Source organism: Henriciella sp. (assembly GCF_029937755.1).
In the GTDB taxonomy this organism is placed as follows: Bacteria; Pseudomonadota; Alphaproteobacteria; order Caulobacterales; family Hyphomonadaceae; genus Henriciella.
In genome coordinates this window covers 1-57,671 of the sequence record NZ_JAPYPG010000012.1, presented here as the reverse complement: position 1 = coordinate 57,671, position 57,671 = coordinate 1, and the positions used below count along the sequence as shown (strand labels likewise).

Annotated in this window: 53 protein-coding genes (1 of these 53 running past the window's edge); 22 read left to right on the top strand and 31 right to left on the bottom strand. The window is 56.3% G+C overall.

What is annotated here, in order from left to right; genetic code table 11:
* The 9 genes from Q1K29_RS17710 to Q1K29_RS17670 form a co-directional block, all read right to left on the bottom strand.
* Positions 1–590, bottom strand: partial view of a hypothetical protein gene (locus Q1K29_RS17710; protein WP_147372371.1) — the 5' portion only. The gene continues 241 nt to the left of window position 1, outside the view; only the first 590 of its 831 coding nucleotides appear in the window; its start codon is at positions 588–590; the stop codon falls past the left edge of the window.
* Complete coding sequence (locus tag Q1K29_RS17705) at positions 591–1,253, bottom strand: C1 family peptidase (protein WP_119379856.1); 663 nt, start codon at positions 1,251–1,253, stop codon at positions 591–593.
* A complete protein-coding gene (locus tag Q1K29_RS17700) occupies positions 1,250–2,272 on the bottom strand; it encodes an ImmA/IrrE family metallo-endopeptidase (RefSeq protein WP_119379855.1) in 1,023 nt (340 codons plus the stop codon). Before Q1K29_RS17700 ends, Q1K29_RS17705 begins: the two co-directional genes overlap by 4 nt.
* Positions 2,259–2,633, bottom strand: coding sequence for a helix-turn-helix transcriptional regulator (locus Q1K29_RS17695; protein ID WP_119379854.1), 375 nt, complete (start codon positions 2,631–2,633; stop codon positions 2,259–2,261). Before Q1K29_RS17695 ends, Q1K29_RS17700 begins: the two co-directional genes overlap by 14 nt.
* Before the next feature lies 1 nt (position 2,634).
* A complete protein-coding gene (locus Q1K29_RS17690) occupies positions 2,635–2,925 on the bottom strand; it encodes a hypothetical protein (RefSeq protein ID WP_119379853.1) in 291 nt (96 codons plus the stop codon).
* 364 nt (positions 2,926–3,289) lie between these two features.
* Entirely contained in the window at positions 3,290–4,729 is a 1,440-nt protein-coding gene (gene terL / locus Q1K29_RS17685; protein WP_119379852.1) for a phage terminase large subunit, read from the bottom strand.
* A complete protein-coding gene (locus Q1K29_RS17680) occupies positions 4,722–5,168 on the bottom strand; it encodes a DUF5681 domain-containing protein (protein ID WP_119379851.1) in 447 nt (148 codons plus the stop codon). Before Q1K29_RS17680 ends, terL begins: the two co-directional genes overlap by 8 nt.
* Positions 5,168–6,592 carry a DNA methyltransferase gene (locus tag Q1K29_RS17675; protein WP_119379850.1) on the bottom strand — a complete coding sequence of 475 codons (1,425 nt, stop codon included), beginning with the start codon at positions 6,590–6,592 and terminating at the stop codon, positions 5,168–5,170. The genes Q1K29_RS17680 and Q1K29_RS17675 overlap by 1 nt, the downstream gene beginning before the upstream one ends.
* 252 nt (positions 6,593–6,844) lie before the next feature.
* Positions 6,845–7,078: a helix-turn-helix transcriptional regulator gene (locus tag Q1K29_RS17670; protein ID WP_119379849.1), complete on the bottom strand. Its 234-nt coding sequence runs from the start codon at positions 7,076–7,078 to the stop codon at positions 6,845–6,847.
* 109 nt (positions 7,079–7,187) lie between these two features.
* On the opposite strand from Q1K29_RS17670, the gene Q1K29_RS17665 reads away from it, so the two are divergent.
* From Q1K29_RS17665 to Q1K29_RS17645, 5 genes are all read left to right on the top strand, one after another.
* The gene (locus Q1K29_RS17665) at positions 7,188–7,646 is read left to right on the top strand and encodes a hypothetical protein (protein ID WP_119379848.1); all 459 of its coding nucleotides are present in this window, start codon (positions 7,188–7,190) and stop codon (positions 7,644–7,646) included.
* A gap of 404 nt (positions 7,647–8,050) precedes the next feature.
* A complete protein-coding gene (locus tag Q1K29_RS17660; protein ID WP_300396609.1) occupies positions 8,051–8,938 on the top strand; it encodes a hypothetical protein in 888 nt (295 codons plus the stop codon).
* A 214-nt stretch (positions 8,939–9,152) separates the two neighbouring features.
* On the top strand, positions 9,153–10,769 hold the full coding sequence (locus Q1K29_RS17655) for an AMP-binding protein (protein WP_119379846.1): 1,617 nt from the start codon (positions 9,153–9,155) through the stop codon (positions 10,767–10,769).
* Positions 10,766–11,587 carry a CoA ester lyase gene (locus tag Q1K29_RS17650; protein ID WP_300396607.1) on the top strand — a complete coding sequence of 274 codons (822 nt, stop codon included), beginning with the start codon at positions 10,766–10,768 and terminating at the stop codon, positions 11,585–11,587. The genes Q1K29_RS17655 and Q1K29_RS17650 overlap by 4 nt, the downstream gene beginning before the upstream one ends.
* A 256-nt stretch (positions 11,588–11,843) precedes the next feature.
* Positions 11,844–12,470: a TetR/AcrR family transcriptional regulator gene (locus tag Q1K29_RS17645; RefSeq protein WP_147372370.1), complete on the top strand. Its 627-nt coding sequence runs from the start codon at positions 11,844–11,846 to the stop codon at positions 12,468–12,470.
* Between the two features lie 118 nt (positions 12,471–12,588).
* On the opposite strand, the gene Q1K29_RS17640 is transcribed toward Q1K29_RS17645, so the two are convergent.
* The 6 genes from Q1K29_RS17640 to Q1K29_RS17615 are packed head-to-tail and all read right to left on the bottom strand — an operon-like array spanning position 12,589 to position 17,634.
* Positions 12,589–13,371, bottom strand: a complete 783-nt coding sequence (locus Q1K29_RS17640; protein ID WP_182482239.1) for an enoyl-CoA hydratase/isomerase family protein — start codon at positions 13,369–13,371, stop codon at positions 12,589–12,591.
* Positions 13,368–14,273: an alpha/beta hydrolase gene (locus Q1K29_RS17635; protein ID WP_119379842.1), complete on the bottom strand. Its 906-nt coding sequence runs from the start codon at positions 14,271–14,273 to the stop codon at positions 13,368–13,370. Before Q1K29_RS17635 ends, Q1K29_RS17640 begins: the two co-directional genes overlap by 4 nt.
* A 2-nt stretch (positions 14,274–14,275) precedes the next feature.
* The gene (locus Q1K29_RS17630; protein WP_119379841.1) at positions 14,276–15,028 is read right to left on the bottom strand and encodes an SDR family oxidoreductase; all 753 of its coding nucleotides are present in this window, start codon (positions 15,026–15,028) and stop codon (positions 14,276–14,278) included.
* Between the two features lie 3 nt (positions 15,029–15,031).
* On the bottom strand, positions 15,032–15,847 hold the full coding sequence (locus Q1K29_RS17625; protein ID WP_119379840.1) for an enoyl-CoA hydratase-related protein: 816 nt from the start codon (positions 15,845–15,847) through the stop codon (positions 15,032–15,034).
* Positions 15,848–15,869: 22 nt separating this feature from the next.
* A complete protein-coding gene (locus Q1K29_RS17620; protein ID WP_119379839.1) occupies positions 15,870–16,370 on the bottom strand; it encodes an aromatic-ring-hydroxylating dioxygenase subunit beta in 501 nt (166 codons plus the stop codon).
* A gap of 1 nt (position 16,371) precedes the next feature.
* Positions 16,372–17,634 carry an aromatic ring-hydroxylating dioxygenase subunit alpha gene (locus Q1K29_RS17615; protein ID WP_119379838.1) on the bottom strand — a complete coding sequence of 421 codons (1,263 nt, stop codon included), beginning with the start codon at positions 17,632–17,634 and terminating at the stop codon, positions 16,372–16,374.
* A 398-nt stretch (positions 17,635–18,032) separates the two neighbouring features.
* Here Q1K29_RS17615 and Q1K29_RS17610 point away from each other — a divergent pair, with 398 nt between their 5' ends.
* The 3 genes from Q1K29_RS17610 (at position 18,033) to Q1K29_RS17600 (ending at position 22,811) form a co-directional block, all read left to right on the top strand.
* Positions 18,033–18,494, top strand: a complete 462-nt coding sequence (locus Q1K29_RS17610; RefSeq protein WP_119379837.1) for a helix-turn-helix domain-containing protein — start codon at positions 18,033–18,035, stop codon at positions 18,492–18,494.
* A 290-nt stretch (positions 18,495–18,784) separates the two neighbouring features.
* Positions 18,785–21,133, top strand: coding sequence for a TonB-dependent receptor (locus Q1K29_RS17605; RefSeq protein WP_119379836.1), 2,349 nt, complete (start codon positions 18,785–18,787; stop codon positions 21,131–21,133).
* Positions 21,134–21,254: 121 nt separating this feature from the next.
* Positions 21,255–22,811 (top strand): AMP-binding protein, encoded by a 1,557-nt coding sequence (locus tag Q1K29_RS17600; RefSeq protein WP_300396597.1) that lies wholly within the window; start codon positions 21,255–21,257, stop codon positions 22,809–22,811.
* A gap of 121 nt (positions 22,812–22,932) precedes the next feature.
* On the opposite strand, the gene Q1K29_RS17595 is transcribed toward Q1K29_RS17600, so the two are convergent.
* From Q1K29_RS17595 to Q1K29_RS17580, 4 genes are read right to left on the bottom strand one after another with little or no spacing between them, the layout of a single operon-like run.
* Positions 22,933–24,264: an MFS transporter gene (locus Q1K29_RS17595; protein WP_119379834.1), complete on the bottom strand. Its 1,332-nt coding sequence runs from the start codon at positions 24,262–24,264 to the stop codon at positions 22,933–22,935.
* Positions 24,200–25,003: an enoyl-CoA hydratase-related protein gene (locus tag Q1K29_RS17590; RefSeq protein ID WP_119379833.1), complete on the bottom strand. Its 804-nt coding sequence runs from the start codon at positions 25,001–25,003 to the stop codon at positions 24,200–24,202. Before Q1K29_RS17590 ends, Q1K29_RS17595 begins: the two co-directional genes overlap by 65 nt.
* Before the next feature lie 2 nt (positions 25,004–25,005).
* Positions 25,006–27,165 (bottom strand): 3-hydroxyacyl-CoA dehydrogenase NAD-binding domain-containing protein, encoded by a 2,160-nt coding sequence (locus Q1K29_RS17585; RefSeq protein WP_119379832.1) that lies wholly within the window; start codon positions 27,163–27,165, stop codon positions 25,006–25,008.
* Between the two features lie 13 nt (positions 27,166–27,178).
* A complete protein-coding gene (locus Q1K29_RS17580) occupies positions 27,179–28,387 on the bottom strand; it encodes an acetyl-CoA C-acetyltransferase (RefSeq protein ID WP_119379831.1) in 1,209 nt (402 codons plus the stop codon).
* 254 nt (positions 28,388–28,641) lie between these two features.
* Here Q1K29_RS17580 and Q1K29_RS17575 point away from each other — a divergent pair, with 254 nt between their 5' ends.
* The 8 genes from Q1K29_RS17575 to Q1K29_RS17540 all read left to right on the top strand — a co-directional run bounded on the left by Q1K29_RS17575 (position 28,642) and on the right by Q1K29_RS17540 (position 36,372).
* Positions 28,642–29,550, top strand: coding sequence for a LuxR C-terminal-related transcriptional regulator (locus Q1K29_RS17575; RefSeq protein ID WP_300396594.1), 909 nt, complete (start codon positions 28,642–28,644; stop codon positions 29,548–29,550).
* A gap of 4 nt (positions 29,551–29,554) precedes the next feature.
* Positions 29,555–30,214, top strand: coding sequence for a TetR/AcrR family transcriptional regulator (locus Q1K29_RS17570; protein ID WP_119379829.1), 660 nt, complete (start codon positions 29,555–29,557; stop codon positions 30,212–30,214).
* Positions 30,215–30,449: 235 nt separating this feature from the next.
* Entirely contained in the window at positions 30,450–32,024 is a 1,575-nt protein-coding gene (locus Q1K29_RS17565; RefSeq protein WP_182482236.1) for a long-chain-fatty-acid--CoA ligase, read from the top strand.
* A 71-nt stretch (positions 32,025–32,095) separates the two neighbouring features.
* Positions 32,096–33,004 carry a phosphotransferase family protein gene (locus Q1K29_RS17560; RefSeq protein WP_147372369.1) on the top strand — a complete coding sequence of 303 codons (909 nt, stop codon included), beginning with the start codon at positions 32,096–32,098 and terminating at the stop codon, positions 33,002–33,004.
* Complete coding sequence (locus Q1K29_RS17555) at positions 32,997–33,368, top strand: DUF6285 domain-containing protein (protein ID WP_119379826.1); 372 nt, start codon at positions 32,997–32,999, stop codon at positions 33,366–33,368. The genes Q1K29_RS17560 and Q1K29_RS17555 overlap by 8 nt, the downstream gene beginning before the upstream one ends.
* A gap of 76 nt (positions 33,369–33,444) precedes the next feature.
* The gene (locus Q1K29_RS17550; protein WP_300396590.1) at positions 33,445–34,488 is read left to right on the top strand and encodes a hypothetical protein; all 1,044 of its coding nucleotides are present in this window, start codon (positions 33,445–33,447) and stop codon (positions 34,486–34,488) included.
* Entirely contained in the window at positions 34,481–35,530 is a 1,050-nt protein-coding gene (locus tag Q1K29_RS17545; RefSeq protein ID WP_300396588.1) for a phosphotransferase family protein, read from the top strand. Before Q1K29_RS17550 ends, Q1K29_RS17545 begins: the two co-directional genes overlap by 8 nt.
* Positions 35,527–36,372, top strand: coding sequence for an acyl-CoA thioesterase domain-containing protein (locus tag Q1K29_RS17540; protein WP_119379823.1), 846 nt, complete (start codon positions 35,527–35,529; stop codon positions 36,370–36,372). The genes Q1K29_RS17545 and Q1K29_RS17540 overlap by 4 nt, the downstream gene beginning before the upstream one ends.
* 115 nt (positions 36,373–36,487) lie before the next feature.
* On the opposite strand, the gene Q1K29_RS17535 is transcribed toward Q1K29_RS17540, so the two are convergent.
* The 7 genes from Q1K29_RS17535 to Q1K29_RS17505 form a co-directional block, all read right to left on the bottom strand.
* A complete protein-coding gene (locus Q1K29_RS17535; RefSeq protein WP_119379822.1) occupies positions 36,488–37,639 on the bottom strand; it encodes an acyl-CoA dehydrogenase family protein in 1,152 nt (383 codons plus the stop codon).
* A 338-nt stretch (positions 37,640–37,977) separates the two neighbouring features.
* Positions 37,978–39,177, bottom strand: coding sequence for a lipid-transfer protein (locus Q1K29_RS17530; RefSeq protein WP_119379821.1), 1,200 nt, complete (start codon positions 39,175–39,177; stop codon positions 37,978–37,980).
* Positions 39,178–39,495: 318 nt separating this feature from the next.
* Entirely contained in the window at positions 39,496–40,338 is an 843-nt protein-coding gene (locus Q1K29_RS17525; RefSeq protein WP_119379820.1) for a MaoC family dehydratase N-terminal domain-containing protein, read from the bottom strand.
* 1 nt (position 40,339) lies between these two features.
* Entirely contained in the window at positions 40,340–41,488 is a 1,149-nt protein-coding gene (locus tag Q1K29_RS17520) for an acyl-CoA dehydrogenase family protein (protein WP_119379819.1), read from the bottom strand.
* On the bottom strand, positions 41,485–42,708 hold the full coding sequence (locus Q1K29_RS17515; protein ID WP_119379818.1) for a CoA transferase: 1,224 nt from the start codon (positions 42,706–42,708) through the stop codon (positions 41,485–41,487). Before Q1K29_RS17515 ends, Q1K29_RS17520 begins: the two co-directional genes overlap by 4 nt.
* A gap of 27 nt (positions 42,709–42,735) precedes the next feature.
* A complete protein-coding gene (locus tag Q1K29_RS17510; RefSeq protein WP_119379817.1) occupies positions 42,736–43,941 on the bottom strand; it encodes an acetyl-CoA acetyltransferase in 1,206 nt (401 codons plus the stop codon).
* A gap of 2 nt (positions 43,942–43,943) precedes the next feature.
* Positions 43,944–45,419 (bottom strand): OB-fold domain-containing protein, encoded by a 1,476-nt coding sequence (locus tag Q1K29_RS17505; protein WP_119379816.1) that lies wholly within the window; start codon positions 45,417–45,419, stop codon positions 43,944–43,946.
* Positions 45,420–45,792: 373 nt separating this feature from the next.
* Between Q1K29_RS17505 and Q1K29_RS17500 the strand changes: the two genes are divergently transcribed.
* Entirely contained in the window at positions 45,793–47,205 is a 1,413-nt protein-coding gene (locus Q1K29_RS17500) for a carotenoid oxygenase family protein (protein WP_182482234.1), read from the top strand.
* Between the two features lie 143 nt (positions 47,206–47,348).
* Positions 47,349–48,131: an enoyl-CoA hydratase/isomerase family protein gene (locus tag Q1K29_RS17495; RefSeq protein ID WP_119379814.1), complete on the top strand. Its 783-nt coding sequence runs from the start codon at positions 47,349–47,351 to the stop codon at positions 48,129–48,131.
* A gap of 9 nt (positions 48,132–48,140) precedes the next feature.
* Here Q1K29_RS17495 and Q1K29_RS17490 read toward each other — a convergent pair whose 3' ends face one another.
* A complete protein-coding gene (locus tag Q1K29_RS17490; protein WP_119379813.1) occupies positions 48,141–50,603 on the bottom strand; it encodes a LuxR C-terminal-related transcriptional regulator in 2,463 nt (820 codons plus the stop codon).
* 137 nt (positions 50,604–50,740) lie between these two features.
* On the opposite strand from Q1K29_RS17490, the gene Q1K29_RS17485 reads away from it, so the two are divergent.
* The 4 genes from Q1K29_RS17485 to Q1K29_RS17470 all read left to right on the top strand — a co-directional run bounded on the left by Q1K29_RS17485 (position 50,741) and on the right by Q1K29_RS17470 (position 53,132).
* Positions 50,741–51,892 carry an acyl-CoA dehydrogenase family protein gene (locus Q1K29_RS17485; protein ID WP_119379812.1) on the top strand — a complete coding sequence of 384 codons (1,152 nt, stop codon included), beginning with the start codon at positions 50,741–50,743 and terminating at the stop codon, positions 51,890–51,892.
* 80 nt (positions 51,893–51,972) lie between these two features.
* Complete coding sequence (locus tag Q1K29_RS17480) at positions 51,973–52,233, top strand: hypothetical protein (protein ID WP_147372368.1); 261 nt, start codon at positions 51,973–51,975, stop codon at positions 52,231–52,233.
* Between the two features lie 31 nt (positions 52,234–52,264).
* Positions 52,265–52,417 carry a hypothetical protein gene (locus tag Q1K29_RS17475; protein WP_233350485.1) on the top strand — a complete coding sequence of 51 codons (153 nt, stop codon included), beginning with the start codon at positions 52,265–52,267 and terminating at the stop codon, positions 52,415–52,417.
* A 10-nt stretch (positions 52,418–52,427) separates the two neighbouring features.
* On the top strand, positions 52,428–53,132 hold the full coding sequence (locus Q1K29_RS17470; RefSeq protein WP_119379810.1) for an IS6 family transposase: 705 nt from the start codon (positions 52,428–52,430) through the stop codon (positions 53,130–53,132).
* Positions 53,133–53,539: 407 nt separating this feature from the next.
* Here the strand turns inward: Q1K29_RS17470 and Q1K29_RS17465 are convergent, their stop codons facing one another.
* The 4 genes from Q1K29_RS17465 to Q1K29_RS17450 all read right to left on the bottom strand — a co-directional run bounded on the left by Q1K29_RS17465 (position 53,540) and on the right by Q1K29_RS17450 (position 57,608).
* Positions 53,540–55,207: a recombinase family protein gene (locus tag Q1K29_RS17465; protein WP_300396574.1), complete on the bottom strand. Its 1,668-nt coding sequence runs from the start codon at positions 55,205–55,207 to the stop codon at positions 53,540–53,542.
* Positions 55,207–55,629 (bottom strand): DUF2924 domain-containing protein, encoded by a 423-nt coding sequence (locus Q1K29_RS17460; RefSeq protein ID WP_300396573.1) that lies wholly within the window; start codon positions 55,627–55,629, stop codon positions 55,207–55,209. Before Q1K29_RS17460 ends, Q1K29_RS17465 begins: the two co-directional genes overlap by 1 nt.
* Positions 55,630–55,631: 2 nt before the next feature.
* The gene (locus Q1K29_RS17455; RefSeq protein WP_300396572.1) at positions 55,632–55,871 is read right to left on the bottom strand and encodes a DUF3489 domain-containing protein; all 240 of its coding nucleotides are present in this window, start codon (positions 55,869–55,871) and stop codon (positions 55,632–55,634) included.
* A 556-nt stretch (positions 55,872–56,427) separates the two neighbouring features.
* A protein-coding gene (locus tag Q1K29_RS17450) for an IS3 family transposase (protein WP_300396571.1) occupies positions 56,428–57,608 on the bottom strand; the annotation gives its coding sequence in 2 pieces (ribosomal slippage) (positions 56,428–57,359 and positions 57,359–57,608; 1,182 coding nt in all).
* Positions 57,609–57,671 lie beyond the last annotated feature (63 nt).

The following is a 57,671-nucleotide window of genomic DNA, read 5'->3' as shown; positions in this document are numbered from 1 at the left end:
TGGCTTCGATAGAGCGCCGTCATGTGGAGCCGCACCTTCTCTCCGTCCAGTTCCGGTTTGATTTCAATGAAGCTTAGACACTGTCGACCACGGAATTTGTTGGCGTCACGAACAGGATGGAACAGGCTGAGTTCGTACATGTGATAACGATTGATTACGTCGTCCCGAGCAGGTCCGAACTTTGAAAGGTTCTCAATCATTGTCTCCAACTGATTTTCTGTTGAACCGTCCCGGCCTTTCTTCCAGGAAATCATTCGATGGAAATACCGTCCCCAGTCCGGGACAGCTTTCTTTATCCGCGGAAACTGGCGTTCATAGCGGTCATAGAGAAGCTGACGGTCTCCGGGGACGTATAGCTCTTCCGGAAAAATCGTATTTGCCACAGTCGAAATGGGAAATGACTTGTGCGCTCGCAAAAACTCATCGACGGCCGCAATGAGTTCATGATCGCTTTCTGAATGAGCAACAGGGTCTGCGATATGCAAGATCAAACCGTATTGTGGTCCATCATCTCGCAAACGTCGCGCCGCGTCGAGCCATGCACTTGCACAAGAATTGCTTGGCTGCATCGGGTTGTAATAACTTTGCATCTAAATCTCCTGAAGGCGAAAGCCGCCCATCCATCTATCGCGAATGTGGCTTTCGCTGATCCACGCATGTCCATTGTCTCCCCAACGCGCTCCCCAAGAGTTTCGGATGAGGAGGTAACTGGTGTTGCCTAGTTCGCCGCTTCCAACGGCCAGCAAGGCATGACCTGCACCTTGGGACGGGTGCTCTGTTTCATCCGGAACAACGGCGTCGCCGGTTGAGCGGTCAACATTGAGAAAAGCGGTCCCGATATTCAGTCCAATGATCGACGCTTCGCCTTGGCCCAAGTTCGTGGAAATCTCCGAAAAAGCTGAGCTGACATCCAAAGTTTTGGCATGAAAAAGTTGCTCAGGAGCAGGTGTTGGCGGTTTCCAGTGATCGGAATCAACATTTGATGGCACATAGGGCCAGAATGATTCATCAGGCTGGCCATTTTTGATCAGTACATGACGCGTGGACTGCAGGGTGGAGCCCGCATTTGGCGGATCACCCGCGTACTTTACAGCGTGATAGTAAAGCCATTCGATGCAAAGCGGGTCGGCACACCTGTGCAATGCCTCGTGCGCTGATGTCGTCGCGAAAGCCAAGCAGGTTGGTCTGCGCCCCTGATTGCCTACACCAGCAAAACTTGCCCGTAGATCCGTATGCACTTTGATCTTGCTCATCTAAGACGCAACAACCGATCGCGTTGCGGCTCGTATAGCCCGGGGTCACGCGAAACCGTGTTGGTGTATGTGAAGCTGAATGACTTTGGTTCATCATCCGGGTCCCACGACTTGGTTTCGCGCAATGTGTATTGCCCCTCAGAAAGCCGGCTTGGATCACCGAGAATAAATCGACGACTGTTGCCGCCCAAGTTTTGCGGATGAAGCGCATTGCACTCATCTTTCAGCACCACAAAACCGGCATCCTGCAACTCATCAAATGTCCAAAGGTAACCGGAGCTCTTATGTTCCTCCAGTTTCAACAAAAACAGGTCATTGCGGTTTGCTTCGATGGTCCCGCCTTCATCTCTTTCGGTCAGGCGCCAAACATCCCGATGAGCCCAGCCATCGACTTGAAAATCGTCAACGAGTTCTTCTTTCAGCGACTTCGGCTGGACCTTCTTCAGATCTCGCCGCAGCGTAGCGGAAATCAAATTCTCCCTCTCAAAAGCCAAAAGTGTTGCAGAGTAACTTGCTCCAAATCGCAGTGACGCTTGATAAACCGTTTGAGGGTTCTCATAGTCGCGGCCCGTTAACTCATTGGCGTGGTGATGCTTCTCGATCAAAAATCGAGGCAACACAAAATGCGATGCAAATGCATCCGCCTCGCGCTCCTGAACGGGCACTTTGCTATAGCTCCCGCCTGCAACAGGCGTTCGCCTCAATATGTTATCATCGTCTGCATGAGGCGTGTGGTTCATAATCATGTGACCAAGTTCATGCCCTGCGGTGAAGCGTTGCACGCCTATTGGACGCTGCGTTGTGATTATGATGCCACGCTCACCGTCCTCGTTCATGTAGGCGCCCAGCAGTTTGTCTAGCGGTTGAAACATCAACATCGCTCCGGAGCGCGAGATAGCGTCGAATACGTCCACACGCATAGACTCTCGAAGCCTGTCTGGCGTTGCGAGGTCGCGATGCAGGCGCATGGCCGCCCGCATACCTCTCATAATGGCTATACGGTCATTACGGATTGCCATCGCCGACCTTCGATTTTGCTTTTAGAAATTCAGCAAATTTCTGGAGTTCACCGCGATCCGTTTGAGATAGCTCGGTCGCGGTTCGCGCTAAAAACTCAACATCTGCTGGAACACCTTCAACGACTTCATCAGTGAACCATGAAGTTGGTTTTTGGTATAGACGCGCTAGTTGCCGAAGCTCCAATGCGCTGATCGCTCTTTTACCACTTTCAATTTCAGATACTGCGGAACGCTGAATTTGTAAAAATTCAGCAACTTTTGCCTGACTCATGCCCAAGTATTCTCGGGCCTCCTTCAGTTTACGTTGCAATCGTTCTTTTTCGTTTTCCGGGCCGGCGAAACCCATTTTTACGTCACTCATTTTACACCTCCTCCTGCGCTTTTGCTGTCGCCCACGCTTGCTCAGCCTCTTTAAGGAAGGCCGTTACGCAGCTTTCTGCGTCGGAAAATCCCCCAGCCGGGATTTTGTCTTCGGCGATTGTCACGCTGATTTCGTCTTCAATTCGCAGTGAAATTCTGAGTGCGTTAAGCGAATCAATTTCGGGTTCCCAAGAGCCCTTTGAGCCGCTGTTGCCGCGTTTGATTGCTTCATCCTTTATCGACTTTATTTCGTCGCGGATCGCGCGCTCTAATTCTGCTTTTGGAAACGACATATCATACCCGTCTATTTTTCCGACCTTTCTCCCATATGTGTCGGATATTCCGACATGTCAAGTTTCATATGATATTTTGAGGCCCGTTCAAAATGGCTCCCAAAAACATCGCGTAACTTATTCTAAATGCTCACTACACTGAGCAAATCGGTGTTTACGTTGACCTTCAAGGATAACGACACTACGTGGAGGCTTATGACTATCTAACGACCGCTTTTGCGCCCGTAGCAGCCGGTAAGCGGTCTAGATTGCATAAGGGGCCACTATGCGAAGCGGCCTCGATAAGTGACACGCTTCTCGGTAGCCGCCCCATGTTTCTTTCATTTCAAGGCCACCATTACGCCAACCGCTATGCTCGGCTGCATCATCTTGCGCGCCGCTGCATCGAACGCCGTTCCCGCACTCTATCAGGCTCAAGCCACGTCGCCCGCAGTGATATGTGCGCGAGAAACTGGCTGAGCGCATCGACCTGATCATCGTGCCGGGCGTTGGGAAACCCCAGGAGTTCATGGCGAAGCTCCGCAAGCCAGGAAGCGTCTTCCGGAAGCCTGACAAACCCTTCAGCGAGCTTGATTGTTTCTCCGATCATGCGGTCCTCCTTGTCGAGCCTGGGCTGGAATCCAAAGTACCGTGATCGCATACCGGGCCCTCGCCTGAGGTCCTGCAGAAGGGAGATTCCCGACGATGCGCGCTCGATCACCACTCTATCGGCATGCCAGTGCTGCTGCTGCCTCAGTATGGCCTGTTTGAGGTCCGGGAAGTCCAGACGCTGGCGAAACACGTCCAGCAGATCCCAAGCGTGATTGCGATATCCAAAACTCAGACAGACGCTTGGGTCACTGTCGGGCGCTGCCGACATGCCGGTATCCCAGCTCTGCACGACTTGCTGGTATGCCGTTCGTGGCGGGTTATCATCAAAACGCGGAAACCACTCCCACCGGATGTGTCCGCCGCCTGGCCGGGTCGGATTCTGCAGGTACTGGGCATTGAAGGCGAACTCCCCCATCTCGCGCCGCATGCGCTCAAGCTCCTCACGAGGCTCGCGCGCCTGAAAAAGCACATCTCCGACCTCGCGGCGATGCACCTGATCAAAGCCAAGATTGAAAACTCCCGGCTCTGCAGCAATCGACGGCAGGTTGAGGTGCGTGTACTCGCCGCCCAGAATGAGGTTGCCGGCCAGATCATCCTCATGAAGGCGCTGCTGAATGACGATGACACGACCCGTGCGCCGGACATTAAGGCGCGAGAGCAGTGAACCCTGGAAGAATTCCCGGGCATTTTCTCGCTCAGTGTCTGATCGACCTTCATCGGCCTTGAGAAGATCATCGACGATCAGGATGTCGGCCCCGAAGCCGGTCACAGACCCGCCACGGGCGACAGCCAGTCGGCCGCCCTGTCGAGTGGTTTTGATTTCCGCGGCTCGATTGGCGCGTGGATTGATACGCATCGACGGAAAGAGCTGCTGGTACCAATCCGTTTCAACCACTGTGCGGAACTGATGCGACAGCTCATTGGCAAGCTGGCCACCATAGCTCGCCGTGATAATCTTCAGCGCAGGATTGCGCCCGAGGGCCCAGGCACAGAAGCCAACCGCAGTGCAGATCGATTTCAGATGGCGGGGTGGCACCGTGATGAGAAGACGGGTCATCCTTCCCTCATAGACATCCTCAAGCGCCTTGCAGATCGCCATGATATGCCAGTTGCGGACAAACTCCACGCCGGGGTGTAGTTTTGAAAATGCCTTCTGGACGAAGAAGTAGAGCGACTGGCGCTGCAGAGCGGCAAGTGTTCGTGCGTCATTCATGACGGTCTCCCTTCTTTGAAAAGAGTTCCCACGCTTCCTTCAGAATGGCCTCGTCTTCGGCTTCAATGTCGATTTCTGATGCTGGGCTGGCTGCATCAGTTTGGCGATCGCCTTCCTCAAGGGTCGCATACATCGATATGAGTCGCTCGGCGGCCCGCAGATCCCCTTTGAGCGCTTTTTCCACCATTCGTTTGAATATGAGTTCCAGCCGACTGGCTTTCCGGCGCACACCGTTCTCAACATAGTCGATGGGGGTCAGCAGCGTTTCGAAAACGATTGTCTTCTGGCTCTTCGCCCCTTTGGGCCGCCCTTTCGGATTGCCGCTCTGGCCGGGTTTGAACCGGCTGTGTTTGGGCGGCTTTCCATAGCCAACCTCTTCTTTCGGCTCAGGCGCTTTGCGCATGCGCACTCTCGGGTCGTTGATCGGTCTGATCGCCATTAGCCTGCCCTCCCCGTTTCGGAAAACACTGTTGGTGGCGTGCGCGTCCGCGTGCGGATTACGGGTGGTGCTTCAAGGGTGGCGACGGCATTTGTCCGTCGCGCTTCGACCACCTCGAACGCTTCACCGGTTTCCTCAAGCGTCGCTGTGAGCCCGCAGACCGCTTCGACACGGCGGATCGTCGTATCGACATAGAGCGGATCAAGTTCGATCAGCCTGGCCTTGCGACCGGTCCGTTCCGCCGCGATGAGCGTCGTCCCGGCCCCACCAAAGAGATCGAGGACACTATCGCCGCGTTTCGAAACGTCCTGGATCGCATCGGCGACGAGTGCGACGGGTTTGACGGTCGGGTGCAGCTTGAGATCGGCCATCTGCCCGCCCGGCGTATTGGCCCCCGGATAATCCCACACATTGGTCCGGTTGCGGCCATACCGGCCGAGGTCAACATTGTTGGTATGGGCGGCGCCGGAAACACGCGCGACGAGGATAAGCTCGTGCTTGGAGCGGTAGAGCGACCCCATGCCGCCATTGGTCTTGTTCCAGACACAGAGATTGAGAAGCTCGAGACCGGCCTCCTCGCTCACATCCACGAGCGGAGCGATGGAGCGCCAGTCCATGCAGGCGAAGATGACGCCGCCCGGACGGGTTGCCTCACGCGCCCTTTCCATGCTCGATCGCAGGAACCCCCGAAACTGTTCGGGCGTCATTTCGCCGGACGCCATCACGAACTCCCGGTGCTGGACCGCGCCGAGGCCGCCCATATGGCCCTTGACTGGGACATTATAGGGCGGGTCGGTGAAGACCATGTCTGCGACCTCACCTTGCAGCAGAGCCTGATATGTCTCGGGCAGCAGGGCATCGCCGCAGATGAGGCGGTGCGGCCCGATCTGCCAGACATCCCCGGGCTGCGAGACAGCCGGGCCGGACAGGGCGTCCGCGTCTACCGTATCGGCCGGATCAGCGCCGCCCTCCTCTCCGGCAAACAGGATGTCGATTTCCGGAGTCTCGAACCCGGTAAGCTCGAGATCAAAGCCGAGGATCTCGATTTCCTGGAGTTCAAGGCGGAGCAGCTCTTCGTCCCATTCACCCGCTTCGGCGAGCTTGTTGTCAGCAATGCGATAGGCGCGGATCTCGGCCTCGCTCAGATGCTCGACGCGTATGGCCGGTGCCTGGGTGAGCCCAAGACGCTTTGCTGCCTCGACCCGGGCCTCGCCGGCAATCAGCCGGTTCTTCCGGTCGATCAGGATAGGGCTCACCCATCCGAACGTCTCTATGCTGCGGGCAAGCTTGGCGAGTTGCTTGTCGGAATGCCGACGAAGTGTGCGCTCGGGGGATTTGATATCGGCGAGGTTAACCTCGACCAGGGCGAGGGAGTTGGAGCCGGTCAGGTTGCGGACCTGTGGCGAGGTGTTTTCATAAGGCATGAGAGCCTCCTTGAAGTTGGGGCTTCAAAGAAGGCAGGCGACAGCGAATGCAACCAGGGCACACAAGGCTCTCGCCGCTTCCTTCGAAGCGGTTGAAATTGCCCTATTTGTATCCCTTGAAACGTCCGCCCTTATCCGCTCATGCTCGATCAGAATGCGTCCATCGCACTTGTCTATCTAGATGCCAATAATTGCCACGTCAATACACTAATACATTGTTTTTTATGCACTAGTTTCTTCGTCAATTAATATTCAGCGATCCGCCGAAGGTGGCTTTTTCCAATGGGCAAGAAAGGCGGACGGCTTCACATCGAGCGTGATCGCGAGCAATTCCAGCGTCAGCGCGGTTGGATTGCGCGCCCCTCTTTCAATGCCGCTGATATAGGTCCGGTGCAGGCCGCACTCGAGCGCCAGCGCCTCCTGCGACAGCCCGCGCGCCTGGCGGACTTCCTTGAGATTGTTGCCGATGAGCCGCCGTATATCCATGACGGCAGCGAAGCCGCCCCGACCAATATAAATCTACAGACTATAAGTAACATAAGATAAACAGCTTCGAGCTATCCCTGAGCCATCGCAACCTCAGGGAGATTTTCTTATGCGTATTCTTGCTGTTTCTATTGCCGCTCTTGTCGCCTCCGGTGCTGCCATGGCCCAGTCCGGTCCATGGCAGTCGGTTGTCCAGACCGATCCTATAACAGACGAAAAATCAGTGATCGCCGTTACCCAGGCCAATGACTACATCGCGCTATTTATCGGCTGCACGAACGGCACCATCTATGCTGGCGCGACCACGACCTATTTCGATGTCGAGTTTGGAGACTATCGAACGGTCACATGGCGCGTGGACGACAACGCTCCTGTCAGTGAAGCCTGGGAAAACTTGGAGCACGGCGGAGCAGCCGTCTATGACGAACCGGGCCTCGCATTCGCCCGCCAGGTCAGACAGGCCAAGACCAGGGTCGTTGTGAAATCCGGAAGCGACACGCAGGTGTTCAGCGTCCGAGGCTCGACGGCTGAAGTGGGTAAGGTGCTCGACGCTTGCGGGCATGACTAAGCTCAGCGGCTTGAAATTCCGCTCTGGTGCGCTTGAGGTTGTTCTAACTTTGTTCCAATCTTGTCAGCATGTCTGGCACGGGTCCTCTAGATGGGGTCCATGCCTAGCCTTTGCAGTTTCCAAGGGAGGCCAGCTGAATGACAGCGGAAAAGCGATACACCCGCGAAGAACTTTATGACTTGGTCTGGACAAAACCCGTCAGCCTCCTCGCGCCAAAGCTTGGTATATCGGATCGTGGCCTGACCAAGATCTGTGATCGTCACGAGATTCCAACACCGGGACGAGGCTATTGGGCTAAGCTCGAAGCGAACAAGCGCGTGAGGAAAACCCCACTGCCGCAAACAGACAGTCCTGCGCCGAGATACATCTATATCAGAGCGACTGAACAGCCCTCAGACCCAGCAATGGGAGCGAAAGCCCAGGCGGAAGATATCGAACGAGAGCTGAGCCCTGTCGAAATCCCCAGGACGTTCCATAGCCTGCACCCCATCGTCGCTGAATGGGTCGCCGCGCACAAGCAGGACCAAGCCAGACAGCTACGCGAAAGTCGAAATCGCAGGAATGACTGGTTCGCACCTCGGCTACGCGAAGACCTTACAGAAAGGGATCGGTATCGCTTTCTCGTCACAAGCGCGTTTCTGAAAGCCATGGAAAAGCTTGGCGCATCCGCTAAATCCGGCGAACTTCGGGGAAAACCCGCGCTCGTAATATGTGGAGAAACCGTCGAGTGCACGATCATTGAGAAAATGTTGCAGAAGCATGTCCAGTCCCATGACCAGGGCTGGACGGCTTGGCCGGAGTTCTTCAATTCGAATCTCGCTCCTTCCGGCTTTCTCCGCTTTACAATCAATTCCTGGAGCTTCAGTGGGCGTGATTTCATAGAGACTGAGAGCCGGCGCGCTGAAGATCTCCTGCCTAAGTTCATCGCTCATGTGATGGCGACAGGGCCGCTCCTGGTTGAGCAACGCAAGGCCAGAGAAGAATGGCAAAGACAATTCGAGAAGGAGCAAGCTGAACGTGCCGAGAAGGAGCGGCTGGCTCGTCTTGATGCCAGGCGCTGGGAAGCGTTCAGGGAGATGGCGCGAAACTGGGAGGACAGCACGCGGCTGCGAGGCTTCATAGGCGCGCTTCAGCAGGCACCAAAACAGCACACTCTATCCGCGGGCGAGCAGGATCTGGAGACCTGGATCCGGTGGGCAGAGGAAAAGCTGATGCAGATGGATCCGCTTGCTCAAGGTCTTGAAAGTGTCCTTTCAAAACTGGAAGTCTGCGACAGCTCCGACCGGTACTGAGGATCGTCGGGGGTAAGTGATCGAATACCGGTTGCATAATGCGGTGCATGTGAAGCAGATCGATATGTTGGCTTTCGGCGCTCACTCCGGGTCGTCCTGCCAGCAAAATCCACCTGTTCCGCTGACAATACCTCTATCAAAACAACTCCCTCATTGCGCCAAATTTGAGTCGGTGTAGGATTAATAAAAACAGTGTTAAAAAATTGAGGGTCCAATGTATCAGGTCGATTTGAAGGAATCTTTTTTCCCCGCTCAAGGTTTGCCTCTACCGGACCCTCAGACCATTGGTGAGATGTTGCGCGCCTCCTGCGCGGCTGCTCCGGACCGGCCTGCCCTCAAAGAGCTTGGCTCCGGCGGGGAAATCGAACGCGTATGGACCTATGCAGAGCTGATTGCCGATTGCGAGCGCCTCGCCAACGCCATCGCGGCGCGGCACGCGCAAGGTGCACGTGTCGCGATCTACGCCAACAATATTCCCGAATGGATTCTGCTTGAGCTGGCCTGCGGTCTGGCCGGCGCAACCTTGGTGACGGTCAATCCCGCGTACCAGAAGCGGGAATTGGAATATGTTCTCCAGCAGTCACGGGCTGAAGCGATTTACTATGTTGATGAATTTCGCGGCAATCCGATGAAGGAGATTGCAGACTCAGTTTGTGACCAGATCCCCGCGATCAAGCACCGTATTCTTCTGACCGACCATGCAGCGCTCTACGCCGACGACACCAAGCCTCATAAACGTCAGACAAAACCTGAAGATCCAGCGCAGATTCAGTACACATCAGGCACGACCGGGTTTCCGAAAGGCGCCTTGTTGCATCACAACGGGCTGGTTCGAAACGGGATTGACGCGATGACGCGCGGTGGCATGAAGCCAGGCGACTCATTTGTGCATCACCTGCCCCTTTTCCATACCACGGGATGCGCCATCCTTGTGCTTGGCGGTCTTGGCGTCGGCTCGACGATCCTGCTGGCCAAACAGTTTGACCCTCCCATGATCGCCAAGGTGATGGAACGTGAAAGAACGGATTTTGTGCTTGGTGTGCCGACCATGCTCGTTGCACTGATAGACGAGATTAAACGAAGCGGCCGCGATGTCTCGTCGACGTCCCGGATTATGGCGGGAGGGTCGATGGTCTCGCCAGATCTCTGTCGGAAAGCCCACGATGTCTTCGGCGCGCCGATCCAGATCGTTTATGGGCAGACCGAGTCATCACCGGTTATCACACAGGCTTGGTATGACGACACGATCGAAGACCTCACTCAGACGATAGGCCAGCCGGTGCCCTATACCGAAGTTTCGGTTCGCTCGCCGTCGGACAATACCGTGTTGCCCATCGGTGAACAGGGCGAAATTTGCTGTCGTGGCTATCAGGTCATGTTGGGATACAACGAAAACCCTGAAGCAACCGCAGCCGCCATCGATGAGGAGGGCTGGCTTCACACCGGAGACCTCGGCCGGATGGATAAACGCGGCTACCTTCGCATCACCGGCCGGGTCAAAGAGATGATCATCCGGGGCGGCGAGAACCTGTTTCCAGCCGAAATTGAAAATGCGCTCCTTGAACATGAAGCGATCGACGAAATCGCCATTGTGGGTGTCGCTGACGAAAAATGGGGCGAACAAGTCGCGTGTTTCATGCGAAGTCATGGCGACGACCGACCGGACGGGGCGGCTCTCAAAGCCTTCGTGCGCGAACGCCTGTCCCCGCAAAAAACACCTGCTTTTTGGGTATGGGTCGAGGATTGGCCGCTGACGGGCTCAGGCAAGATACAGCGATTCAAACTTAAAGAGGCATTCGAACGCGGCGAATTCCAGGATCATCTATCATGACGCGGCTTCCAACCTATCGCAGCCTTCTTTTCGTGCCGGGCACGCGTGAGGACAGGTTCGACAAGGCTGCGCGCGCTGGTGCTGACGCTATAATTATTGATCTCGAAGACGCCGTGCAGCCCTCTCGGAAGGCAGCAGCACGCGAAACTGCTTTGGTCTGGCTGGCAAATAACTCCAAAGGCGTGGACGTCGGATTGCGCATCAATTCACCTCGCACGCCCGAAGGTAATGCGGATCTCGCAGCGCTCGCCGCATCAGGCTTGCGCCCGGCTTTCATCATGGTGCCCAAATCGCAAACTGATATTGATCTTGAAATCGTTTCGGAGGCAACGGGCTGCGAGCGCATCCTGGCGATAATCGAATGCGGCAGAGGACTGCACCATGCCCATGAGATCGCTTCCAGAAGCCCTTGCGGAATATTGTTTGGCGGCGTCGATTTTTCTGCAAGTCTTGGCGCCGATCTGGACGACTGGGACGCGCTGCTCCATGCAAGAAGCGTGATTTCCGCAGCGTGTGGAACGGCTGCCATTCCGGCATACGATGCGCCTATGCTGGACGTATCGAACAATGCCCAACTGATTGAAACAAGCAGTCAGTCGCGCCGGCTCGGCTATAGCGGACGCGCATGCATCCATCCAGACCAGGTCGAACCAGTCAATGATGTCTACGTACCGACTGCAGAAGAGCTGGCAAATGCAAAAGGCATCCTCAGCGCCCTCGAAGCCGCGGATGGGGGTGTGGTGCTGTTTAACGGAAAAATGATCGATCGCCCTGTAATTCTCGCGGCCCAGAGACTGATTGATCGCGCGCGGCCCTAGGCCGCCATTGTGATTTTCAGGCTGCAACCGGCGTCAAGGATTTTTCGGCCTTGAAAAGCCCGTCTTTCGGGTGAGCCGCTTGATCAGCCCTACCCTTCCCAACCGGCGCAAACCAAAGGCTGTTTGAAGATCGGCATGGGTTGGTAATGGGCAGACTTATTGCTCAAACCACCAAAGGCTGCGTTCCCTTTGCGTGTTCGAGCTGGGCCGCTTATTGAACCGCAAAAGATTGCTGTACGAATTCGAAAGTCCCCTGATGCCCAGACCCGCATATTCAGCCGAGGAAAACACAACGATCCGGGAAGATTTTCTGGACGGAGCAATAAAGCTGTTCCGACAGGTCGGTGCCGAAGAGTTGTCGCTACGGCGGCTCGCCAAGCATTTGGATATCAGCCACACCAAACTGTATCGCTACTTCGGCAGCAAAGAAGAGCTCCTGATTGCGATCCGGCAGAAGATTCTCGAAGAGTTGCAGGTGGAGATGTATGCGCAAGATCCAACCGACGCATCTGCAACAGCTCGCCTGAGAGCAGCCAGCTATGCTTTTTGCAAATTCGCGGTGTCGAACGAGAAGGAATATTTTTTCCTGTTTTCCGACGAGATCGAAAACACCAGGAATTCGAAGGCCTATCTCAAGCAGCGACAGGCCTTGTTCAATTTTATTGTGGAAATAGCAAAGCAAGCTCAAGTCAAAGGACAGACAGATCTGGACGGGCGCACGCTCGCCAATCTCGCTTGGGCAACCATGCACGGATTGTTTCTGCTGCACTTCAGAGGACAATTTGTAGAAGGGCGGTCATTTGAAGACCTGTTTGAAAGCGCCATGAGCTTGCTATTTGGTCCGGCGAAAGACGAGGCATGCGGCTCATCCGGCAGCAGATAGGATCCTACCAACGCGCATAAGGCTTGGAGCGTCATGGTATTTACGTTAGGAAAAAAAGGACCCCTGAAACGATAGGGATCTGGCGATCTAACAATTGGAGCGCTGCTGCTGGCCGCGATCAGCCTAGGCTGATGAAATCCGCGCTGCGCTTTTCAGTATAGGCGCGAAATCCTTCTTCGAATTCTTCACTCGTCAGACCGCGAACCTGGTCGCGCTCTTCATCAGCCAGGTCCTGTTCAAAACTTGGCTGCTGACGAAGCCGGGCCTTAACCATCGCAACTGCGCCGCGAGGCAGCCTTGAAAGCCGTTCGGCTTGTTTGATAGCCGCCGACATCACCGCGCTGTCGTCGAGCACCCTATCAGCCAGCCCTATTTCGACGGCACGTTCACCCTCAATCGTTGCTGTTTCAAGAATGAGGCGACGAGCCTGGGGTAGACCGACCCTCAGCGGGAGACTGCGCATCATTCCCCAATCGGGGACCAGGCCCAGTTTCAGAAATGGGACCATGATCTTCGTCGATCTGCCGACGAGGATATAGTCTCCCAGCAGCGCCAGCCCAACCGCGCCGCCGGCCGCAATGCCTTCAGCTGCCGTCACAATCGGAACATCTGCGTTCCAGATGATGCGGCACAGGCGATGGATATGCTGCAGCCGTTCCCGCGCACCTTCTTCCGAAAGTCCTTGCATGGACGGCACATCCCCGCCAGCGGAGAGGTTTCCTCCGACACCGCCAAGGACAATGGCTCGTATGTCTGGATCTTCAACAATCGCCGGGAGCGCTTGAAGCAACGCTTCACGGACGTCGAAATTTACGGCATTCAGCTTTTCAGGTCGATTAATCTGGATCCGGCAAACATGATCTGCAGGTTGGTCTATGAGGATTGGCGAAGTGTCACTCAACTGCCTGTTCCTTTTTGAATGATGTGCTTGCGTAAAAATGCGGCCATGCCGTCGATCGCGGCCCGCGCCTCAGGCAATTCATCTGGAAACTGCTGAAACACATGTATCATGCGGTCCCAGACCTGACAGGTCGCTTCGCCGCCAGCTGCCTTGATTGCGGCTGCCATATCGCAAGCATCGCTGAGCACGGTTTCCCGGTCTCCAACCTGGATAAAAACCGGAGGCATTTCGCTAAGGTCGCCGTGCAGCGGGGACGCAAGAGGCTGCGCCGCATCAGCGCCGCCAAGATAGTTACTCGCCATCCGCCTTATCATTTTCTGATTGTGGATCGGGTCGCTCCCGGCGCGAGTGACATAACTCTCACCATTCGCTTCAAGATCGGTCCAAGGCGACATCAACCCGATCGCTGCTGGCAGGGGCAAATTCTCGGCTTTCAGCTTCAATGTCGTCGCAAGCGCCAGATTTCCGCCAGCCGAGTCGCCGACAAACGCGATATTATCGGGCGATGAGCCAACCTCCAGCAACGCCCGATAGACCTTGAGGCAATCTTCGATAGGAGCTGGAAATGGATACTCGGGCGCGCACCTGTAGTCGACGTAGAGACCAATGCTCTCACTTGCTTCGCTGAGGCGACAAATAAGATCGAAATGGGAGCGGAGGGACCCGACCTGGTATCCGCCGCCGTGCAGATACACAAACAGTTTGTCCTTGGGCAGATCATGTCGACCAACCCATGCGGCTTCAACGCCATCGAAGCGTTCCATGATCGGAGCGGGTTTCATGGGTTCGACGCCGAACAACAGGTCCCAGTCAGCACGCATCTGGGCGACCGTGGTATCGCGCCCCCATCCCTTATAGACAGACAGCACGCGTTGGATGATCTCGTCGATTGGTTCCGTCATCTCTAGCACCCCATGCCACCCGAGACGCCGAGCACCTCACCAGTAATAAATCCTGCAGCAGGTGAAGCCAGATATGTCACGGCAGTTGCGACCTCTTGCGGCGTGCCCAGCCGTCTGAGCAAGGTTGCGTTGCGCATGGCCTGCTCAAGTTTGTCGCCATTCTCGCCCGCAATCGCAGCATCCAGTAGCGGCGTTTGCACCGGACCGGGGCACACAGCATTTGCAGTGATGCCGAAGCGCGCATTTTCCCGAGCAAGTGACTTTGTGAATGCCAGCACGCCGCCTTTGGCAGCCGCATAGACCGCGCCGCCTTTGGAGCCCTGCCGACCGGCTTCGGAGGATATGTTGACGATCCGGCCGTAGCCGCTCGCCTGCATGGTCGGCAATGCGGCATGTGTGACTGCGAAAACGGCTTCTAGATTGATCCGCAGGAGCATCTGCCAGTCAGACGGCGAAGTATCGGTAAAGAAAGCGTGCTGATCAACGCCGGCATTGTTGATCACGATATCGATACGCTTGCAGTCCGAAACGATCTTCGAGACGGCTGCCAAGTCACTCAGGTCAAGTTTTACGAAGTCGCTCCTGGTCTGGTCGGCGATCGCAGCTCCAGAGGCCTCGTCCCTGTCGGCAAAGATGACCTTTGCTCCGGCCTCACTCAATTGGTGAACAATCGCGGCGCCGATTCCAGCAGCGCCGCCTGTCACAAATGCGACCTGGCCCGAAAGGGCGTCGGCCCTGAAAAGAGCGGAAGACACAGCTTACCGCCCTTCAAACTCAGGATCGCGACGCAACATGACCGCGTCCAGCGCTTCGCGCGCATCATATGTGCCCGAAAGTTCAGCGACGGTGCGCGATTCCTCGGGCAGACAGGCTTCCACACCGGTGCCGACCCCGTTCCAGAGCAAGCGCTTTGTTGCGGCAAGCGCGAGCGGTGCGCCCCTTGCCAGTTCCTCGGCCAAGGCACGTGTTTCCGCGTCAAGATTCTCGTCATCCACGACGGTATTTATGATGCCCAGGTCCTGGGCTTCAGACGCCGACAATACGGTGTTGCGCAGCAGCAGCTCCATCGCCTTGCGAAATCCGACGAGGCGCTGCAGCGTGACAGAAGCGCCAGCATCAGGGGCCATGCCTGCACGTGTTGCGCCGGTAAGAAATTTCGCGCTTTTGCCCGCGACCACAAAATCGGATGCACAGACGAGACCGAATCCCCCGCCGCCGGCCGCGAAGCCGTGAACGGAAGCGATGACTGGGGCATTCAGGCGTATGAGTGCGCCCGCGACAATTTGCAGAAGAGACGTCGCCTCACGCAAATAATCGGGAAGCTTCTCGCCTTTCGAGGCGAAGACCTTCACATCTCCCCCCGCACAAAAATGCTTTCCGTTGCCGCGCAGGATAACGACGCGGACTCTGGAGTCGCCGTGGATCTTCATGATGGCCTTGTAAAGGGCCGACAGAAACTCCACCGTCATTCCGTTAGCGGCATCTGGGCGGTTAAGCACCAGTTCGGCGATTCCATTCCGCAAACTGACAAGAACGGGGCCGTCTCCGATCAGTACTTCGTCGGCGTCGTCCATAATTTCTCTCCCATTCATCGCATTAGACCAAGAAGGCCAGCGTGTAGAGCGCCTTGTCATTGTTCGCGAGTATGACTGTCTTCTTCGCTATTTTGAAACTCGCTCCTTCGCGGCGCAGTCGATAAATGTTTCTGGCCGCCCAGACGAACTCACCGCGAAGATTCGATTCGAATATCAGCGCGTTTGCAGACGCTTCGATCTCGCCATTGTCGAGAACACTTATTTCAACGTTCGAGATAGTGCGCCTCAGGCTCGATGCGGGCTCCTGTGCATAGCGACGTCCGGTATGAAGCTGCCGTACGCGCAAGGCGATGCGCGAACGATTGTCATAAATGATCGACATTTCCTTCTCAGGATCAATGTCTGCCCCATTGGCCGGCACCCAGTAGACACCATCGTCTGCCCATAGCGCTTCCCACTCATCATAATGATGCTCATCCTGAAGGCGCGCTTCCGTGTAGATGAACTGACTAACGGAGTGGTACAGGACGAGGTTTTCAACGGAATCTTCGGTCACAAGCATCTTACGCCTCCATCAGCGCGCGGTAGTGACGCCAGATCCCGCGCGACGGAGTTTCGTCAGTCGCATGGCTCACCCGAAAGCCGTCATCATCACGATACTCGCGCTGCTCACCTCGCCCGAGGAACAACCATTCAGGGTTCTTTGACTGCACACCTCGCTGGGTGCGCTCGTACATCTCGCTGTCGTCCGCGAGGAGGAAGCCGGCAGGGCCGACGGATCCCATTGTTTGCTGACGCATGCGCCGGTTGAGGTCCGGCGCCCCCTTGAACTGAAGCGCAGTTACATGCTGCACCGTTTCATTCACCGCGACCGGCTGGATCACGAATAGCTGGATTTCGGCGATGAACAGATTCGGATAGATCATCGCATGCGGCGTGCCATCGATCATGATTTCCCGTGCCCGCTTCTCGCCGTAAGCTGCGTTCATAGACGCAACGTAGTCAGGCAGTCTTTCGGCTGTCGTTCCGAACCATTGCAGAGGCACATCAGCCTTTCGGAATTCCGGACGCAGGTCGATTTCCGTATGCCCATTGCCGTAGTCGCGCGCGAGCGCTGTCGACTTGTTGCTGTAGAGCGCGCCAATTCCGCTATCAGCTACTCCAAATATCGAACTGTGGACAAAAGCCGGGTGATAGCCATCGGTTTCATTTTCAACCAGAAACTTCCAGTTGCTGCGGGTCTTATGCTGCAGGAAGCCCGCTGTGACCTCGATTTCACCTTCCGGAGAAGTCAGGCAAACACGGTCCAGCATCTCGGCCGCGCCGCCGAGATGGTCCTCCAGCGAAGGACCCTCTTCCGCCATCGAACCGAACACGAAGCCGCGATAGCTTGCCACACGGGGAACTTTGGCAAGACCGAGCTTCGACTTGTCAGCCGTCTCATGGCCTTCATACCCTTCGGGAAATGCAAATCCCATAAGCTCGCCGGAGTTTGCGAAGGTCCAGCTGTGATATGGGCAGGTAAATAGCTTGGCGTTGCCCTTTTGCTTGACGCAGACCTGATTGCCCCGATGCGGACAACGGTTCTGAAGTAGCTGGATCTCGCCGGACTTGTCTCGCACCATGATAATGGGCTGGGGTCCGATTGATTTCATGATGAAATCATTATTGTTCGGCAATTCGCTCTCGTGTCCGACATAAACCCATGTCTTGAACCAGATACGCTCGAGCTCTTCCTGAAAGATTTGTTCGTCGTGATATAGGGAGCCGTGAACGCGGTTCGACTGAATGCGATCACCGATATCTAGGTGACTGTTGGCGGACATGAGCATCTCCATGGTGTTAGTTCGAATTTCGAACTTATTACCAAGCCAAGACACGCTTTGCAAGCGCCAACTCGTAAGCGCGCCCCTTGAGCTGCGAATAGAGCGCGGCCCGAACGCAGTGCCTGGTGCCTCTTGCCGGGTGGCTGGAAAGATCAGATGCATAAGGTTGGTTTCGAACAAACCGGCACAACTTCGGACATTTTCGGCCTCGAAATGAAGCAGAGGCGGGCCCACTTCGACGTAAGGTGGCACGCCATCACGGCTTCGGCGAGCACGCCGGTAGCTAAAGCCCCGATTGCATGGTTTGTCTGAATATGCAGGTTTGAAGTGACGTGAATTTTGGCGCACAAAAATGCGATAAAAGTCGCCCCACCCGACCAAGGCCAAGGATTGACAGCATGGCAACTGACTCAAACGCCGTAAAGCCAAACCGACCTTCCGCCTTGGACGAAACGCTAAAGATATTTTCTGAGAAATGGACGTATGCTGTTTTGCAGGAACTGTTCTTCGGCGTGCGGCGGTTCGACGATTTCCAGAGAAACCTCGATATCTCACGAAGCGTGCTTACAACTCGGCTAAACCATCTGGTTAAGTATGAGGTCATACGCAAAGTGGCGTACCAGGACCGCCCCAAGAGGTATGAGTACAAACTCACCGAAAGTGGTCGAGCGATGTATGGGAGCTTTGTTTTGCTAAAGCAGTGGGGCGAGCGCTGGCTGAACACTGGGTCTGCGGGCGAACTCGCACTGGTACATGCTAGCTGCAGCAAGAAGCTTGAAGCAGAATTGGTCTGCGTACACTGCGGCAAGCCTGTTTCAGCCCACAACACCTATCCAGAAGCCATACACGGCACACCCTAGAATCTGTCCGACAGGCAAGAAGGCTCTCGGTCCTGCCGATTGCCATCCCTGCGGGAAAGATCGATCAGCAAGCGTTTCGCAGGCTGGAACTTCGTCTACCAAATCGACCACATGATAGCACGGCATGCGCCATGCGATCGCCTGAGTTTGGCCGGCAGCCGCGTATCAAAGTCCTTCATGCCCGCTCGTCGCCCAAGACAGGGACAGACAAGGCTCGACCACAAAGTCATTTTTCGCTGAGCGTACACCTAAGAGACGCAAAGGCGCTTGCGCCATAGGGAGGATAAACGATGAGAAAAATTTCACTGGCCACACTTTTGTGTATGTCTACAGCCGTCACCTGCTTTAGTGCCGCTTATGCACAAACCGCAGACGATAACGAGCCCGAGAGTGCCGCGCCGGAACCGGCAAGCGACTTCGTTCAAAACGTCGTTGTTGTAACAGCGCAGCGCAGGTCTCAAAGCCTTGCTGAAGTGCCGATGTCGATCACTGCAGTGAGCGGTGAAAGGCTGGAAGAGGTTGGCGTTTCGGACGTGAGCGACCTCGTCAAAGTGACGCCGGGGCTGAGCGCTGTCGAAAGCGGCGCGGGTGTTCCGGTCTATTCGCTGCGCGGCGTGGGCTTCTTCGATACTTCAATTGGTGCCCGGCCGACTGTCAGCGTCTATCTCGATGAAGTGCCGCTTCCGTTTTCCGTGATGACTTCCGGGACGTCCTTTGACCTGCAGCGTGTTGAAGTCCTGAAAGGGCCGCAGGGCACGTTGTTCGGACAAAATTCCACCGGCGGCGCCATCAACTACATCGCCAACAGGCCTACAGATTCCTTTGAAGCGGGCGTTACGCTCGACTATTCAAGCTTTGACCGCATCCAGTCAGAGGGCTTCATTTCCGGCCCCGTGAATGATGCCCTTCGCATGCGTCTGGCCGTTCGCGGCGATAATGGCGGCGCCTGGCAGGAAAGCTATACACGTGATGATGAGCACGGCGAGCGCCGCTTCTGGCAGGGCCGCTTTACAGCCGATCTGGATGTAACTGACAATTTCGATCTGTCTTTTACCCTGAGTGGATTCAAGGATGAGTCAGACGTTCAGGCGTCACAGCTCAGCTCAGTACTGCTACAGCGCCCCGTTGCCGCGGGTGCCGTCCCGCTGCTGATTAACTATCCGCTTGCACCGGAAGACGCACGCGCGGCTGACTGGAATGACGCTGGCTTCCCGCTGCGCCGGGATAATGAATTCTATCAGGCCGCCCTTCGGGCGAACTGGGAGCTGACAGACAATTTGAGCATCATCTCGCTAACGTCCTATGCCGATCTGGATCTTCACCAGCGTGCGGATTTGGACGCAACGAGCCTGCCCGCCGTTTTCACGGAAAACATGGGCACTGCGACTTCTTTTGCGCAGGAAGTTCGCCTTGTCGGAGACTATGACCGGTCGAATTGGGTCGTCGGTTTGAGCTATGCTGATGACGACACGACCCAGATCGACGATTATCAGATACCCTATACCACAGGTGCCTCGGCGATTCCGACCGGTCCGTTTACACGCTTCTTCCTCGACACAGAGCAGGACTTCAAGACAACCGCGGTCTTCGGCAACTACGAGCGCGACCTTACAGATACGCTCACTGGGTCAGTCGGACTGCGCTACACGCAGGCTGACCTTGATTACGCTGCATGTAGCCGCGTCGGCAATCAGGAGACGGCCAACACGCTGACGGCCTTCTTCAACATTCTGCGCGGGCCAAGCCGTCCACTTCCAGCGCCGCTGGCCGTCGGCGATTGCCTAACCGTTGATGGAACGGTCACGCCAGGCCAGGTCACGGGCGAACTGAATGAGGACAGTCTTGCGTGGCGCGTAAACCTGTCATGGTCGCCTGCCGACCGGGTCATGGTTTATGGCAATGTTAGCCAAGGCTACAAGAGTGGCAGCGGACCGGTTCTGCCCGCACTCGCGGCGAACCAGTTGTCGCCAGTCGTGCAGGAATCCGTCCTCGCGTATGAAGTGGGGGCACGCTCGCCGCTGATTGGCGACTGGCTCGATGCCAGTGGCGCTGTCTTCTTCTACAATTATGAAGACAAGCAATTGAAAAGCCGCACACAGGTGGAGCCTGCAGTTCTTGGCGCGCTCGAAGGCATTGTGAACGTGCCAGAGTCCGAAATTCTTGGTGTCGAATTCCAGTTGAATGCCCGGCCAATGCCAGGCCTCGACCTGTCCTTAACGGCGACCCATATCAATTCGGAAGTCACGAGCGATTTCGAGGGCTACACGATTACGGCTGCGCTAGCGAATTTTCAGGGCGAGTCGTTCCCATACACGCCCGAAAACCAGCTTATGGCGGATGCTCGATACAGCTGGAACATCAACGATAATTTGAGCGCCTTTGTCGCCACCACCATCAACTACCGCAGCGAAACGACGGCTGGGTTCGGACGGCTTCCGGTGCTGGATATTGATGCCTATACGCTTGTCGACCTTCAGGGCGGAGTGAACGTTTCCGACGGAGACTGGAAAATTGTCGGTTACGTCCGCAACCTCACCGATGAGTATTACTGGAACAATGTGGCGCGTCTCAATGACACGACCCGTCGCTTCGCGGGCATGCCGCGCACCTACGGCATTCGTGTGAGTAAGACTTTCTAGGGCGTTTCCTCCCCGCCCACCCTTGGCCCCGCCGTTCCTGGAGCGGCGGGACCATTTTCTATTCAGCTTGGAGTCAACTCAGATGTCACAAATGCTTTCCACGTATCCTACTGCAGTTGCCATGTTTGAAGCAGCCACCGAACGTAATCCCAATGGCGCCTTCATCCGGTACTTCGACGCCACGCTGACCTATCGCGAAGTTGATCGGCAGAGCAGCGTTTTCGCGGCTGCGCTGGCGAGACATGGCTTTTCTCGTGGCGACCGGTTGGGGATCCAGGCACAAAGCCTGCCACAGGCGATCATTGCCATGCTCGCAACCTGGAAGCTTGGTGGTGTATTTGTCGCCATGAATCCCATGTACCGTCCACGAGAAGTCGCCCTGCTTTTAAATGATGCCCAACCCGTCGTCTTCATGGCTGAACCGCAATTGCTGAATGACGTCTTTGATCGGCTGCCAGATGGTACGCATCGGCCAGAAATCGTTCTTTCCGCAGATGCTGTCGCTTACGGACAGATTGACAGTCGGATACCGCTGCCGACGCCTCTTTCCTCCTCCAACTACGAATATTTCAACGCGTACATCCAACGGCACCAGCAAGAAACCTGGAAACCACGAGATGTGTCGCCTGACGACATCGCGGCGCTCATATATACCTCGGGTACCACGGGTTTGCCAAAAGGCGCCATTATTACACAGGGCGGGATTGCCTTGGGCGGAGCGCTCTCGCGCGACGCGCATGCGCTCCCGGAGAAGGGCAATGTGCTGGCTTTGGCCCCGCTCTTTCACGTGTCGGGAGTGGTGATGAGCGTGGCTACGGCAATCCATGCAGCCGCAGCTGTAATCGTCAATTATCGCTTCCATCCTGATGTCGTGGTGGAGATGATCGAAAAACATGCCCCTGAAGCTGCTGCCGGTCCAATCACCGCTTTCATTGCGATCATGAATGCAAAGGGCGCAACGCGCGAAGCGATCTCGAAACTCAAGATTCCCATGAGCGGAGGCGCCCCGGTCCCCGCTGCAGTAGCCGATTCTTATGAGGAGCGTTTTGGTGTCGCGTTGCGAACTGGATACGGCCTCACGGAGACCAGTGGCGCCGCGTTCATGGAACCACACTCAGAACGACGGCGCATTGATCCCAACAGCGGATCACTGTCAGTCGGCAAACTTCTTCCATCATTTGAAGCCATGATTGTCGACGAGAATGGCATTTCGCTTGATACGGGCGGTGTCGGCGAAGTCGTGCTGCGGGGTCCTTGCGTTTCACCGGGCTACTGGCGCAATCCTGAAGACAGTGCCCGCGCAATGCGCCCGGACGGCTTTTACACCGGAGACGTTGGCTTCTTCGACGCTGATGGCTGGCTTTATCTGATCGATCGAAAAAAGGACGTCATTATCGCCGGAGGATACAAGATCTGGCCACGTGAAGTCGAAGACGTGATCTACGGCCATCCGGCCGCTCTTGAAGTTGCGGTTATCGGCGTGGCCGATTCCTATCGGGGAGAAACGGTAAAAGCGGTCATCAGCCTAAAGCCGGGCGCGAAAGTCGATAAAAGCGAAATCATAGATCTCTGTCGCGAGAAGCTGGCGGCGTACAAGGTCCCCCGTCTTGTAGAAATTATTGACGAGTTGCCAAAAAATCCCGCCGGCAAGATCCTGCGGCGGGAATTGCGCGAATGATCAAGCAGACCAGATAATTCAGGAGCGGGCAAAGAGGCCGACCCGCCTGCCAGTTCGCAGTCGGGCGCCTGTTGCTCTTCGCTCTTCTTCTATTTCAAAATTCAGTTGCGAGCTAAGGCTGTCAGCTCACCCTGCGGGCAAGAAGAATAGCTGCCGCGCCGCCAATGACTCCAAACGGTGCTAACGCCGGCAAGAGGACTCCAGTGGTAATGCCCAGACCCAGCATGGTGCCGGCAATCAATGGGCCTCCGATGGCGCCGATCCGCCCCATCGCAGTCGCCGCACCAACGCCAATTCCTCTGACCCGCAGCGGATAGACATCGGTGGCCAGTCCATAAAGCAGGACGGTCGCGCTTAGGACAAACATGCCCGTAAAACCGCAAATGACCAGCAGGCTCTGGAAAGTCTGGCCTGGAATGCCGAATGCCAGAAGACTGGCCACCACGCCAACGGCAACAACACCAACCGCGATCCAGCGCCCCTGCCCCTTCACAAATCGCGCAATAACGACATTACCGATCACTGCGGCCATCATGAAAATGCTCATCGCGAGCGACGCCTCCGACCGTTCCAAAGCGAGATCGCGCAACAGGATGGGAAGCCAGTTAAACAGCGCATAGGTCAGGACCTGGATCGATAGCAGGCCAAGCCATAACAGGCAGGAAAGAACTGCACGCCCCTGCCCGAAAAGAGCCCAGAACACGGAGGGGCGGGATGACTGGCGCACATCATCAACGCCTTCATCATCGGCTCCACTCTCCGGGTCGGCTGGAGGTTTGATCCATAGCCATAGAAAAGGGATCAGCAGAAGCGGACCGACGCCGCCCAGGATGAAAATTGCCTGCCAGTGTTCCCCAAGTTGCGTCGCTACGAAAAGGCTTGCAAGGACGCCTCCGAGCGGAGAGCCGCTCAGCATAATACTGACCCGTGCCACACGGCCTTCGGGCGCACCGGATTCAGCCGCCAGCGCGATGAACATCGGCATCGCTCCGCCCAATCCCACACCTGTCAGCGTACGATACACGAACATGGTCTCGAAGCTGCTGGCCGCAGCCGTAGCCAAAGAGAAAACGCCTATCAGGGCCATGGCCGCCACAAACATCCACTTGCGACCGAAACGATCCGAACCATAGCCAGCCGCGAGAGAACCCACGACAAATGCGGCCATATTGGCGCTAGCCGTGATAGCGATTTGCCCGGGCGTCAGGTCGAGGGCCGCTCTCATTTCGGCAGCCGCCAAACCGAATGCAATAATGTCGACGCCTTCAAGGATGGCCGCGACGAAGCAAAGTAGCAGAGCGATATTGATGTTTGGCAAGCGACGCGGTGCGATACCCGGCTTTTTGCTCGTGGGTGTCGGGACACCACCGATTGGATCGACACTCACGTCAATTGCCTGTGAATCTGGGGCGACGCTTTTCCATGAACGCCGAAAGGCCTTCCTGAAAATCATGCGTAGCTGCTGCCGCTCTCTGGGTTTTCACTTCGAGCGCCAGTGCCTCTTCCAGTCCTGAACGGGTTGCGGCCCAAGCCATTTGTCGAATCTTGCCGAGCGCGAAACTTGCGCCCTCAGCCAGCTCCCCGGCTATCGCGTCGACCGTGGCATCAAGTTCGTCGTCTGGAACGACTCGTGTGACGAGTCCCCATTCAAGAGCTTTCTGGGCCGGAAGCTTTTCCGCAAGTAGCATCATCTCCAGGGCACGCACTCTTCCAACTGCCTGTGTGAGTATGAAGGGCGCGCCGCCATCGGGTGTAAGCCCTATTCGCCGGAAAGCCTGCAGGAAATAGGCTGTGCCGCTCGCAATAATGAGATCGCCAATCAAGGCCAGTGATGCCCCGACACCGGCCGCGGCTCCTCTTATCGACGTTATCAGCGGAACCGGAAGCGCCTGGATCGCCATAATCAATGGATTGTAATGTTGCTCAAGGATTGCCCCGCCATCGGCCAGTGCTTCGGGATCTTTCAGCAAGTCGGCAAGATTTGCACCGGAACAGAAGTGCTTGCCCTTCCCGGAAAGAACCACGACGCGGACATCGCTACCGATCGACTGGAGATTTGCGGATAACTCATCGGCAAGTGCCGGTGTCATGGCATTCAGCCGGTCGGGATCTGATAATGTCAGACGCAGCACGCCGTCGTGCAGTGTGGATTCGATTGAACCGGTTATTGGGCGGGCGTCTCCATCGGACATGTTCAAGCCGGTTCCTTGAGCTTGGAGGCGGAGGCTCGATCGAGGGTTGATTGAAAGTCCTTGGGCATCTGGAATCGTGGCCCATAAGCCTCAGCCAGTTCACTCGCCCGCATAATGAAGGCGTCTACGCCGCGGGAGTCGATGAACTGGAAAACCCCGCCCGTGTGCACGGGGAAGCCAAATGCCAGAATTGAGCCAACATTTCCGTCCCGCACGTTCGCCACAACTCCTTCGTCAAGGCATCTAGCGGCTTCAACAACCATCCGGAACAGCAAACGGTCGCGGATATCATCGAGTGGAAGCTTCGTGTCGCCGCCAAAGCGCTCCTTGAGGCCGGGCCACAATGTTTTGGAGCCGTTCTCATCATAGTCGTAGAAGCCAGCGCCAGCGCTCCTTCCCGGTCGCCCGATCGACGACATCATGTCGCAAAACTCGCCGCAGACTTCGTACGTGGAAGCATAGTTGTCGCCCAACTGCTCATCCAGCGCGCGGTTTGTCTCGAAGGATCGCAACAGCATGTCCATCATGACTTCGTCCTGGATGGCCAGTGGCCCCACGGGCATCCCGATTTGTCGCGCGAGATTTTCGATAATGACAGGGTTGACGCCATCCCTGAGCAGGCGGTCGCCCTCATCGGCGAAGACGCTGAACACACGCGACGTAAAAAACCCGCGGCTGTCATTCACGATGATCGGTGTCTTGCGAATGCTTTGAACAAAATCGAATGCCAAGGCCAGCGTGTCCGGACTGGTTTTATTTCCGCAAATGATCTCCACGATATGCATTTTGTCGACAGGCGAAAAAAAGTGCAGGCCGATGAACTTGTCCGGCTGACCGGACGCTTCAGCCAACATGGAGATTGGTAGCGTAGACGTGTTGGTGGCGACCACGGCATCCGGCCCCAATACGCTTTCGACCTCTCGCGTAATCGAGTGTTTGAGAGCAACATCCTCAAACACAGCCTCGACCACGAGATCGCAATCGGCAAGATCAGCCATCTCTGCAGTTGGCGTAATCAGTGCGAGGGTAGCGTCCCGGTCTTCGGTCGTGCGCTTGCCGCGCTCCACTGCCTTATCAAGCAAACCGCGAGAATAATCTTTACCTTTCTCCGCCGCCTCCAGGCTAATATCCTTGAGGAAGACCTTAAGGCCCGAAATTGCCGCAGAATAAGCGATTCCACGCCCCATCATCCCTGCGCCAAGAACACCGATGGTCCGAACCTTGCACCTTTCGAAGTCAGAAGGACGGCTTGCACCGGCATTGATCTCGTTCATCTGCAGGAACATGGTGCGGATCAGGTTTTCAGCCGCAGGCGTCATCAGAAGTTCGGCAAAGGCGCGGCTTTCCAGATCGCATGCAGAATCGAATCCCACCTGGGTGCTTTCGGCCGCAACTGTGAGAATGCGCTCCGCCGCAGGCAACAATCCCTTTGTCTTCTTGAAGATCATGCTTGGGAACATTGCGACGGCGCCAGCATTTGCTGGCGCGAACATGTCGCCGCCGGGTATGACAAACCCTTTCTTGTCCCAGGGTTTTACGCTCTCAGGTTTGTCGGCAATCCACGCTTCTGCGCGCTCGATCAGCGCATGCTTATCGGTAACGATCTCATCAATCAGTCCCGCCTCCAACGCCTGGGCCGGTCCAAGCTTGCGCCCCTCGGTCAACAGCGGCAATGCCTTCATCAGGCCCAGCATGCGTACACTGCGCACGATACCCCCGCCGCCAGGCAACAGTCCGAGGCCAACTTCGGGAAACCCGAATTGTGTCTTCGGATCCTCCACAGAAATACGCCGATGAGCTGCCAGCGCGAGTTCAAGCCCGCCGCCGAGGGCACTGCCATTGAGCGCTGCTACGACGGGCACACCGAGAGTCTCAAGTCTACGCAATTGCGCCTTGAGGCTTTGGACAAACGCAAACCCTGCATCGGGCCCCTGCTCGCGCAATTGGAGAATTTTCGCGATATCCCCGCCGGCAACAAACGTGCTCTTGCCGGATGTCACGATTACGCCGGATAAGGTCGCGCGCTCGGCCTCCAATCGGTCAAGGACCTCGTCGAACATGGTCAGAAAAGCATCGTTCATCACATTGACGGCCCCGCCTTCCATGTCGATGGTGACGAGCGCGGCGCCGCTGGGGCGGATTTCGTAGCTTGCGTTTTTCATGATAGAAAATTCCTCAAATACGTTCGATGAGCGTGGCGATCCCCATGCCGCCGCCGATGCAAAGCACGCACACGCCGCGCTTGAGTTTGCGCCGCTCCAATTCGTCGAGCACCGTCCCCACCAGCATTCCGCCAGTCGCGCCAATCGGATGGCCCAGCGCAATGGCACCGCCGTTCACGTTGATCTTTTCCTCAGGGACGTTCAGCTCGTCCCGAAAGCGCAGCACAACCGAAGCAAAGGCTTCGTTGACTTCGAACAGGTCGATGTCATCGACGGAAAGCCCGGTGCGACCAAGCAGCTTGGTGACAGCAGGTGCCGGCCCGGTCAGCATAATGGTTGGCTCAGTGCTGACGAGCGCCATCGAGACAATACGGCCGCGCGGCGTCAGATTCAGGTTCTTTGCGGCAGCTTCCGAACCGATCAGGACAGCGCTTGCGCCATCGACGACACCTGACGAGTTGCCCGCGGTATGAACATGGTCGATGCTCGCCACTTCCGGATATTTCGCCAGACAGACAGCGTCCATTCCCATGGCGCCCATTTTCGCAAAGGACGGCTTGAGCGCGCCCAGCCCCTCCATTGTCGTCTTTGGCTTGACGAATTCGTCATGGCTGAGAATTGTTTGCCCAACCGCATCACGCACGGGCACGAGACTCTTGTCGAAGTAGCCGTTGGCCTGCGCCTCTGCCGCCTTAAGCTGAGAGCCAAGCGCAAATGCATCAACATCCTCGCGGGTGTAGCCGCCGATCGTTGCAATGAGGTCCGCAGACACGCCTTGAGATACAGAACCGGCCTTGGTCATCAGTTCGCTGTCGAAAAACAATGCACCGCCGCCCGAGCCCATCGGAATCCTGGACATGGACTCAACGCCGCCCGCAACGATCAGATCTTCCATGCCACTCATGATCCGCGTCGCGGCCGAGTTCACGGTTTCAAGGCCGGAGCCGCAGAAGCGGTCGACCTGACAACCCGCCACACTGTCGTCCCAGCCCGCCATCAAGGCAGCCGCCTTACCGATCGCACCGCCTTGTTCGCCAAGCGCCTGTCCGCACCCAAGCACGACATCACTCACCATGGCAGTGTCGAGGTCATAGCGTGTTTGCAACGCGGTGAGCAGATCAGCGACCAGGCGTACAGGCTTTACCTCATGCAGTGATCCATCTGGTTTACCTTTGCCACGAGGCGTTCGGACGGCGTCAAAAATATAGGCGGCGTGAGGCATAAGCGGTCCCGGGTTACAGCGTTGCTAGTTTGACTCCCAGCCTTAGGCGGCCGCGCCATGGTGTGCTGTCCCCGCAAGCGGTACATTGCTGCAGACCGCTCGTAGCGGGCGCCCCCTGCGGGTCAGCCGCTCACATCATGGTCCTTCCTGCACTTTTCCGCACCGCCCAAGCCTCCAAAGCCCCGTCAGCAATAGTGAATTGATTTACTGAGCAAGCGCTTGGTGTTATTAAAACTAATCGCTCGCTGGGCAAAGTGCCCGGTGGCCGCCCGCCGACCTTGGTCGCGGGGAGGTCTAAAGAACGCGAACGGGAGGAAAAAATGCAAATAACACATGTCGATGGACCTATTTTCGGTCGCTCGCGCGCTTATGAAGGATTAGGCAAGGTTGTTGATCGCATAGGCAACGAGACGTTCGATCCGGCCTTCATGCGCTACATGACGTCGCTATGCTCTGCGGAACATTTTGCCATTTACGCAATTTCCGATGACCAATGCACCGTCATTGGGAGCGGCGGTCCCAATTCTGGTCATCGAGCCAAGAACCAGTCATGCCTGTATTCGTCGAAGAATTTCTGGCGTTTCGATCCCGGGTTGTCACCCGTCTGGACGAGTGCACCTGATTGCCGCCCTTTCATGGCGCACATGGAAATTGACGAGATCGACGATGAACAGATGCGTGAACAGGTCTATCGACCGCATGGCGTGCGAGAGCGCGTCGTGCTGTCTGCCCGCAATTCAGCGCAAACTGTCGTGATCAGCCTTATAAACACCTTCAACCGTGGCGCCTTCAAGACCGATGACCTCGCCGCGCTTGAGCGCATGGCCGACAACATTGTCGCCATGACCATTAAGCATACTGAACTGAGACAATCTGCAGAGGAGGAACGGTCTGCGCTGACATCACTACCTGCAATCCAGAACTGCCTGGCGCTTGGCGCACCACAGCTGGCGCGCCGCGAAGCGGAGGTGTGTGCCCGTATTCTCTACGGGATGACGTCGCTTGGCATCGCTCTTGATCTTGGTATCGGTGAAGAAAGTGCCATGACCTATCGCAAGCGCGCATACAACCGGCTCAAAATCGGGAGCCAGCGAGAATTACTGCTCTGGTATCTGGACCTTTGGGCCCAGCGAAAGACGAAGACGCTGATGAGCGTTCAGTAGTCAGATGCCTATCAAAGCAAAACGCTCTACCTCCGCTAAGAGCACCGCAACGCGTCAGGGGCGAAAAAGTCGCCGTGACACGATCGTCCTCCAAGCGGCGCTGAGTTTCTACGAGAATGGTTTCGACGCAACGACGGTTCGCGACATTGCGGCAAATTCCGGAATGACTTCGGGGAGTATTTTCTACCATTTCGCAACCAAGGAAGAATTGCTGACCCGGATTATCCGCGAAGGATTACAACTGGGGCACCAGACGGCTGACGTGGAATTGGTCGGCAAGACACAGCCAGTTGAGAAGTATCATGCCTTGATCCTTGGTCATCTGAAAGCACTTCATGACCAACGCCACACCCATAAGGTTGCCGTGCAGGAATGGCGCCGGCTCCCCACAGAGGCGCGTGCCGAGCTGAAGCAGATAAATAATTGGTATCGCGAAAGATGGCTGGGCGTCCTTTCTGCTCTGAAGGTCGAAAAGCTGCTGCGGGCAGACCCTGAACCTACCCGGCGAATGCTGATCGCGTCCCTGAACTGGACGTTGCATTACAAGGATGAAGACCTGAAGGATATGCATGCTCTGTCACTTCAGATGGCTGCATGTGGCCTAAATCTGCCGGTCGAGGAATTCGAAGGGCTCCTCCATCAGGCGGCCTTGCAGACTAGCTGAATCCACGTCGCGCCATGGACACGCAATTGCTCATCAGAGCATCCGTGTCCCATTTGCCGGGACATCACAGCAGGCTCTCAATGCCTAATCAGGTACCAGGAAAGTTCAGGAGTTGCACGATGCCCTTTAGCGAAACCGTTCAGCAAAACTTGCTGAAGAATGCGCGACACCCCGACTTATTGCAGGTGTTTGGCGCTGGCATGCGGTGGTCTCGCTCATGTGCGGAGATTTCCAGATGACCGAAGCTAACTTCCACCCCCGCTATCAAAGCCTGAGCGATCTCATTCATTCGCATGCCAGCAACCGCCCGACAGCGCGCGCCGTCGAATTTGCAGGCCGCAGCCTCTCCTGGAGCGAACTGGACCTGATTGGACGGTGCATCGGCGCTCAGCTCAACCGAGAGGGCATCAAGCCTGGTGAGCATGTCGGCTTGCTGGCCAAGAACTCTGACGCCTATTTCGAACTTCTCGCAGGATGCAGCCAAGCGCAATGTGTACTGACCCCAATAAATTGGCGGTTATCGGCAGACGAGATCGCATTCATCCTGAAAGACGCTGAAATCAGGGTCCTGTTCGTATCCAGCGAGTATTGCGACCTCGCACGGCAGCTACTTAGCGACCTCGACTATGAAATCCGGCTCTTCGTACTCGACGGAGCTGAGCGCAGCGATTGTACGCACTATCCAACCTGGCGCGACAATCGATCCTCGGACAGCCTTGCAGGCACACCCGCATCGTCTGATGTACTCTTGCAGATCTATTCGTCCGGCACGACCGGTACACCAAAAGGCGTCCAGTTAACTCATGCCAGTGTTCTGGCGGCCGCCGAGCAGGTGCGCCATGGCCTCGTAGGGGATTGGAGCGATGAAGACCGCTTGCTTGTCGCACTACCCCTCTTTCATGCCGGAGCGTTGCTCACAGCCAGCTATGCCCTGTTTGCGGGAGCCGCCAGCTTCATTTTGAAGGACACCAACATTGATGTTCTGATGCAGGCTGCGTCAGAACACAGAGCAACCAAGATAGGTTTTGTGCCAGCTCTGCTGAGGATGGTTATTGAACATCCCGATTTCAGTGCGGATCGTTTTCCGGCACTGGACACAATTATTTATGGCGGGTCCGCCATTTCACCGGACGTCCTGCAGCAGGCCCTGAAGGCATTTAGAGCTGATTTCGTCCAGCTCTTCGGCATGTCCGAGACCTTTACGGCAGGCACTGTTCTGACAGGGCCTGACCATCGCGACCCGGCACGCGTCAACACATGTGGCCGACCAATGCATGGCATAGAGCTGCGCGTCGTGCGGCCCGATGGCAGCGAAGCGGACACCGATGAGCCCGGCGAAGTCCTGATCAAGTCCGCAACGATAATGAAGGGCTATTGGGGCCGCCCGGAGCAGACGGCGGAAGTGCTTCAACAGGGTTGGTACCATACAGGAGACGTCGGATCGATTGACTCCAATGGCTATCTGACAATTCGCGACCGTCTGCGCGACATGGTCATTTCAGGCGGCGAAAACATTTATCCTGCCGAAATCGAAAACGTGCTCATGACACATCCTGAAGTGGCCGACTGCGCCGTGATCGGCATTCCAGACCCGAAATGGGGCGAAGCGGTCAGGGCCGTCGTTGTCTCGACACCGGATGCACCGCAGAATGCCGACACATTGATCGAATTCCTGCAGGCGCGGCTGGCGCGCTACAAGTGCCCGCGCAGCGTTGCCTTTACAGATGCATTGCCTCGCAATGCGACGGGCAAGGTCCTCAAACGTGTTCTGCGGGAAACGAGCATGCAGCCGGAAACCCAGTCATCGTGAACGCGGAAATTGGTAATCAGGTGCTTTCCGCACTTCGCCGGCGCGGATTGGACATAGAGAACGTTTGCGGCATGCAGCGGCTCACCGGCGGAGCGATGCAGGAGACCTGGCGAATAGAGACAACTGCCCCGCCGCCATTAGACCGGCTGATCTTGCGCCGGGCGCCGCTAAATAGCGAGCCGCGACTGGGGACGATCAGCCTGGCAGCGCAGGCAAGTATCAGTGAGACTGCCCGCAGCCATGGCGTGCCCGGACCCGAAGTCATCGCCGTCCTCAATGACAGCGACAATCTAGGCGACGGCTTCCTGATGTCTTGTGTGGATGGTGAGACAGTGCCCCGGCGCGTGCTGAAAAAGCCTAGCCTCGAAAGAGCAAGGGCGAAACTGGTTGGCCAGTGTGGGCGTCATCTCGCCACACTGCACGACGTGCCGATATCAAGCTTGCCAGTGCTTCCGCGCATCAGCGCGAGAGAAAAGCTCGAGAATTTGCATGACCAGTATCGACGTCAGCAGCGACCACGCCCGGTCTTTGATCTCGCATTTTCATGGCTTCAACGCCACCTCCCGGCGAGCGAGCCGGATCCCTATCTTGTTCACGGCGATTTCCGCAATGGCAATCTGATTGTCGATGAAAACGGAATCGCGGCCGTTCTCGACTGGGAGCGCGCCTTCATCGGTGATCCAATGTTCGATGTTGGCTGGCTTTGTGTTGGATCGTGGCGCTTTGGCGAAATTGATTTGCCTGTGGGCGGCTTTGGTTCACTTGCGGATTTCATCACAGCGTATGAAGACGCTGGCGGCAAATTTGATGCGGCCCGTACGCGGTTCTGGGAAGCCTATGGCATTCTGGACTGGGGCGTGACGACTGTCGATCTGGCTATTGAAGGACGCGATACCCAGGCGCTTGAAAAGGCCGCAATCGGTCGGCGAACAACGGAAACCGAGATTGATCTCATTCGACTGATGAGGCCCCATGAATAACCGTTCCAAAATCTCTGAGCTGATCGGCGTCGTCTCGCACTATCTGAAAGAGGAACTGCGTCCCGAACTGGATGGACGGCACGCCTTTCTTACTCTGGTCGCCAGCAATCTTCTCGATAGTCTGGCGCGCGAGACAGTATCTGGAGACGAAGCGGCGTTGGGCGAACATGCCAGGCTTCGTCAATTGCTCGGCGTCGAGGGCAACATTGACGAGCTGAACGCCGAGCTCTGCCGCCGCATCAATCGCGGCGAACTAAACGAAAATTCGCAGGATCTGATGGCTCACCTGAGCGCCACGACCCTTGATCGCCTTGCAATAGAGCAACCGACTTACGAAGCCTATGGGCGCGAACGGGGCATCTGATTGGCTGTTTGTTCCCGACCCGGGGACAGAACCCACGCAATCACCCGTTCAATATATCGAGAATCAGGAGACTGCCATGATCGTGCCAGAAGGAATGGTAGTGAAGCTCGATCCGAAGGATGACTTCCTTCACGAGCCAGAAGCAGCATCGAACTATAATGAAAGCGTCTATATCGACATGTTCGATAGCCGAACGTCTCTTGGCGCGTGGCTGCGCATTGGCAATCGTCCCAACGAAGGCCATGCCGAAGTCTCGGTGTGCATGTACCTGCCTGATGGCCGGGTCGCATTCTGGTTCGTCAGACCTGAAATTCAGGACAATAGTGAGCTCAATGCGGGCGGGTTACGAGTTCAGGTCGCTGAACCGTTCAAGACACTGGAAGTCTCGTATGAGGGCCCGGTCATCCTGCTGGACGACCCGATGGATCTGCAAAACGCCCGGGAAGCCTTCAAGCAAAGCCCGCGTGCGGACGCCTCCATGCGCTTCACGCTGAGCGGCGTTTCCCCGATGCATGGCGGCGAAATCGTCAATCGAGACGGCTCACCCTGGCAGCTCGATCCTGAACTGGCTGCATACCGCGGACATATGGAGCAACATCTCTCAGTAACCGGTGAGATGCGTATCGACGGTGAAATATATCCGTTCGACGGTCACGGGTTTCGCGACAAGTCCTGGGGACCGCGGCACTGGGGTAACCTCTATTGGCACAAATGGCTGCCGATCACATTCGGACCGGATTTCGGTGTGCTTCTGGCGCTCATGGGTCGCCCCGACCAGCAGCCTGAGGTCGTCGGGCATATCTGGCGCGGTGAGCGCCTGATCCCTTTGACCGATGCGAGGCTCAACGTCACCTATGATGACGAGTTCGTTCAACGGTCCATAATGCTCGACCTCGAGACCGCGGAGGGGACGACAACAGTCTCAGGGGAGGTCGTGACCGCAATTCCACTACAGCACCGGCGTATTGCAGAAGATGGCACGGAAACTCGCGTGCGCATCATCAAGGCGATGACGCAGTTCAAGTGCGAGGGTCGTCAGACAACCGGCATGTCCGAATTCCTCGACCTTATGGTCGGTGACCGTCCAATTTCCCTGACCACGTATTCTTTAGATGTCTGACGACCCCAAGGAAAAAGATGACTCGATCGACGCGACCCATTTGCAGGTATGGCTTGAACGTGCACTTCACGGGTTTCAAGGTCCACTCACGATAAAAAAATTTGAGGGCGGCCAGTCCAACCCAACCTATCTCCTGCGGACACCTCGCCGAAAATATGTCTTGAGATCCCAGCCCCCGGGGGAAATTGTAGGCGGTGCGCACGCCGTTGATCGGGAATATCGCGCAATGCACGCTCTCGATGGTCAGATCGTTCCAGTGCCCAAAGTTCGAATACTCTGCGAAGACCCGGCCATTATCGGTCGCAACTTCTACGTTATGGATTTCGTGGACGGCGACATTCTGTGGCAACCTGACCTGCCGGACGTCAGACCCGAAAACAGGCCGAAATATTTTGACGCCATGAACCGCACACTCGCGGACTTGCACAATGTCGATCCGGCAGCGGTGGGCCTGAACGATTTCGGTCGGGCGGAAAATTACTTGTCTCGGCAAATCCATCGCTGGAGCAGACAGTATCGAGCCGATGAACGGGCCGGACGTATAGAGCGCATGGACAGGATGGCTGACTGGTTGGCCGCGAACACGCCTGACAGCACGGGCGTATCCATTGTTCATGGCGACTTCCGCATCAATAATCTGATGTTCAAGCATGATAGGCCGGAGGTTGCCGCCGTGTTGGATTGGGAGCTCTCGACCATCGGCGACCCGGTGACTGACTTTGCCTTTCACCTGATGATGTATCGCGTTCCGTCTGGTATTCAGGGAGGTGGTCTCAAGGGATTGAATCTGAGCGCGCTCAATCTTCCGTCCGAAACGGATTATATTCTCGCCTATTGCGAACGCACCGGCAGGACATCCATTCCCGACCTCCAGTTCCATATCGCATTCAACCTTTTCAGGTTCGCTGCGATCATTCATGGCATTAAGGGACGTGCCCTGCGCGGCACCGCATCATCTGCCAAGGCACACGAAGTTGCTTCGGCCTTGGATATTTATGTTAACCTCGCCTGGGATGAAACACGACTGGCAGGTATGCAATGACATCTGATCTTTTGCGGAGGGTCGCCCCGGGACACGCCGATTCTGATCTGATGCGCTACCTGGGCATAACTGTCGAGAAACTGGACATAAACGGTGCAGTGGTACGGATCCCCGCAACGATTGCTTCTTTGGCTGAGGACAATGCCGGACATATCGACGAGCGGGCGATTGTCGCCATCGCAGATCATTGTGCCGGTCTTACAATACAAGCGGCTCTCGAAAAGCATTCTCCACTGGCGACCGTCAGCCTGACTTATGACAAGTTGCGCCCCACAATGGCCGGGGAAGTCTTCCTCAGGGTGGGCCGCGCCGAGATTACCTCCAGACTAGCCTTCGTCACAGCCTTGCTCGACCAAGGGGATGCCAGTTGTCCCATCGGACATATAAGTACGCGCTTTATGGTCGGGGCATGGCCAGGCGGCGGCGCTATGGATCTGCCTCGCCCTCTGGAAAACCCGGTTGACCTGCGAGGAATAGAGTCTTTCGCCAGCTTTGCGGGTTTGCCTCCCCGACGACACCTCAGCCGCCCTTTCAGTATCTCTCCTTTGGAGCGCACGATCGGCGCACGCGCGGTTCCTGCCTATCATGGCGGTATCGTCGCTGCCGGGCTGACCACAGCTGCCTTGACACTGGCAGAAGATCACCGCAGCCCGCTGGTCAAAATGGCAAGTTCCTCGATTGACTATCTCCGCGTCGCGCTGGCGACCAAACCGCTCAAGTTTGAAGCCGAAGTGATCTCAGACGGCCGGTCAACAATACGTATCCGCGCTACAGCGAGACAAGATGGACAGATCAAGCCGATCTCCCAGGCGACAGTTCTTTTCCATGTCGCACAAGACTGACTTTCACCTTGCGTGACAAGGTCGCCGAGCAGCGCTCAGAACCGTCTTAATTACGAGTTGACGAATTCGCCATTGAACAATTTCGGCTCCAGGCGTTTCAGCGGGCTCGATGAAGCTATTTCGCTTTGCCCAGTATCGAGTTCGCAATCATTTCCTTCATGACTTCATTCGTGCCGCCATAGATTCGTTGCGCCCGGGCATCGGTCCATGCGCGTGAAATTTCATATTCGTGCATGAAGCCGTACCCCCCATGCAACTGGACGCACTCGTCCACGACGCGGCCTTGAAGATCGGTGCACCAGTACTTGGCCATTGACGCCTCATTGCTGGAAAGCTTTCCCTTCAGCTCCAGCTCCATGCATCGGTCGACGAAAACACGCCCGATCTGAATTTCGGACGCCAGTTCCGCAAGTCGGAACCGTGTATTCTGGAAATCGCTGACACGCTGGCCAAACAGCTTGCGATCCGTCACATAGGACTTCGTCAGCTCGAGCGCGTATTCCGCACAGGCGACTGCCATGATGGCAATCTGCAACCGCTCCCACGGCAAGTCCTGCATGCAGTGAATAAAGCCCTTATTCTCTTCTCCGAGAAGATTTTCCGCCGGCACGATCACATCATTGAAGAACAGCTCCGCTGTATCCTGCGCCCGCAGGCCGACCTTTTTGAGCTTTTTGCCCTTTTCAAAGCCCGGCATGTCACGGTCCACGACAAAGAGGCTGATCCCCTTTGCGCCGAGCGATTTGTCGGTCTGGGCAACAACGACGACGAGACCACTGTGATAGCCATTCGATATGAATATCTTGGAGCCGTTCAGCACCCAGTGATCTCCCTTGCGCTCAGCGCGTGTCTTGACGGTCTTCACGTCCGACCCCGCACTCGGCTCGCTCATCGCCAAGGCGCCAATCATTTCGCCAGAGACCATTTTCGGCAGGTATTTGGTTTTGAGATACTCAGAGCCGTATGACTGAATATACCGTGCCACGATGTCAGAGTGCATCGCCAGTGACAGACCAAGCCCGCCCAGAGGCCCCAATTCTTCCAGTAGGATCATGGAATAGAGCTTGTCTGCCCCTGCGCCGCCATAGGCGTCATCTACTGTCGCGCAAAGAAACCCGGCTTCACCGCACTTTTTCCAGATGTCCGTCCCCGTATCCTCACGCTCTTCCCACTCCTGCAGGTCGGGGCGCACGTCCTTGTCGGCAAACTTCCGGACGGCATCGCGGAACAAAACGTGCTCCTCCGAAAAAAGTGTGCGTGGAATCATGAGACAGTCTTTCGGTTAGTGTGAACGATCTTGCCGTGAGCAAGACCGGAAACCCATTCGACAGGAAGCGTCCGGAGAAAAAAGGACGATTGTTGGCGTAACGGTTAGCGCGCGGAACATGACAAGCTTATGCATCGGCATCTTTATTGGTCACCCAAATCCTCGGACTTGGTGCGGGCTTCCATACAGATACTGCAGCAAGAACTATTCATTTAACGCTGTTTATTTATTTGCGGGCAAAAACGGTGTCAACCTGAATTGGCTGGGAAGCTGGGTCTGAAAACAAGCCAAAAATTGCGTTGAGCTCACCGTTTCGGGCCGCTTCCAGCCGACCGGTCCTATCCGGTCTTCTGATAGAGCGTCACAACACACGCGCCGCCGAGTCCGATATTATGCTGGAGCGCGATCTCGGCGCCCTCGACCTGGCGGGCATCAGCCGTCCCACGCAATTGATGCGTCAGCTCGTAGCACTGTGCGAGACCGGTCGCACCGAGGGGATGCCCCTTCGACAGAAGACCACCAGACGGATTTGTCACAAATCGGCCGCCATAGGTGTTGTCGCCATCAGCAATGAACTTCTGCGCCTCCCCCTCACCGCAAAGGCCAAGACCTTCATAGGTGATTAGCTCATTGTGGGCGAAACAGTCATGCAGCTCCACAACATCGACATCCTCAGGCCCGATACCCGCCGCGTTGTAGACTTGGCGGCTTGCGTCGCGGGTCATACCGTACCCTGCGACCAGCATCATATCGAGGCCAGCAAACGTTTCGGGGGTGTCAGTTGTCATTGCCTGAGCGGCAATAGCCACATTGGCCGACAACCCATGTTTCCGCGCATAAGATTCAGACACGACCAGCGCCGCAGCCGCGCCGCATGTCGGCGGGCAGGCCATGAGTTTGGTCATTACACCTGGCCAGAATTCCGTTGAGGCCAGAACGTCATCACTTGTCATTTCAGTCCGAAGCAGCGCCAGAGGATTTTTGGCGGCGTGACGGCTGGCCTTTGCCCGGACCTTGGCAAAGTCTTCCAGCGTCGTGCCATATTTTTCCATATGACTTTGACCTGCCCCACCGAAACAACGCAACGCTGATGGCACATCGGAAGGCCCCATCAGCTCATTACAAAGCTCGTTAAAGTCGTCGAACGGACTTGGCCGGTCGTCAAAATACGTTCCAAGTGCGCCGGGCTTCATTTGCTCGAAGCCGAGGGCCAGAACACAATCGGCAGCACCACTTTCGACAGCCTGTCGCGCGAGAAAGAGCGCGGTCGACCCTGTCGAGCAGTTATTATTCACATTTATAATGGGCATGCCCATCTTGCCGAGCCGGTAAATGGCTTTCTGACCACACGTAGAATCGCCATAGACATACCCGACATAGGCCTGCTGGACATCGGAGATATTGATCCCAGCATCTTTGAGCGCATCGGATGCCGCCTTCGCGCCCATTACATCAAAATCCTCGGATGCACCCGGTTTCATAAATGGGATCATGCCGACCCCTGCGATGAGCGCTCGTGATCCTTTTTGTGCTGGCATGACGCGATATTCCCTTCTGGCCACTCGGAAATTTGCAGTGGCGGCCCTTTGATTACCGCCGTTAATCTTTTCAGGTCCTCCCGATGTCAAGATCAGGAAGCCCGTTGATGGAGGAATTTCCTGCATCCTTAAGGCATATGCGAACCGGCACGGCGCACCCGCTTGCGTGCGGACTGGCCTCAGCCGAGGTCGCAGCAGCGAGCGCAAAAATGCAGACTCGCCCCAACCTGCCGGAGTGTTCAGAAGCTTACGCGCCTGCGATCAGTTCCGACCATCGTGTTTTCGTCAAACGCAAACCGCTAGATCCCACCTCCGTTGTCATCCGGCTCCAAGGTCAGCTGTCAACAGAGATCCTGTCATCACGACGTTGCCATCCGGACCGAGGATTTCGAGCGCCATCCCCTGCCCCTCGTCAGGCCGGAATTCGAGGAGAAGTGGCTGCCCGCAATAAGCCGGCGACTTTCCGCGAAACGCAAACTTTCTGATCCGGGCGCCGTTCAGTCGTTTCGATGCAAAGTGCAGCAGCAAGCTTGCCATTAATGGTCCCTGAACAACGGGTCTCGGATAACCTTCTTCCGATTGCGCATAATCGGAGTCATAGTGGATCCGATGCGTATTGAAGGTCAGCGCTGAATACCTGAACAACAACGGCGCCGTCGGAACAATGGTGTCCCGCTCAACACCGTCCCGGCTTGCAAGCTCGCTCTCCACTGGAAGCACGGCCGCAGTCGTCGCGACGTCCCGATAAACGAGTGTCTGGATTTCTTCGACGGCCACCGTCTCGTTCACCCGGGTAACATGCTCGACCTCCAGGAAAACCATATTGCCGCTTGCACCCGTTTTGGGTGTGAGGGATTTTATCGTGCTGCGGCGGTGCACCCGGTCACCGACGCTGAGCGGGCGAAGGAATTTGACGCGGCTCGACGCCCACATGCGCCGCGGAAATGGGACTGGCGGCAGGAAACCGCCCTTTCTCGGATGGCCATCGGCGCCAAGCTCATCGATCGGCGTATCTGGTAAACACAGGCACCAGTGAATGCCTGGTGGCGCAGTTGCGGATTGTTGATTGCAGCCGATCGTGGCGCGATAGCGGGCAAGCAGTCCTGCAGTCAGCACGTCTTCGGCTTCATGCGTGCGGCCGATCCATTCATCGAATTCCATGTCAGTAAGACCTCGGCAAGTCCAGCACGTGTTCGGCGAGATAGGACAGGATCAGGTTCGTCGAAACGGGAGCCACCTGATACAGGCGTGTCTCGCGGAACTTTCTTTCGATGTCATACTCGGCAGCGAACCCAAACCCGCCATAAGTCTGGATACACATGTTCGCCGCTTCCCAGCTGGCATCGGCGGCAAGTAGTTTGGCCATATTGGCTTCGGCACCACCGAAATGCCCCTCATCATACGCCGCAGCCGCGTCTCGGACCATGAGCTCTGCAGCCCTCATATTGGCGTAAGCCCTTGCGATGGGAAATTGCACGCCCTGATTTTGCCCGATCGGCCGTGAAAAGACCTGTCGGTCTCGCGCATAGGACGACGCCTTCTGAATAAACCATTTGGCATCGCCGATACATTCCGAAGCGATCAGGATGCGTTCGGCGTTCATTCCCGACAGGATGTATTTCAGTCCCTTTCCTTCCTCGCCAATAAGTGCCGACTCCGGCACGAACACATCGTCGAAGAAGACTTCAGTCGTTGAGTGGTTCATCAGTGTTTCGATGGGCCGTATCGACAGTCCCTGACGGCGCGCATCGCGCAGGTCGATCAGGAATACCGACAGGCCATGTGTGCGAGATGTCGCATGCTCGCGCGGCGTCGTGCGCGCGAGAAGAATCATGAGGTCCGAGTGTTCAGCACGGCTCGTCCAGATCTTCTGACCATTTATTCGATATCCGCCATCCACTCTGGTCGCGACCGTCTTGAGTGAAAGTGTATCGGTGCCGCTGGTTGGCTCAGTCACACCAAAGGCCTGCAACCGCAGATCACCTGATGCAATCGCTGGCAGATAGGCCTCTTTCTGGGCATCGCTGCCGTGTCTCAGTAGCGTTCCCATCGTGTACATCTGCGCATGGCAGGCGGCCGCGTTGCAGCCCTGCAGATGGATTTCTTCAAGTATGGCTGTGGCTGCCATGAGGGGCAGACCTGCCCCGCCATAGGCCTCAGGAATTAGCGCCGCGAGATATCCGCCGCTAGCGAGAGCATTAACAAAGTCTGTCGGATAGGCCCTGGCGCGGTCACATTCACGCCAATAGGCTCCTGGAAATGCAGCGCAAAGTTTTGCGACTTCGCGGCGAATGTCCTCGAACCTGTTCAAACCTGCGCTCTCCCGGCAATACCTTTTGCTTTCAGCGCGTCGCACTCTGAGGCCGACAGGCCCAACCTGTCTTGCAGAACGGAAAACGTATCAGCTCCAAGGGAACGGGCACTTTGCGGCTTTCCGCGCTGAAACGCTGGTAACGTCGCAGGCGCGCCCGCAACCGGGTACCGCAATCCGCTGACATTGTCGATTTCTTCAAATATGGGATTGCCCCGGACAGTCTGCGTCTGTGTAACAGCCTCATGTAAGCTGTTGTAGGCGCCCCAGCACCCTCCCGCACGGCTGAGGGTTGCACCCAGCTCCTCCAGGGTGAACCTGCATACGCGGCCGGCAATCAGCGGATAGATCTCTTTGCGGTACTGGTATCTGACACTTTCGGACGTTGCGAGATCGACGCCGAGACGCGCCTCCAGCTCAGCGACTTTTTCCGTTAGCCCCAGCGTTTCAACGAGCGCTGTCCATTGTCGTTGCGTGAGGGCAACAATCATCATGCGCCTGCCGTCTGCCGTCGCGAAATCCCGCCCGAACGCGCCAAACAGGTCATTGCCGATCCGCGGCCGGTCATGTCCAGACTGGAGCACTTCGGCGATCTGACCGAGATTGCCTAGCGCTGCGATTGCGATGTCTGCCAGCGGCACCCTGATTTCCTGACCTTGGCCGGTTCGCTCACGATGATTGATAGCTGCCATCAACACAAAAGCGGCATAGCTGCCCGCAAGCAGATCCCAGGCCGGCAGCACATGATTGACCGGCTCATCGCCGAGCGCTTCCGGGCCAGTCATGAATGGAAGACCGATAGCGCTGTTGACGGTATAATCCACAGCGGACTGCCCATCAGCCGTGCCCATGATACGTACCGTGATCAGATCAGGCCGCTTCTTTGCCAAGACCTCGTGGCTTAAAAACCCGTCGCACGGGTAATTCGTCACAAGTATCCCTGCGCCTTCGCCAGGGGCCGTGATTAGATCCTGAATGAGGGTGCGTCCGGCCTTGTCGCGGACATTGACTGCGACAGACTTCTTTCCCCGGTTCAAACCTTCCCAGTAGAAACTTTCTCCGGAGTCAGCCACCGGCCACCGCCGGTAATCGGGACCACCCTCGGCATGGTCGATGCGCGTGACTGACGCGCCAAGCTGAGACAGGTAAAGTCCAGCCGACGGCGCGGCAACAAAGGACGCGCACTCAACAATCGATAGTCCTTCAAGCAATTTGTACATCGCAAATTCAATCGCCAGCCCGCGGGCTCAGGCGCCCTCAAGTCCGACGATCGCGATAGAACTGACATTCTGGTTCGGCATACCGCCCAGATTATGGGACAGAGCAAGCTTGGGTGAATCCTGACGCTGGCGGTCGCCTGCCCGGCCAAGAAGTTGCAGGTAGTTTTCATAGATCATCCGCAGGCCAGAAGCCCCGATTGGGTGGCCAAAACATTTCAGCCCGCCATCAATCTGGCAGGGTATCTTTCCATCTGAATCGAACTTGCCATCCAGGACGTCTTTCCAGCCCTTGCCATCGGCGGAGAGAAAGAGATCCTCCATGGTCACTAGTTCGGTGATCGAGAAGCAGTCATGCACTTCGGTCAGGCTGATATCATCTTCAGGGTTCTCGATACCCGCTTCAGCATAGGCCTTCTTGGCCGCGATCCGGGTGGTATGAAAATACGTGCCGTCCCAGCCGGTGCTTTGCGACTCCCAGCCGTTCGAGGTGGCAAGCTGAATTGCCTTTACCAGGACAAGGCCTGTCTTTCCGAGAGATCGTGCGATTTCGGGCGTGGTCACGATCGCGCATGCCGCGCCGTCCGACACACCGCAGCAATCGAAAAGGCCAAGTGGCTCAGCGATCATGGGCGCATTGATGACCGTGTCGATATCAATTTTCTTGCGTAGATGCGCCTTCGGATTTAGCGCGCCATTGTCATGGCTCTTAACCGAAACATGTCCGATCGCCCGCTTCAGATCGTCTGGCGCCACTCCATACTTTGCGCGATATGCCGAGGCGATTTGCGCAAAATTTCCAGGTGCAGACCCGACAACACCGATCATGTCGGATGTCGTCCCGCGCGTGCGAACCGGAAGCCCCCCATAACCGGTGTCCTTGAGCTTTTCGACGCCTAGCGCGAGCGCAATATCGCAAGCGCCTGAGGCAACCGCATAAACTGCGCCGCGGAAGCCATCTGTCCCGCTCGCGCAATAATTCTCGACCTTGGTGACCCCGATTCCAGGCAAGCGCAGCCCCACAGCGAGGGGAATCCCGCTCGGGCCAACATTCTGGGCATCAAAAGCGACCGAAAGCCAAGCCGCATCAATTTGCGTCACATCGATACCGGCGTCCGCGATTGCCTCGTCGAACGCCTCGACCATCAGGCCGTCGGCATCCTTGTCCCATCTTTCGCCGAATTTGGCGCAGCCCATACCCAGAATTGCGACTTTATCCTTGATTCCAGACGGCATGATCAGCCTCCTTTTCGTTGGGATGTCGGGCGGGGTGCCGCCTTCCAGAAATACTTGGTGAAACCGCGCAACGTGTCCTTGGACTTGATGCGGAAAACCATGCGCATCTCCTGGCCAACTTCCACGTCATTTGCAGTGACATCGGTGAACTCGGCGGTCAGACGTCCCCCGCCCTCAAAGTCGATATTGCCGTAGAATGTTGGCGGGTCCGGCGAAAAGGTCAGGCTGTCGGCTGTATAGGTGACGACCCGCACAGGCAGCTCGGCCATCGGATAATCTTCCTGTGTAAACTGTGTACGATTATTTGGAGACACGCTGATATCGGACTTGGGAAACTGTACAGCACCCGTTTCCGTGCACTTCCCCCCAACCAGACCGAGCACGGTTTTGCGCTGTCGATACAACGTGGTCCCCGGCTGCTTCTGGTCGCCCTCCGCACGCATGCCCGTCTCTGTTTCAACAAGACCGCGGTGAAAAAGGTAGCGCTGGTAATTGGTGTCTTCGACCTTCTCTGCAAGCCACCCTTCAACGCCGAGACGGGCGGGCAACTTTGTGATCGCGTCTGTCACTTCAAATACAAGCACATCAGTGCCCTGGCCGAAGCTCGTCACCAGGATCCGATCACCGGGCTGGGCTTTCTGCAGCGCGGCGACCAGCAACATCAGTGGATAGGCCGTACCCGTATGGCCAATCGTTGCAATTTGATTGTCGACGAGCGTTTTCGGATCAATGCCTGCCGATTTGATCAGTTTTGCTGCGGCGCCAGGAGCGCTGATGGCAATGGCTGAATGTGTAACACTGCTTGGCTCAACTCCAGCAGCGTCGAGCGCGTCGATGATCGCCTGGCCCGCAATCTTGACGATACCTTCGTCCCGAACCCACCGGGATTCCCAGTCATAGTCGAACCGCGCGCCGCTTTCCCGGAAGTGATCGACAAAATCGACAGTAACGCTGTACCGGCCAATGCAGTTTGCAATGACGTCGCCGGTGCCCACAAGAAGGCTTGCAGCTGCCTCCCCATAACTCATTTCGGCGGGCGAGGCAGCTCGCGCCAGTCTTTGCTCGCTGGCAATGACCAGGCTCGTCTGATCGCTCGACAAAGCTTGCAACAGCGCCGATGTGCCCGCCTTCTGCGACCCGCCTGCATCCGTCGCTTCCAGCTGATCGCTGAGGGTAAGCGCTTCTTTGACAACGCCAGAATTCGACCGGTCCGCATTGGGCAAGGTCGTCGACGCAAGTCGAAGCGCATCAACCGAAGCGCGGTCTAAACCGGTCAGGCAATCACGCCCTGCCTCAACAGCCATTGTGATCGGGTCTTCATCCCAGTTCCCGATGGCTTTCTCACCTTTGGCCGATCCGCCGAGCCCCGGCGCATACCACTTATTGACGGCATGAATGGCGCTTCGCTGCAGGCGCCTGCGCGGCACATATGCGCCAAAGGCCAGAATTCCCACAGGTGAAGTAGTCGAGACTGTCATCAACAATGATCCATTGAAGCGGTGATTTTAAAGGCAGCCGTACACGACCGCCGCATCGACATTCCTAATCATGGAAAAATATTATTACCAGTGTTTTTTTTATAATTTGTCTTGCTGCCTTGCGATCGTTGGCAAGCCTATTGCGGTCAATTCAAGCAGCGTGACTGCCAGCGATTACCGTCGCGTCTTCACTCAGGCTTGGAGCGGGTTTGTCCGAAGAACTTGGCGTCGAAGCGCATAGCTAACGTCCCGAAGGGGACTGTCAGAGAGCATCAAGTTAGGCGTCTTTCACAATGCCATGCCCTCCTTTGGGATGGGGCGAAAGCTATTCGACTGCATATCCTCTCGGTGGATGAAATTGAGGAGACGTCCATTGGCCTACGATGAAGCTCAACCAGCGGCCCCGTATCTGCAGGGTGTGTACGCCCCCGTTTCAGAAGAAGTAACAGCGGCAGATCTTCAGATCAGTGGAGAGATCCCTCGCGATCTGAACGGCATGTTTGTGCAGAACGGCGCTAATCCTCGTTTCTCACCAGGCCCGGGTCACTCATGGTTTGATGGCGACGGCATGGTTCATGGGGTCGAAATTAGCGACGGAAAACCTGTATTCCGAAGCAGGTTTGTAAAAACGCAAGGTTTGGCTGAAGACATCGCCGCAGGTGAAGCCACCTATGTCGGATCTCTCTCAATGCCAGGAGCCGGCAAGCGGCACAAAAATGTCGCCAATACTGATCTGGTCTTCCATTCCGGCAAATTTCTCGCGCTCTGGTGGGAAGGTGGTCAGCCGCATGAATTGAGCCTGCCAGAACTCGAGACCAAAGGAACTTTTGACTATAATAGCACGCTGGAAGGTGGTTTAACGTCTCACGCGAAAATCGACCCAAAAACAGGCGAATTATTCTTCATTTCCTGGGGAGCAAAGCCACCGTTTCTGAACGTGGGCGTTGCCGCCGACAACGGACGATTGACCCGCTTCACCGAAGTGCCTTTACCTGGCCCGCGCGTCCAGCATGATATGGCGATCTCAGATCGTTTCATCTGTGTGTTTGATTTTCCAATGATGATGGATTTCAAACGTCCAAACCAGAAATCGCTGGGTTTCGTACTTGATGACACCATGCCTGCACGCATTGCGCTTGTTGATCGCAAGGATACATCTGCGCCGATTAAATGGTTCAATGTAAGCCCATGCTTCATGTGGCATTTGTCGTCAGCTTGGGATGAGGGCGACGAGTTCGTACTTGTCGGCGCCCGTATAGACGGCGCAACGAGATACACAAAATCCGGTGAAATCCGCGATGACCTTCCCCTGGTCGACGGAGAACACAGATTTGATTCCCATCCATATATGTGGCGCCTCAATGTAAAGACCGGACAGGTTAGCGAACGGCAGCTGGATGACGCATTCGTGGAATTTCCGAGGGTGAATGACAATTACATCTGCAGCGGCGCTCGCTACAGTTACATGCCTCGCATCGATACTTCACAGCAGACCTTACAGGCGAATGGTATCTACAAGTACGACCTCGATTCAGGTCGCCGTGTGGACCTTAGTTTTCCTGATCACCACATCGGATACGAGCAGAGCTTTGCACCGCGGTCCGGCGCGACGGAAGAGGATGATGGATATTTAGTCGGTTATGTCACTGACAAGAATTCGCTTGAAAGTGAATTTTGGATAACGCCCGCAAAAACTCTCGAAGATGGACCAGTTGCGCGGATCAAGCTGCCTCAACGAGTGCCTCCAAAATTTCATGGCAGATGGCTAGATGCATCTCTTTTCTGATCGTCGCTACGTTCCGGTAAATCAAACCGTCTGAAGAAGCTTGATAATGGGCAACGCTTCAAACGCTCTTTGGGAACGGCGTGCTCGTTACAGTTCCGCCCATTACTCCGCTGAACCTGCAATCGTCTTGAATAGGATCAAACATGGCTCGTTGCGTAGATTTATCCATTGAGAACGGGCTTGCTCGGCTCACGCTTGTCAATGGCAACAAAGGCAATCCACTGGATCATGAGTTTGGCGCCGAAATACGTGCAGCCGCAATAAGGCTCGAAGGTACACACGGGTTACGAGCCGTCCTTCTCACCGGCGAGGGAAAAAACTTCAGCGTGGGAGGCGACCTTGGGGCATTCTCAGGCGTTGCCGATCTTCCTGCTTATGTCCGAGAATCAACTGCAGACTACCATGTCGCACTTTCGAAGCTGATGCGCCTGCGTGCCCCCATCATATCTGCTGTGCAGGGCGCATGTGCTGGTGCCGGTGTGACGCTTGCCTGCTTTGCTGATTTTGTTGTGGCAACTGAGAACTCCAGCTTTTGTCTCGCTTACACATCGATCGGCTTTTCGCCGGATGGCGCCTCGACCTATGTGCTTCCTCGGCTTATTGGCACTCGGAAATTTCAGGAACTGGTCTACACAAACCGGCGTATCTCGGCCTCCGAGGCCTTGCAAATTGGCCTCGTCACCCAGCTTGTCCCTTCGGAGCAGTTGACCGAGCAAGCAGAAAAACTGGCGCGTCAGTTTGCAGACGGTCCGACAGGAGCATTTGCCGCGACGAAGCGCCTTCTGTTCGAAACCTACTCAAATTCATTTGAAACACAGCTCGAGTGGGAATCTCGCCTGCTGAGCGAACAATGCGCCAGCGAAGATGTTATCGAAGGCATCTCTGCCGCTTTATCACGACGTCCCCCCCAGTTCACAGGGCGCTAAAGTTAGCGGCTATCCGGCCAGCAAACCAATGCGTCTGGCCTGCGCAACTGCAGCCGTACGCGAGGTTACGTCAAATTTTCGCAGAATGTTCTGCATGTGCCACTTCACCGTGGACAATTTGATAAGGAGTCGCTCTCCGATCTCGCTATTTGATGCACCCGCAGCAACCAGCTCAAGCACGTGTTGCTCTGCTGCTGTAAGTCTGACATCAGCCTCGATCTCATCTGAGGCAGATGGCTCAGACGCCCTCAGGAACGATTTTTTCCGGCCCGATCGCCTCGCCAGCTCGAACACAGTTTCGCGCACTATTGCTTCATCTGAATCGTCGCCATTCTCGAGCTCTGCGCGGTCCATCAGGTCGTCCAGAAGCGGTGCCAACAGGATACCTTCTGAGCATATTGTTCCTTGCAAACCGCTCGCGGCGCCCTTTGCAATCGCGTTCCATGCGATTCTGAGCGCCCTTTCCTGTTGCCCCATACGCACGAGAGCTCCGGCGTATATCAGCGACGCTTCACACCAGACCAACAATCTTGATTGCTGCAATGACTCTCGAATGATTGGTTGCACATCCGAAATGGCCTGTCGCGGGTACAGGCCCAACGCCGCGTACCGTGCACGTAATAATTTCGAACTTTCTAGCAAGCGGCGACTTGGACCAAAAAGCTCGATACTTGAACTCAACAAATCAATTTCCGCGCCTATACCCCTAGTGGTTTGACGCATGCCCGATCTCAGCATCAAAGAGAGACTAAATACGCGGAGTGATTTGCGACCACGATCTCCATGCACAACTTCGATCCAGGACTCGGCCTCCTCCGCCATAGCCAACGCTGCAGCAGCTCCGTTTTCGATGGCTTCGAGATTGATGGCCGTTTCCCAGGCAAGAAGCGCCAATTCAACGGTTCCATGCTGAAGACTCGACTGCATGTATCGTGAAATAAGATGCTTCGATCGGGCTACGTCTCCAACAAGCCAGGCCAAGTGTGCGCGAGCTACCTCAACCGCAGGGAGGATGGCACCGATCGAGGAAGACTCTTCCAATGCGCGTTCCGCTGCTGATATGTCCCCAACCTCCTTGCGCTCAAGCGCGCTCATGATTGCCAGCCAACCGTTGAGGAATGGAGATTTCATCTGCTTCAGACACAATCTGAAAGCTTCAAGCGCTCGCTTCGCTGAGTTTAACTTGTTGTCGGCAAAACAGGAGAAAAAAAGACTGGCCGCTACTATGGCACGGAAACGAGGCTCAGCTGTCGGATGCTTCATCAACCAATCGTTCGCAAGGGGCTCGATGTTTTCGAATTGCTCAAAGCCAAAATCGATTACAAAATTGAGCGCTTCCCGTCTGATCTCTTCCTGTTGCGAATAGGTGTCCACCCTTTGCCCTGTTTCTTCCAACATCGCTGCCGCTCCGGCAAAATCACCCGCGAACACAGCACCGAGCGCGATTTCAGAGGCGAGGGCGGCGGCCGATGAGGAAGGAAGGCTCCGGGTCATCGCCCGAAAGGAAGCAATCTCCCCTTTGCCAGCAACCAGCTCGTCAGCGTGTTCCGTAAGCAAGCGCAGCGCTCGATCTGTGTCTCCCGCAAGTTGCCAGACACGTGCGGCCGCCAGCCAGTCTGACCGTATTTCGTAGACATGCGCCGCTTGTAGTCGAACCTCTTGCAGTTCCACTGGCATTTCACGTTCGGCGAGATCCGTCAGCACTTCTCTGAATACTGGATGTATCCAGAATGTTCGGGAACCGCCATCTCGACGAACAAATCCAGTCGCTTTGCTGGCCTGATCGAGACACAAGAACGCGTCGCTTCTTCGCGTAATCTGGTTTGCAAAATCGACGTCTATTGGCCCGAACTGCGCGACTTTCATCAGAAAGTTTCGCAAATCCTCCTGTAGCGTGTTAACTGCTGTAGCTTCTATGAAGCGCAATAATTTCGGGTGAGTTCTGTGGAATCGATCAGCTAATTCCGCGAAAGACCTGCCGCCCTCAATTTCCCTGGCAATAATCTCCCAAGCATATCTCCAGCCAGCCGTGCGGTCCAACAAGGACGAAATGTGGCGTTTGGTGACAGTTGTGGGTCGGGGTTCAATACCGAGCACCAAATCTTCGAACCGCAATGCGAGCTGCGTGACGTCAATTTCTATCACTCGCCCCATTTTATCGAGGCGAGAAAAGTCAAAAGGCTGCGGCTGTGACGTCGCCAGTACATAGCGACACTGCGCGCACTCGATCGACCTACAGATTTCATCTCGAACGGATGCAGGGCGATTGTCAAAATCAGGAATGAATTCGATCGGCTGAAAAGAGTCCTGTTCGGCCGCACCTTTTGACTGTCCGAATTGTTGCCTGACACCCTCAATCCATTCGGCTTTTCCTGAACCCTCGGGCGCTGACACAAACACGAGCAAAGGCCCAAAGGCAAAGGATCGAATGGTTTCCAAATGTGAGGCTGATGGAGCGATCTGAAAATTCATTGAAATCCGAACGCCTATTCCTGATTTCGAGGAAATCCTGAACTAGACCCAAACTTGATGCGAACTCCCATACTTTGGGAGGGGGCAATGTCACTGAAGCACATCTTTGTTGAACTGCATAACAAAGAGACGCACGAATGATCGATCTAGATTCCCAGTATTTAAATGAACAGCACCGGATGCTTCGGGAGCAATTGCGGCGGTTCATCAACAAGGAAATCCGCCCGCGTGCAGACGAACTGGAAGCTTTGGGATCACTCCCGTCTGACATTTATGAGAGCCTGGGCCGGCTTGGTGTTCTCGGAATTTCTATCCCGGAAGAAGCCGGAGGCGCAGGGTTCGACACCCTAGCTACCGTTGTTTTGGGCGAAGAACTCGGTCGCTCGGGAATTGGCGGTTTTGGAGCAGCAATTTCCGATCACGCCGACATCGCTGCGCCTTTGATTGCGCGAACAAGTAACGCTGAACAGCGCGAACGTTTTTTACCGTGCATTCTCTCCGGTGAAAAAATAGCTGGATTGGCTGTCACGGAGCCGCGCGGGGGCTCCGATCTGACGCGCATGGCGACCACGGCCCGTCGCGAAGGAAATGACTGGATATTGAACGGTCAAAAGACCTTCATTACCAACGCGGTTTCCGGCCAGATCTTCGTTACGGTCGCAAAAACAGACCCCGAAGCGAAGGGAGCCAGAGGATATTCTCTTTTCTTTGTCGAAAAAGGTAATGACGGCTTCACGACAGGGCAGAATTTCCGGAAAACAGGCTGGAAAACATCCGATATGAGCGACATCTTTTTCGATGACTTTCGCGTGCCTTGCGAAAACATGCTCGGCGATGAAGGCCAGGGATTTTATCTGCTGATGGGCGGTCTGGAGCGAGAGCGGCTTTCGATCGGGGCCCAATGTGTAGGCATGGCGGAACGTGCCCTCGAATTGACGCTTGAGCACCTCAAGGCCCGTGAAGCCTACGGGCGAACATTGTGGGATCTTCAGGTGATCCGCCATGACATTGCGAGGCTTTTCAGCGAACTGTATTCGGCAAAACTTCTTTTGTATCACGCCGCTGCCAAGAAGAGCCGCGGTGAGAATGCGAGGCTGGAATCGACGCTTGTGAAGGAGACCTTACCGGAATTGCTCAAGCGTCTGGTTGATGTGTGCGTGCAGCATCACGGTGCTCAGGGCTATATGGTCGGCACCGAAATCGAGCGCTTATGGCGAGACACCCGCCCTCATTCACTCGGCGGCGGCGCATCCGCTGTCATGCGAGATGAAATCGCAAAACTGCTCTAATTGGTTACTGGTTGGCGTCAGCACCCCTCCCAAAGTTGGGGGCGTCTCAGGCCAGCTTTCCCAATACTGAGTGCGGAATTGTGAAACTTGAAACAGGTATTGATGTGATGGCTTTGGTTTCTGATCTGATGGGCGCGATCAGGCTCGAAAGAGGCGGGAATAGGGGAATGAATAAAGGCCTGGCAGCGGCAGGCGCCATCCTTGTTATTTCGGCACGGAACGCGCTAGCGAATGAAGCCGCCGCAAATGCATCGTGGAATGATTTTTGCCGCGACGGCTTGAATAAGACCGACATGACGGGACCATCCAATTTGGGATTGTCAGCGCAAACTGATAATTGAGCGGGTCGGTTATCCCGACTAGCGTCATTTCATGACGAAAAACCCCTTCCGCTACTTCAAGACCTCGCCTGAGATCATCCAGCTTGCGGTGATGCTCTATGTTCGATTTCCACTGTCGCTTCGAAATGTCGAAGAGGGATTGTCAGAAGAACTTGGCTTGAGTAGCGACGCCCTGGTTCGCTAATCTCGCCAGCATGGCCAAGTCACCGTTCCGCTATTTCAAATCGTCGCCGGAGATCATCCGCCTCGCTGTGATGCTGTATGTCCGGTTTCCGCTATCGCTTCGTAATGTGGAAGACCTTCTCCATGAACGCGGGATCGAGGTCTGCCACGAGACGGTTCGATACTGGTGGAACCGGTTTGGTCCGATGTTCGCCGGTGAAATCAGGAAGCGCCGGTCTCAGCAACTTCGCCAGATCACTCAATGGCGATGGCATCTCGACGAAGTCTACGTGAAGATCAACGGCGTAACCCACTACCTTTGGCGGGCAGTCGATCACGAAGGCGAAGTCTTGGAAAGCTATGTCACGAAAACACGAGATAAATCAGCGGCCTTGCGGCTTTTGAAGAAGGCTATGAAGCGTTATGGCGTCCCTCGGACCGTCGTTACGGATCGCCTCAGATCTTATGGCGCTGCGATGAAGGAGATCGGAAATGCAGACCGTCAGGAGGTTGGTCGCCATCTCAACAATCGGGCCGAGAACAGCCACTTACCTTTCAGGCGACGAGAGCGGGCCATGTCGAGATTCAGAAGAATGTCGAACCTGCAGAAATTCGCCTCGACCCACGCCTCGTTCTACAACCATTTTAATCTTGATCGCCACCTCAACCGCCGCCCGATATTCAAATCTAAACGAGACGCCGCGCTTCAAGAATGGCGACAACTTCTGGCCGCCTGACAGCGGCTCATCCGCAGACAGCAGAGACGAGTTTGCGTTTGTCTGACGACACCGCCACGCAGACCCTGATTTGAAGACCAGATCTGGGATATCGCCAAATCGCCCGCCACAGGCGGGCTTTTTCATGGTCCGAAGTCTCTGCTCGCCCAATTTTCCCTGCTCCCCCCCTATTTTCGCCGAAAGTCTCTAACCGCCATTTTCGCCAGATCTCTTAGCACCCGATTTCCCTGATAAGGCCCGATTTACAGGGAATTTCACGTTTTTATCAGGGATCGGGCCGTAGCTCGCTACCTATAACCGCAGTAATTACAGGATCTTAGAGAGCAAATTCCCTAAGCGACGAAACAGGGAATTTATTTTGAAGAACAGGGAATTGGTTTTAGGGAGCAGGGAAATTCCTGGCTGGATCAGGCAAGTTCAAATCCAAGCACTTTTGCCTGGCGGTCCCAATCCAGCGGAATGTCCGTACGCAGAAGCTTTTCGAGGCTGAGGTCAGCGGGCTGGCGCCCCTCCAGAATGGCCTGGACGATGGCCGGCGACAGGAAGGCGAGCTTCAATCTCTGCCGCAGCGGCGATGTCGTCCAGCCAATACTCTTCGCAATGTCTGACAGCGATGTTCCGGCCCTCCATTGCTCGGCCCAATCATGCGCGCGAGCGACAGCCTTGATGAGCGTTTCATCCCGGCTTGGTGTTTCAGCGCCAAGAATGAGAACTGTCTCGACGCCCCGCTTTCGCTGCGCGAAAGTTTCAACATGGATCATCGAGCCTGAGACCAGATCATCTGGCTGCAGGTCCGTGACCTCGGCAATCGCATCGCGATCCATCGTTAGCGTGATCTCGCCGGGCCTGAGATCAATGCGCTGGACCAGCTGCTTGAGGGTCGCAGCCTGCCGGTGCATCATTTGTTGGCTCAGATCCGCAAAGGCGCTTTGAACTTTTCCAAATCGCTCAGTGCTCGGATCCGAGAGCAGATGCTGCGGCGCTGTTTCGAACCAATTTACAACCGCTGTGGCGACGGCCGTCTCAAGCTTTGCCGCAGGCAGTCGCCAACCCGCAGGAGACGAAACGGAGCCCTTCATCAGCCTACGAGAGACATAGTAACGCCAGCGCCGCCCCCTCGTATTTGCATATGTGGGTGTGAGCCGATCGCCCGCTTCATCGAACAGCCTCCCAGTCAGAGGCGCTCTGTCTGAGGTTCCTGAACCGCCCTGCCCGCGCCGACGCCCATTCTTCGTGATCAGCGCTTCCTGGACGCGGTCCCAAAGCGCCTCGTTGATGATCGCTGGATGGCTGGCTGGATAGGCATTCGCTTTGTGGCGGACCATCCCGCGATAGACCGGATTGGTCAGAATGGAATGAACGGCTCCTCGGGACATGACGCATCCACCAAGTTTCTTGCCGCTCTTGAAGGTCCGCCTCTTCGACCGGATGCCCTCTCTCTCTGCGAGGTCTGTAACAGTGCCGAGGCACCGATGCTCGTCATACAAGTGAAAGAGCCGCTGGACATATTTCGACTCATCTAGATTGAGGACGAGCTCCCGCGTGTTCGTATCGGGGTGAGGGTTATACCCGAGCGGCGCAAGCCCGCCCATCCAGAGGCCGCGCTTTGCGGAGGCTGCGAGTTTATCCCTGATACGCTCAGCTGTAACCTCCCGCTCGAACTGGGCGAATGACAGCAATACGTTGAGCGTCAGCCGCCCCATACTGGTCGATGTATTGAAAGCCTGGGTGACTGACACGAATGAACAATCCGCCTTGTCAAACCGCTCAACAAGCCGCGCGAAGTCTGCAAGCGACCGCGTTAGCCGATCGATCTTGTAGACCACAACCATGTGGATCCGCCCGGCATCAATGTCGTCGAGCAGCGACTGAACTGCCGGGCGTTCGAGATGGCCGCCCGATATCCCACCATCATCATAGCGGGTGTCGACCAGTTTCCAGCCCTCATGCTTCTGGCTTTCGATATAGGCCCTGCAAGCTTCCCACTGGGCGTCGAGCGAGTTGAAGTCCTGCTCCAGCCCCTCCTCACTCGACTTGCGGGTGTAGATCGCGCAGCGGATGATTTTCTTCGTCATCAGCCACCCTTTCTCTGCAGGCCGAAGAAGCGCGGACCCGACCACCGAGCGCCTGTGATTTCGCGCGCGACAGCGCTCAACGATCGATAGGTCTTGCCGCGGTACACTGCGCCTTGCTTCGTGATGTCCACAACGTGCCGGACACCGTTCCACTCACGGACCAGCCGTGTGCCAGTCGTCGCCAATTTCGCGGACGTCTCGGGCATCCCGCTGGATTCGATGGCTACAAGCGCCAATCGCGTCCGCTTGCGAAGCCCGCCACGCTTCCTCGCTTGAAGTTCGTAGGCGAGCAGCCGGGCGAGGAATGGCGTGCTTGTTTTCTTGGGCAGCGCACCGAACTCCTCCCGCGACCACAGCTCCAGCAGATACCCGCGGGACATGTCCCGCAGGGCATCCATTTCGGGCGGCAATTCGACCGCCATGTTCAGGCTTTCTCCAGGCGATAGCGAACGTAGCGTTCGCCATCAGCGGGCGGCAGCTTTTCAAGCCTTCGTTCGCCGGCCCGCACGCGCGTGAGCGCGGCGCGAACAGTATGCGGCAGCCAGTCTAGGGCTTCCGACAGTTCGTTGACGGTGACGCCTTGCTCATTCCCAAGCAACTTGATCAACCGCTCGCGCTTGGTGGCTGGCTTATTCTTTGATTGAGACTTCGTTGCTTTGGCCATGTGGCCCTCCTTCAGTCAGGTTACAGAAGCGATCATCCGCTCCCACTGACTGAAGACCCGACCTTGCCGTAGGTACGGGCAGCGCGCTTTTGCTGTATCGGCGCTTGCACACTGACGCTCCGTTGCGCCCTGAAGTCCAGTCGAAAGTCAGCTGTCCGGTTAGCTTTTCCGGTGGGCCTCCAAGGCGCTCTCTGCAAGCTCTATCGCCTTCCGAGCATTTGCAATTGCAAGCGCGGCCAGCTGTTCGAACATCAACCCACAAAGTTTCGGCGACTGCGCCTGGACAGCTGCCTCATGCGCATCTTCAAGAGCGATGGTAACATCCGCCATGAGTTTCTGAGGCAGGTTATTTCCGTGCATACCCCACAAGCGCTCATAGTATACCGCAAGTCCAGACGTTCCCGGACTGCGTTCACTCAAAACGAGAAAATTGGAAGAGGGTAAGTTTCTGGCCCAAGGCACAACCAGAATTGAGAGGTTCAGTCACAACATTCTTAAGTCTGCTTGAAGAACGAGACACATTTGGCCCTTGACCCAGCCCCGTGATCCGGGCCGTTCATTCGGAGAGTCTGTTCGCCTTTCTTTCTGTTGTTGATGGCGTGGTCAAGGCCCGGGGAGTGGAGCTTCCCCGCGGCTCAAGCGAGCCGGGCCTTCGGCGGCGCAGCCGCCGTTCGTAGGTTACGGGGCTGAGGCCGCCGAGTGATGTGTGTGGCCGGACCGTGTTGTAGTCTATCCGCCAGGCTTCGATGATGCGCCGGGCGTCACCGAGACTGTCGAAGAGATGCTCGTTCAGGCACTCGTCGCGCAGCCGGCCGTTGAAGCTTTCGACGAAGGCATTCTGTGTCGGCTTTCCCGGCGCGATGTAGTGCCACTCGATACCAGCCTTGCGGACCCATCTCAGGATCGCATGACTGGTCAGCTCAGTGCCATTGTCGGAGACGATCATCTTCGGAGCACCCCGTTGGGCGATGAGCCGGGACAGTTCCCTGGCGACCCGCACGCCGGACAAGGAGACATCGACGACCACAGCCAGGGCTTCCCGGGTGAAGTCGTCGACCACGCAGAGCGTGCGGAACCGGCGGCCATCGCTGAGAGCGTCCGATACGAAGTCCAGGCTCCATCGCTCATTCGCCTGTTCCGGCAGGAGCATGGGTGAACGTGTGCCTGTCGCCCGCTTTCGCCCACGTCGTCGTTTCACGGCCAGTCCCTCCTCGGCATAGATCCGGTAGATCTTCTTGTGATTGGCGCTGAGGCCCTCGCGGTCCAGCAGGATGCCGAGCCTGCGATAGCCGAACCGGCGGCGTTCACCGGCCAGCTCCCGTAGCCTCTGGCGCAACTTCTCGTCACCGCCATCGCGTTTTTCATACTGGAAGGTGGACCGATCGAGATCGGCCAGCCGGCAGGCCCGACGCTCCGACAGGCCATGCACTTCCATCACGTGGTGCACGGCCTTCCGTTTGGCGTCGGGCGTCAGAAGTTTTTTGTCGCCAGGTCCTTCAGGGCGGCATTGTCCAGCATTGCATCGGCCAGGAGGCGCTTCAGCTTCGAGTTCTCCTCCTCCAGCGTCTTCAGCCGCCGGGCGTCCGACACCGTCATGCCGCCGAACTTCGCCTTGTACTTGTAGAACGTCGCATCCGAGATGCCGTAGTTGCGGCAGATATCGGCTGTCTTCACGCCAGCCTCGTGCTCCCGGATCATCCCAATGATCTGTTCTTCGGAAAATCGTGATTTGCGCATTTGTCATCCTCTTCGTGTCGAGGACTCTGCAAATTCATGGCCGGAATTTACGGGGCTGGGTCA

Bases quoted from the DNA above. Each gene is read 5' to 3' on its own strand.
- Q1K29_RS17705 (WP_119379856.1), bottom strand. From the start codon at position 1,253: ATGAGCAAGATCAAAGTGCATACGGATCTACGGGCAAGTTTTGCTGGT.
- Q1K29_RS17700 (WP_119379855.1), bottom strand. From the start codon at position 2,272: ATGGCAATCCGTAATGACCGTATAGCCATTATGAGAGGTATGCGGGCG.
- Q1K29_RS17695 (WP_119379854.1), bottom strand. From the start codon at position 2,633: ATGAGTGACGTAAAAATGGGTTTCGCCGGCCCGGAAAACGAAAAAGAA.
- Q1K29_RS17690 (WP_119379853.1), bottom strand. From the start codon at position 2,925: ATGTCGTTTCCAAAAGCAGAATTAGAGCGCGCGATCCGCGACGAAATA.
- terL (WP_119379852.1), bottom strand. From the start codon at position 4,729: ATGAATGACGCACGAACACTTGCCGCTCTGCAGCGCCAGTCGCTCTAC.
- Q1K29_RS17680 (WP_119379851.1), bottom strand. From the start codon at position 5,168: ATGGCGATCAGACCGATCAACGACCCGAGAGTGCGCATGCGCAAAGCG.
- Q1K29_RS17675 (WP_119379850.1), bottom strand. From the start codon at position 6,592: ATGCCTTATGAAAACACCTCGCCACAGGTCCGCAACCTGACCGGCTCC.
- Q1K29_RS17670 (WP_119379849.1), bottom strand. From the start codon at position 7,078: ATGGATATACGGCGGCTCATCGGCAACAATCTCAAGGAAGTCCGCCAG.
- Q1K29_RS17665 (WP_119379848.1), top strand. From the start codon at position 7,188: ATGCGTATTCTTGCTGTTTCTATTGCCGCTCTTGTCGCCTCCGGTGCT.
- Q1K29_RS17660 (WP_300396609.1), top strand. From the start codon at position 8,051: ATGGGAGCGAAAGCCCAGGCGGAAGATATCGAACGAGAGCTGAGCCCT.
- Q1K29_RS17655 (WP_119379846.1), top strand. From the start codon at position 9,153: ATGTATCAGGTCGATTTGAAGGAATCTTTTTTCCCCGCTCAAGGTTTG.
- Q1K29_RS17650 (WP_300396607.1), top strand. From the start codon at position 10,766: ATGACGCGGCTTCCAACCTATCGCAGCCTTCTTTTCGTGCCGGGCACG.
- Q1K29_RS17645 (WP_147372370.1), top strand. From the start codon at position 11,844: ATGCCCAGACCCGCATATTCAGCCGAGGAAAACACAACGATCCGGGAA.
- Q1K29_RS17635 (WP_119379842.1), bottom strand. From the start codon at position 14,273: ATGACGGAACCAATCGACGAGATCATCCAACGCGTGCTGTCTGTCTAT.
- Q1K29_RS17625 (WP_119379840.1), bottom strand. From the start codon at position 15,847: ATGGACGACGCCGACGAAGTACTGATCGGAGACGGCCCCGTTCTTGTC.
- Q1K29_RS17620 (WP_119379839.1), bottom strand. From the start codon at position 16,370: ATGCTTGTGACCGAAGATTCCGTTGAAAACCTCGTCCTGTACCACTCC.
- Q1K29_RS17615 (WP_119379838.1), bottom strand. From the start codon at position 17,634: ATGTCCGCCAACAGTCACCTAGATATCGGTGATCGCATTCAGTCGAAC.
- Q1K29_RS17610 (WP_119379837.1), top strand. From the start codon at position 18,033: ATGGCAACTGACTCAAACGCCGTAAAGCCAAACCGACCTTCCGCCTTG.
- Q1K29_RS17605 (WP_119379836.1), top strand. From the start codon at position 18,785: ATGAGAAAAATTTCACTGGCCACACTTTTGTGTATGTCTACAGCCGTC.
- Q1K29_RS17600 (WP_300396597.1), top strand. From the start codon at position 21,255: ATGTTTGAAGCAGCCACCGAACGTAATCCCAATGGCGCCTTCATCCGG.
- Q1K29_RS17595 (WP_119379834.1), bottom strand. From the start codon at position 24,264: ATGATTTTCAGGAAGGCCTTTCGGCGTTCATGGAAAAGCGTCGCCCCA.
- Q1K29_RS17590 (WP_119379833.1), bottom strand. From the start codon at position 25,003: ATGTCCGATGGAGACGCCCGCCCAATAACCGGTTCAATCGAATCCACA.
- Q1K29_RS17585 (WP_119379832.1), bottom strand. From the start codon at position 27,165: ATGAAAAACGCAAGCTACGAAATCCGCCCCAGCGGCGCCGCGCTCGTC.
- Q1K29_RS17580 (WP_119379831.1), bottom strand. From the start codon at position 28,387: ATGCCTCACGCCGCCTATATTTTTGACGCCGTCCGAACGCCTCGTGGC.
- Q1K29_RS17570 (WP_119379829.1), top strand. From the start codon at position 29,555: ATGCCTATCAAAGCAAAACGCTCTACCTCCGCTAAGAGCACCGCAACG.
- Q1K29_RS17565 (WP_182482236.1), top strand. From the start codon at position 30,450: ATGACCGAAGCTAACTTCCACCCCCGCTATCAAAGCCTGAGCGATCTC.
- Q1K29_RS17560 (WP_147372369.1), top strand. From the start codon at position 32,096: ATGCAGCGGCTCACCGGCGGAGCGATGCAGGAGACCTGGCGAATAGAG.
- Q1K29_RS17555 (WP_119379826.1), top strand. From the start codon at position 32,997: ATGAATAACCGTTCCAAAATCTCTGAGCTGATCGGCGTCGTCTCGCAC.
- Q1K29_RS17550 (WP_300396590.1), top strand. From the start codon at position 33,445: ATGATCGTGCCAGAAGGAATGGTAGTGAAGCTCGATCCGAAGGATGAC.
- Q1K29_RS17545 (WP_300396588.1), top strand. From the start codon at position 34,481: ATGTCTGACGACCCCAAGGAAAAAGATGACTCGATCGACGCGACCCAT.
- Q1K29_RS17540 (WP_119379823.1), top strand. From the start codon at position 35,527: ATGACATCTGATCTTTTGCGGAGGGTCGCCCCGGGACACGCCGATTCT.
- Q1K29_RS17535 (WP_119379822.1), bottom strand. From the start codon at position 37,639: ATGATTCCACGCACACTTTTTTCGGAGGAGCACGTTTTGTTCCGCGAT.
- Q1K29_RS17530 (WP_119379821.1), bottom strand. From the start codon at position 39,177: ATGCCAGCACAAAAAGGATCACGAGCGCTCATCGCAGGGGTCGGCATG.
- Q1K29_RS17525 (WP_119379820.1), bottom strand. From the start codon at position 40,338: ATGGAATTCGATGAATGGATCGGCCGCACGCATGAAGCCGAAGACGTG.
- Q1K29_RS17515 (WP_119379818.1), bottom strand. From the start codon at position 42,708: ATGTACAAATTGCTTGAAGGACTATCGATTGTTGAGTGCGCGTCCTTT.
- Q1K29_RS17510 (WP_119379817.1), bottom strand. From the start codon at position 43,941: ATGCCGTCTGGAATCAAGGATAAAGTCGCAATTCTGGGTATGGGCTGC.
- Q1K29_RS17505 (WP_119379816.1), bottom strand. From the start codon at position 45,419: ATGACAGTCTCGACTACTTCACCTGTGGGAATTCTGGCCTTTGGCGCA.
- Q1K29_RS17495 (WP_119379814.1), top strand. From the start codon at position 47,349: ATGGCTCGTTGCGTAGATTTATCCATTGAGAACGGGCTTGCTCGGCTC.
- Q1K29_RS17490 (WP_119379813.1), bottom strand. From the start codon at position 50,603: ATGAATTTTCAGATCGCTCCATCAGCCTCACATTTGGAAACCATTCGA.
- Q1K29_RS17485 (WP_119379812.1), top strand. From the start codon at position 50,741: ATGATCGATCTAGATTCCCAGTATTTAAATGAACAGCACCGGATGCTT.
- Q1K29_RS17475 (WP_233350485.1), top strand. From the start codon at position 52,265: ATGACGAAAAACCCCTTCCGCTACTTCAAGACCTCGCCTGAGATCATC.
- Q1K29_RS17470 (WP_119379810.1), top strand. From the start codon at position 52,428: ATGGCCAAGTCACCGTTCCGCTATTTCAAATCGTCGCCGGAGATCATC.
- Q1K29_RS17465 (WP_300396574.1), bottom strand. From the start codon at position 55,207: ATGACGAAGAAAATCATCCGCTGCGCGATCTACACCCGCAAGTCGAGT.
- Q1K29_RS17460 (WP_300396573.1), bottom strand. From the start codon at position 55,629: ATGGCGGTCGAATTGCCGCCCGAAATGGATGCCCTGCGGGACATGTCC.
- Q1K29_RS17455 (WP_300396572.1), bottom strand. From the start codon at position 55,871: ATGGCCAAAGCAACGAAGTCTCAATCAAAGAATAAGCCAGCCACCAAG.